Here is a 57,034-nt window from a genome sequence, read left to right as displayed (position 1 = left end):
CCCGCGGTGTGGACGTCTCTATCCCTGCAGCCGGGATGTTAATCAGCGCCTATGCCATTGGTGTGATGGTAGGAGCACCGCTGATGACGCTGTTGCTTTCCCACCGAGCGCGCCGCAATGCGCTGATTTTCCTGATGGCTATCTTTACCCTTGGCAACGTGCTCTCCGCCATTTCGCCTGATTACACCACGCTGATGCTGTCACGTATCCTGACAAGCCTTAACCACGGCGCTTTCTTTGGGCTGGGGTCGGTGGTGGCGGCAAGCGTGGTGCCCAAACACAAGCAGGCGAGTGCCGTGGCAACCATGTTTATGGGCCTGACCATCGCCAACATTGGCGGCGTTCCTGCGGCCACCTGGCTGGGTGAGGTCATTGGCTGGCGTATGTCGTTCCTCGCAACCGCCGTACTGGGCGTTGTCGCGATGGTGGCGTTGTTCTTCTCCCTGCCGAAAGGCAGCGCTGGTGAGCGGCCTGAGGTACGTAAAGAGCTGTCGGTACTGATGCGCCCGCAGGTGCTCTCGGCACTGCTCACCACCGTGCTGGGTGCCGGGGCGATGTTTACCCTTTACACCTATATTTCGCCGGTGCTGCATGACATCACTCACGCGACGCCGATCTTTATTACCGCGATGCTGGTGCTGATTGGCGTGGGCTTCTCGATTGGTAACTATCTGGGCGGGAAATTTGCCGACCGCTCCGTGAGCGGAACGCTGAAGGGTTTTCTGACCCTGCTGATTGTCATCATGATTGCCATTCCCTGGCTGGCGCGTAATGAGTTTGGCGCGGCCATAGCGATGGTCGTCTGGGGTGCGGCCACCTTTGCCGTGGTTCCGCCGCTGCAGATGCGCGTAATGCGCGTCGCGCATGAGGCACCGGGCCTCTCCTCGTCGGTGAATATTGGTGCGTTCAACCTGGGCAATGCGCTCGGTGCCGCAGCAGGCGGTGCTGTGATTTCGGGTGGTCTGGGATACAGCTTTGTGCCGGTGATCGGGGCCATTATTGCCGCGCTTGGCCTGCTGTTAGTGATGATGTCGGGTCGTAAACACCCTGAAGCGGCCTGTGCTGCCGAATAAAAAAACGCAGAAGGGGAAACCCTTCTGCGTCTCTCTTACGCGGCGAAGTTCTTCGCCACAAAGTCCCAGTTAACCAGTGCCCAGAAGTGCTCCAGGTAGTTAGGACGCGCGTTACGGTAATCAATGTAGTACGCGTGTTCCCAGACATCCACGGTCATCAGCGGTGTCGCGCTGGTGGTCAGTGGTGTACCCGCGTTAGACGTGGAGACGATAGCCAGTTTGCCATCGGCCTCTTTTACCAGCCATGTCCAGCCAGAACCGAAGTTTTTGATTGCGGCATCGGTAAATTTCGCTTTGAACTCCGCAAAGCTGCCAAAGGCGGCGTTAATCGCAGTAGCCAGTTCACCGGTCGGCTCGCCGCCAGCATTTGGTGCCAGGCAGTGCCAGTAGAAGGTGTGGTTCCACACTTGAGCAGCGTTGTTGAATACGCCACCGTCTGAACTGCGGACGATCTCTTCCAGCGTTTTGCCTTCAAAATCGGTGCCCTTGATCAGGTTGTTCAGGTTGGTGACATAGGTCTGGTGATGTTTGCCGTAATGATATTCCAGGGTTTCCGCAGAAATGTGCGGTGCCAGGGCGTCTTTTGCATACGGTAGTGCAGGTAATTCGAACGACATTGCTTCTCTCCTTATTGTATTTTGCGTTGCCAATAACCACACAGACAACAAGGACAGGATAGCAAATTGAAAGGGTATGCAAAAGAGGAACTTACCCTACCGTGGTGACGGCAGGGCAGGGTTTAGCGGATGGTTTTCGGCGTCATGACGCGGCGTGCGCCGACGTAGTGACGCACCCAGTAGTCTTCGCTAAGCGAGGTGATCTGAATGTCCTGACCGCTTCGTGGGGACTGAATAAACTTCCCGTTACCCACATACACGCCGACGTGATCAGCCGTACCGCGACCCTGGGTGCGGAAGAAGACCAGATCGCCATTTTGCAGCTCGCCACGGTTAACGGGGGCGGCGTCGCGCAGGTGGTACATTTCATTGGCGGTACGCGGAATGCGGAATTTCACCAGATCTTTATAGGCGTAATACACCAGCCCGCTGCAGTCAAAACCGGTGCGGGGAGAGGTGCCACCCCAGCGATACGGTTTGCCAATTTGCCCCATCAGCTTATTCATCGCCGTTTTTTGCGCTTTCTGTACCCGAACCTTATGCGCGTCGGCAATTTTTGTCACTTTCGTGCATTTGGCTTTATGCCCTTTGCGCGTGGTGCATTTTTCCGTTACGAGGTTGGCAGCAGTTTTTGAGGCTTTACGTTTCGATGCGAGGGCAGTGCGGGAAGATGTTGATTTCGATTTGCTGGAGGCGGTCTTTTTCGTTTGAGCGGTTGTTTTTTTCTTTTCGTTCTTACTGGTAGTCTTTTTTTTACGTTCTGTGGTTTTTGCCAGATGCGTTTTTTGCACAGCAGAGTGCCGCGCCTGTTGAGAGGCGTTTGCCGCTGGCGTGAAAGAGAGTGATGTAAACAGTAAAGCACAGAGCGTGATCGAGATTTTATTTATCCGCGCCACTGGGCAGTCCCCTGATAAATGCAGGTCATCAATAATACCCGCGTGTGATTTACAAAGCCCGTCGATTCTAATCCATAAAAACCCGAGAAGTTAATAGCATTTTTCAATCTAAAAACCTGTTTCGTTAGCAAGTGCAAAAAAATTCATCGATTTGTCGCACAATTGTTCACGCCCTAAGCAAAACCCTGCCTGCCGCAGGGTTAAGCACCATTTACAATGCAACTTTTCGCCACTCGCGATAAAATAGCTATACGTGACAAAAATGTTATTTTCCGATGCCAGTCTGAACCGCTACAATGTCAGACTAATGCCGTAACAGAAGTTAAAGGAAGCAAGACATGAGCACCACTATTGAAAAAATCCAGCGCCAGATCGCTGAAAACCCGATTCTGCTGTATATGAAAGGTTCTCCGAAGCTGCCAAGCTGTGGCTTCTCCGCGCAAGCGGTTCAGGCGCTGTCTGCCTGTGGTGAACGTTTTGCTTACGTTGATATCCTGCAAAACCCGGACATCCGCGCTGAGCTGCCAAAATACGCGAACTGGCCGACGTTCCCGCAGCTGTGGGTCGACGGTGAACTGGTTGGCGGTTGCGATATCCTGATTGAAATGTATCAGCGCGGCGAACTGCAACAGCTGATCAAAGAGACGGCGGCGAAGTACAAAACCGAAGAGCCGGACGCAGAGTAATTTTCTGCGCAAATAAAAAAGCGACCTTAAGAGGTCGCTTTTTTTTATTCTTCGCTGTCGCCCATCGCCAGCGGCCAGCCGCCCAGACGCTTCCAGCGGTTGACTATTTCACAGAACAGCTCTGCGGTGCGCTCCGTATCATACAGCGCGGAGTGCGCCTGCGTGCCGTCAAACTCAATCCCGGCCGTAATACAGGCTTTTGACAAGACCGTTTGTCCCAGCGCCAGGCCACTCAGTGCGGCGGTGTCAAAGGTCACAAACGGGTGGAAGGGGTTACGCTTAAGAGAGGCTCGCTCGGCGGCGGCCATCGTAAAGCTGTGATCGAACGTGGCGTTATGCGCCACCATAATGGCACGGCTGCAGTTGCTCTCTTTCATGCCTTTACGCACCATTTTGAAAATGGCGTGCAGCGCGTCATATTCGCTCACCGCACCGCGCAGCGGGTTATGCGGATCGATGCCATTAAACGCCAGCGCCTCTGGCTGCAGGTTTGCGCCTTCAAAGGGCTCAACGTGGAAATGCATCGTGGTGTCCGGTGTAAGCCAGCCCTCTTCATCCATCTTCAGCGTGATGGCGGCAATTTCAAGCAGCGCATCGGTTTTAGCGTTAAATCCGGCTGTTTCGACATCAATGACAACAGGATAAAAACCACGAAAACGGTCGCACAGACCGGTAAGTTGAGCGTTATCGGACATCAGGGTCTCTTACAAGGGGAAAAAAGCAGAGCGCATTATGGCAAATTTTGGCGTGGGATGCAGTAAAACAACGGGCGCATAGTGCGCCCTGAGGGATCAGTTGCCCAGACCGCGACCGGCGTCTTTGGCTTCAATCAGCTCGATTTTATAACCGTCTGGATCTTCAACAAACGCAATCACGGTGGTGCCGCCTTTTACCGGGCCCGCTTCACGCGTGACGTTGCCACCGTTGCTGCGAATGCGTTCACAGGCTTCTGCCGCGTTGTCCACTTCCAGCGCGATGTGGCCATAGGCCGTGCCCAGCTCATAGCTGTCGACGCCCCAGTTATAGGTCAGCTCGATAACCGCTTCATCCGTTTCCGGGCCGTAACCCACGAATGCCAGCGAATATTTGTATTCCGGGTTTTCGCTGGTGCGCAGCAGCTTCATACCCAGTACGTTAGTGTAGAAATCGATGGAACGTTGCAGATCGCCAACGCGCAGCATGGTGTGAAGTAGGCGCATAATTTCCTCATTAACCAATGGAGTAGAGTATCTTTTTGAACAGAAACGATGTTTTAGTATAGCGGCGAAAGGCCGCCGCTATCAATGCACAACGGAGAGATTACAGCGTAGGGTAGTCGGTATAGCCTTCCGCGCCGCCGCCGTAGAAGCTTTCCGGGCGCTGTGGGTTCAGCGCTGCTTTCTGCTGCAGACGGGCAACCAGGTCCGGGTTGGCAATGTAATCACGACCAAAGGCCACGGCGTCGATCAACCCTTTATTAATCAGATCTTCGGCTTTCTCAGGCGTATAGGCCCCCGCACCGATGATCACCCCGTGGAAACGCTCGCGCACTTTCTGGCGGAAGGCCTCAGAGTAAGGCTGACCACCGGCCCAGTCCGGCTCGGACATGTGCAGATACGCGATACCGCGTTTCGCCAGCTCTTCAATCAGATACAGCGCGTCCGCTTCTTCGTTCGGACCGTTGTCGACGTTCTGGAACGTACCGATTGGGGAGACGCGAATACCAATACGGTCCGGGCTCCACTCCTGACAAACGGCATCAACCACTTCCAGCACCAGACGGGCGCGGTTTTCGACGCTGCCGCCGTACTGGTCGGTGCGGTGGTTGGACGACGGTGAAAGGAACTGGTGCAGGAGGTAACCGTGCGCGGAGTGCAGTTCAACCAGATCAAAACCGGCTTCGCGGGCGTTGGCCACCGCCTGACGGAAATCGTTCACGATACCCGGGATCTCGTCCAGCTCAAGGGCGCGTGGCGTTGAGGTATCGACGCGGATCGCGTTACCGTTTTCATCGCGCAGGGAAGTGCGGGTATTCGCATTCAGGGCTGACGCGGAAACCGGTGCCTGTCCGCCAGGCTGAATGCTGCTATGAGAGATACGACCGGTGTGCCACAGCTGAACCGCAATGCGACCCTCTTCGGCGTGAACGCCAGCGGTGATTTTCTTCCAGGCGGCAATCTGCTCCGGACTGTGCAGGCCTGGTGCGCCGGCATATCCCTTCGCCTGTGCGGAAATCTGCGTGGCTTCAGTGATGATGAGGCCAGAGCTGGCGCGCTGACGATAGTATTCACCCATCAGTGGGGTTGGGATATCACCCGGCTCAATGCTGCGCAGACGGGTGAGTGGGGCCATAAACACGCGGTTTGGTGCGGTGACGGCGCCCACTTTCAGTGGGGTGAAAAGTTTTTCAGCTGACATAACGACTCCTGAGTAGACCAGTCGACTAGTAATTAAGTAAATAAAAACGCCTGCTACACGCCAGGCGAAGTAATGCTGCTATTAACATGTGCCAGTGCGCTTTCCAGCGGCACGGCACTGCGGGAAATTTTGGCCTGCAGGTTCGCCCCTAACCAGAGCGAATATAAAACTTGCGCCTGGGTTAATGCCTCACCGGCGAAGGCCAGCGTTTTTTCACGGCGGCCATTCTCAAGCGCCTGCGCCAACAGGGCGATCACGCCGCTGGCACCTTTATCCATTGCCGCGCGCATATCTTCGGAGAGATCGCACACTTCTGCAGAGAGTTTTACCGTCAGGCATCCGCTGATAATGCCCTGCTGACAGAACTGGTTCAGCGTTTCCTGATAGTAGTTGAGAACACGATCCCGATAGTTTCCTTCACCACTGGCGAAATGGGTAGCCAGGCGTTGATGGTAGTTGGCATAGTGCCGCTCCAGCATCGCCACGCCAAACGCCTCTTTGGATCGGAAGTAGTGATAAAACGACCCCTTTGGCACTTCAGCGGTTTTAAGTAACTCGCTTAACCCCATACCGGTAAACCCGCGATGCATGCAAAGCCGCTCGCCGGTCGCCAGTAAATGTTCGCGTGTATCGTGTTCAGTATTTCTGCTCATGGCCAAACTCTAATAGACCGTTCGGTCTATTGCAAGGGCGTTTACTGACGACATGCGCGCAGGATATCCAGTTGCTGCTGATAAACCGTTGATTTCACATCCATCATACCCAGTACGGTAGAGAACAGATTATCCTGCGAAACCGCATTTTTTGCTGCGTAGTCACGCAGGCACTGCGCGTTGATACCAAAGTTTTTCGCGTAGTCCGGTGATAACCAGAACATGAACGGAATGTGTGTTTGTTGCTCTGGTGCCAGCATGTACGGCGTGCCGTGCAGATAAATTCCGCTTTCGCCCAGCGATTCGCCGTGGTCGGAAAGGTAAATCAGCGCGGTGTTCATATTCGCCTGACGTGCCTTCAGCGCATCGATGGTTTTGCTGACCACGCTGTCGGTATACAGAATGGTGTTGTCATAGGTATTCATCAGCGCCTGGTGATCGCAATCCTGAATCTCATTGGTGTCGCAGGTTGGGGTGAATTTGCGGAAATTGTCCGGGTAACGGTGATAGTAAGCCGGGCCGTGGCTGCCCATCAGATGGATAACCAGTACGGTGTCCTGTTTCAGGCCGTCCAGCACGTTGTCGAGACGGTAGAAGTTCACATCATCAATACAGGACTTGTCTTTGCAGAACTGATCCAGGTTCCACTGGGTCATATCAGTATGGGGTACGCGGTCGCAAGCACCTTTACAGCCGCCGTCATTGTCGCGCCACAGCAGGTTGATTCCCGCGTGTTTGAGCACATCGAGCAACCCTTCCTGGTGATGCGCCAGGTCGGCATCGTATTTGCTGCGCGTCATCCCGGAGAACATGCAGGGAACGGAAACGGCCGTTTCGGTACCGCATGACGTGGCCTGCGGGAAGTTGATGACATCCTGCTTTTTCAGTTCCGGGTTCGTTTCACGGCCATAACCATTCAGCGAGTAGTTCGCGGCACGTGAGGCTTCACCGACAACCAGCACCAGAACTGTTTTCTTGTTCTGTCCTGCAATCAGCGGGCCTTTATGCGCATCTTCACCTATACGCACCAGCGTTTGGTCACCTTCGAACCAGCGCATTTTGCTGTATTTCATCATGGCGCTGACGTAGTTAGCTGGGGTGACCATCTTGACGATGCTCTTATTGTTGCGAAACAGCGACGCATAATCTTTATAAAACACGGCGGCGACGAGGATGATCACCAGCAGGGCGCCAAGCATGGCGGCAACGCGCATCAGCAGCGCATACCACCATTTTCCGGTCTGAATACGCGTCATCGCCAACACCACGGAAGGAACCAGTCCTGCTATGACAATCCACAGAATCATCTGTGGCGTGACCAGCGCTGTGGCTTCCTGGGAGTTGGTTTCGAACACGTTAACAATCATGTTCTGATCGATAACCGCGCCATAGGTATACATAAAGTACGTTGCCGCGGCACAGCCGACGGTTAAGACGATCAGCAGCGGCTTTCGGATAAAGGGGATATTGAGCAGGCTGAAGACAATCACCCAGCCGCAGAACAGCACCAGCGGCACGGACGCGGCAAAAAGGATATCGTGAAGCCTTGCCGTGGCAATAATGGCCCAGCTACGTTGAATAAACAGTGCGTTTATCAGCGTAAAGAAAAGCGCACAACCCAGAGTGAATTTTATATCGTTACACTGTAACTTCTTCGTTAACCACATCGAAAAGAAACCTGTCATCATATTGATGAGGCGAGTATAGAGAGGGAAGATTAGTGAAACCTTAATGCCACAAAACTGTGGTAAAGCCCTTGCACGTGGGGCGTTTAACGTCTTCACTGTAGGTAAGTGTCGGTATTCGGAGGTGAACGTGGCAGAGCAGCTGGAGTTTTTCCCCATCCAGAGCCCGTGCCGGGGGATTTGTCAGGTGGATGAACGCGGTTATTGCCGTGGGTGTATGCGTACCCGCGACGAGCGGTTTAACTGGCAAAATTTCAGCGACACGCAAAAGCAGGAGGTGCTTCGCCTCTGCCGCCAGCGGTTTCTGCGCAAAATACGTGCAAACAAGCCGGGTGAAACCGAAGAACCCCAGCAACCTTCACTGTTTTAACACGCTTATTGCGTATACTCATGACATCACTTCCTTGAGGAAAATGTTATGGTTCAGCGTATTACCCTTGCCCCCCAGGGGCCAGAATTCTCCCGCTTTGTGATGGGTTACTGGCGCCTGATGGACTGGAATATGTCCCCCCTGCAGCTGGCGAGCTTCATTGAGGAGCACCTCGATTTAGGGATCACCACTGTCGATCATGCTGACATTTATGGCGGCTATGCGTGTGAAGCGGCGTTCGGAGAAGCCCTCAAGCTGGTTCCGGCGTTGCGTGAGCGGATGGAAATTGTCACCAAATGCGGTATTGCCACGACGGCAAAACCTGAACATACCCTTGGTCATTACATTACCGATAGCGCACATATCATCAAGAGCGCCGAGCAGTCGCTGGTGAACCTGGCGACGGATCATATCGACCTGCTGCTGATCCACCGTCCCGACCCGTTAATGGATGCCGATGAGGTCGCCGAAGCCTTCCTGGCGCTGCATCAAAGCGGCAAAGTGCGTCATTTTGGCGTCTCAAACTTTACCCCGGCGCAGTTTGCGCTGCTGCAGTCTCGTCTGCCCTTTACCCTGGCCACCAACCAGGTGGAAATCTCCCCGGTGCATCAGCCATTGTTGCTCGATGGTACGCTCGATCAGCTGCAACAGCTGCGCATCCGTCCTATGGCGTGGTCCTGCCTCGGGGGCGGTCGTCTGTTCAATGACGATGAATTCCAGCCGCTGCGCAATGAGCTGGAAACCATTGCCCGTGAACTGAACGCTGAGAACATCGAACAGGTGGTTTACGCGTGGATCCTGCGTCTGCCGTCGAAACCGCTACCGATTATTGGTTCCGGTAAAATTGAACGCGTGCGTTCTGCCCTGGCGGCTGAAGAGCTGCAGATGAGCCGTCAGCAGTGGTTCCGCATCCGCAAAGCTGCGCTCGGTTACGACGTACCGTAAACCGGTAAAAATGTGACTTTCCGGTGAAATCTTTGCCTCTGGTATACACTTAAGAGGCAAAAAATAACCAGCGGAGGTCATATGAAGCGTTTTGCTCTGGCACTGGTCACGCTGGTTGTTTGCGCAGGGGCGCAGGCAGCCAGCGATGAAGTAGAAATGAATCTCGTCACCTCGCAGGGCGTAGGTCAGTCCATCGGCACAGTGAAAATCACTGAAACCGACAAAGGACTGGAATTTGCGCCCGATCTCAAGGCTCTGCCTCCCGGCGAACATGGTTTTCATGTTCATGCCAAGGGGAGTTGTCAGCCCGCGTTAAAAGAGGGTAAACCCTCGGCAGCAGAGGCGGCAGGCGGCCACCTTGACCCACAACATTCCGGTAAGCATGAGGGCCCAAACGGAATGGGCCATCTGGGCGATCTGCCCGTGCTCGTGGTAAATAATGACGGCAAAGCCACGGATCCGGTTGTTGCGCCACGCCTCAAAAAGCTGGATGAGGTCAAAGGCAAGGCGCTAATGATCCACGTCGGCGGCGACAATATGTCCGATCAGCCGAAACCGCTTGGCGGTGGTGGGGCACGCTATGCCTGCGGGGTGATCTGATCCCCAATCGTCCCCGGCGGTGGCGCTTGTTCCAGCTGCGACAGGGAACAGTGCAGCCGCCAGATTATCGACGCTAAATCACGCGCGGCGGGCTGATGGTGGTGAGCAAGACTGTCGCAGATCCGCTGCAGTTCAGTCAGCGTCGCTTCCAGCGGGCGTTGCTGAACGCCGCGTTCACTCATCACATCGCGTAGCAGAGAGATGCACACGTCGCGCACCTGCGACAGCGGATCGGAGCGTGTCTCCCATGCGCGAAGTTGCCAGACCACGTGGGAACAGTTCAACAGGACCACTCCCCAGCGCAGCAGCCAGCGGCGGGAAAGCGAGTCCTGGCTGTTATTGAGCTGGCTGACATGGTGGTACACCAACGATTCATACTCACTTTCACGCAGATGCGGTTTACGGCTGAGCTGATCGACAAACCCCCGACGAAGCTCGCGGATATGGCGTCGACTTTTACGCGCGTCTGAGCCGGGGCGTAATACGGCAAAAGCCAGCCACGCCAGACCCACGCCCAGGATTTTTGCCAGATTATCATTGAGAAAATCGGCGTAATCATAAACCGGCGGGTTTGTGACGGAGATAAACGAGCCCATAAAGACAATCAACTGACCCCAGAGCCCCGCCAGTTTGGGCATTTGCAGCTTCAGAAGCTGCATCGTGGTTAATAGCGGAAACAGAAACAGCAGGAACTGCCACAGGTCGCTTATCTGCACCATCAGGCCGAACTTGACCACAAAGCTGAACAGCGATAACAACACCAGCGTGCGCAGCAGCAGCGTAAGCGAGTTGAACGGCGAGGCGGCGACGGAGTAGAGCACGCAACTGATGGCGGCCAGCGTGAGCGCGGCGGAGCCAGATTCCCACTGCGTGGTGATGCTCCATGCCCCCACCAGCGTCAGGGCGCAAAAGGTTCGAAAACCGCTCCACAGCGCTTCCAGATAGTCAGTGTGCCGCGCCAGCGCCGGGCTACTGGGAACGGCGAATTCCGTTATTGGCGTGGCATTTTCAACGGCCTTGATCCAGCGACTGCTGCGCAGATACAGGCGGCAAAAGTAGTTCAGACGCTGCCAGAAGGCGCGGTGGCGATAATCGTACTCATCTTTCGGTGCAAGCGGGGCGATAATGCGGGCCACCGTGTAGATGTCGGCATCCGGGCGGGCAAGGGCTGCGAGCAGCGTTTCAATGATGGCGCGGGTGTTTTCCGGTGGCGTTGACCAGTTGAGTAACATCCGGCGCAGGCTGGAGATCGCACTGGTCATCCGTAGCTGCTGGTGAAGCAGGTAGTTCAGCAGGGTATTCTGGCGGCGAAAACGATAGTGGCTCCAGAAGGCCTGAATGCGTAACAGATTCATGGTCAGGATCTGACCAATCACCTTTTCATGCGCCAGGCGAATCTCATCGTTTGTATCCGGCTGCCAGAGCAGGCTCGCATGTTCCAGCAAGCGAGTATGCATGGTCTTCAGCGCCGTGATAAGCGCGGTGCCGTCGGAGGTGCTGGGCAGAATCATCATCATAAATCCGCCGCTCAGAATACCGACGATGACTTCGCAGACGCGCGCCTGGGCGATATCCCATAACTCGGTGGTATCGAGAACGTTAACGACCGGAAAGGCAATAATCGCCGCGGTATAGCCCGCCAGCTGGAAGGCGTAGGCGACGTTATTAGTAAAGTGGGCGCAGGCCCAGGTACAGCATCCCAGCCATGCCGCCATGCTCAGTAAAAAAAGCCACGGATCGTTCAGGGTATGGCCTGCAATGATCAGCGCCGCAGTGGCACCGAGCAGGCTGCCCGCGATGCGCCCAAGGCTTTTACTGATCACTCCGCCAACGGTCGGGAAGCTCACGACCGCCGCGGAGGTCATGGCCCAGTAAGGCTCGTCAAGGTTCAGATAGTAGGCGACGGTCAGCGCAAGGCACATGGCAATGCCGTTGCGCAGGGCGTAGCGCCACTGAGGGCGCGTTGCTTTCATCCACGGCTGATTTCGCCAGGATAAGGCATTCATCAGGGTGTTCCGATCGAGACAGTACAGGTTGTGCCGGAGACCAGCGTTAACCCCTGCGGTAAGCGGTCAAATTCAACCCGAACCGGCACGCGCTGGGCCAGGCGCACCCAGGGGACATTAGGTTTGATGTCGGGAACCAGGCCAGAATCGGTTTCAACGCTCTGATCGTAAATGGCACGGCCAATGCTGGAAACGTGACCCTGTAACCTTTGTGAGCCGCTATAAAGCGTTATCGTGGCAGGGGCACCTTCCCGAATATGGCGAAGTTTGGTCTCTTCAAAATAGCCCACGACGTAAAACGAGTGGCTGTCGACCAGCGCGAAAATCGGTTGGCCGGTGGTGGCATAATTACCCACGCGGGCAGAGAGGTTCGTCACCCAGCCATCGACAGGGGCCTGTACCACGGTTTGCGTCAGTTCCCATTGCGCCTGTTTGAGCGTTGCCTCTGCCACATTGACGTTGGCCTGCATCGCCTTGACGTTGATGTTGGCGGTATCCAGGTCTTCGGCAGAGATATAGTTTTGTGATAAATGCCGACGACGCGTGGCTTCGTTGTTCGCTTTCGCCAACTCTGTCTGGGCCTTAGCCAGCTGCGCCTGGGCGTTAAGGATCGCGATATGGTACGGGGTATCGTCAATGCGGAATAAAACATCTCCCTTTTTAACGAACTGGTTATCCTTAACCAGAAGCGCCGTGATACTGCCAGATACCTGCGGGGTGATACTCACCTGTTCAGCGCGAATTTTACCGTCGCGTGTCCAGGGTGATTGCATATAAAAATTCCACAGCCACCAGCCGGCAACCAGGGCCAGAGCCAGGACAAAGAGGGTGGAAAAGTACTTCAGCGTTTTCAGGGGCATAATCACCACACAATCAGCACAGCAAGGCCAAGAGACACGGAGAGGGCGAACAGGGAGAGATCCATCAGCATGGGGTGCCAGATCTCGCCAGAATACATCCAGTCGCGGAGCAGACGATGCGCGACAAGCCAGATCACAAAGCCCACCAGAACGGCTTTAAACAGGGGAGGAAAGTAGACTGATGCACCGAAGATCAGGTCCTGAAGGGGCAGCCCCTCTGAGCGATGAAAAAACGTCACGAGCAGAGATCCTTTGCAGTGAACAGAATGCCGGGATGGCTTGTCTTAATGAGATGGAACATCACTTTTCAGTGTAAGTCATACTTTTAAATTTGATGAATGTCGTAATGCATTTGTTTTGGCAATACAAATGCTGCACACTATTCTAAAATCAGTATAATAACTTAGCAAGCTAATTATAAGGAGATGAAATTGGAATCGCCATTAGGTTCTGATCTGGCAAGGTTGGTACGCGTCTGGCGTGCTCTGATTGACCATCGCCTGAAACCTCTGGAATTGACACAGACGCATTGGGTCACGCTGCACAACATTCATCAGCTGCCGCCCGACCAGTCACAAATTCAACTGGCAAAGGCGATTGGTATTGAGCAGCCGTCGCTGGTGCGTACGCTTGACCAACTGGAAGAGAAGGGGCTGATCTCCCGACAAACCTGTGCCAGCGACCGTCGCGCCAAGCGAATTAAACTCACTGAGAAAGCGGCTCCCATTATCACTGAAATGGAAGCAGTGATTACCAAAACCCGCGGTGAGATCCTGTCCGGGGTTTCCCCTGCGGAGCTTGAAATGCTCATCAGTCTGATTGGACGCCTTGAGCAGAACATTCACGACCTGCAGGCACGCGACGCCTGACCTTATCAGGCCTTGCATTCGCAAGGCCTTTTATCATCTGGAGACGATCACCCGGTTGCGACCCGTCTCTTTCGCCTCATACATCGCTTTATCAGCCTTTTCCACACACTCTTCAGCCGTCGTCTCCACGGACGTTGCCGTAAAGACGCCCATGCTGATGGTAATGGGCTCCGGAAGCTGTCCCCCGCTGCTGGTCTTATCAAAGCTGCTCAGCTTCAGGCGGATGCGTTCCGCCACCTGGTACGCGGCTTCTGAAGAGGTGTTGGTTAACATCAACACAAATTCCTCACCGCCAATACGTGCGGCAATATCCTGAGGCCGTACGGAATCCATCAGCAGATGCGCCACAAACTGCAACACTTTGTCGCCCTGCAGATGGCCGTAGCAGTCGTTGATGCGCTTGAAGCGGTCGAGATCGCTGACGATAACCGAAACCGGACGGCTGGCTTTACAGGCACCGAGTGCCTGGTTTAGCGAGTCGTAAAAATAGCTGCGATTGTAGAGGCGGGTCAGAGGATCGCGAATCGAGTTTTGATACGACTGTTGATATTTCAAATGCGAGTCGCGATAGAGTCTAAAGACATCATAAAGCAGAACAAAAATAATCAATAACGTCGCAACAGTTTCAAATAAGCGCGCTCGATACCAGGAAATATCCTCCGCGTGTCCGCCTGCTAATAGCATCGCGAGCGTCACGATATAACAGACACATAAAAAATTACCGCCCACCCAAAAAATATTGCGTACGCGGGTAATAACCATTAGCGTTGCTAATGTCACCACCCAAAGAATAATCAAGACGATATTTATTGCATGGCTCCAGAGAACCATAAATTGATGGGTTTCATTATCCACCAGGTCTAACGACATTAATGATGAGTGGCTGGAGCTAAGCCAGGCCAACAGCACCATGCCCACCATAAACAGAAATGTACCGGCAACAATGGCGATATGCGCCGCACGTGAAAGCGGATTATCCCTGACGATATACAGCAGGGCCGACGCAATCATCAGCACCGCCATTAACAGATGGCGGTACATAAAGAAGATCATCGTATCGTTATAGTCCACGACGTTGAGCTGGTAGAGATCAAGCCAGGCCGGGAAACTGGTAAGCGTACCCACCATCAGCATGGCTGAACCGGCAAAGGCAAAAGCGATAGCAATCAGGTACAACCGTCTTCTGTCACACCAGTATTTCATGGCCATAAAGCAGGCAATAAACAGATGGAATACCAGTAAAAAAATGGTGAGTGTAGGGAATAAAAGCGGTGAGAAAGAGGGAACCCATTCGACCAGTTTTAAAAATAAAATTTGTAATATTCCAATGACGACAATGCACCCTAAACAGAATGGAATATAGGGCTTTTTCACGTACCGGGAGATCGCAAGCATAAGTATGTTTCAACGAAAATAATAAATAAAAAGTTAATTGAGATTAGCCTAATGCAAAAGAGAGGAGAATACTTTGCGCAGGAACAAGATACGGCGTGGTTAATTATTCATTGCCTGAATAAATTTTGTAAAACTATTTATTATAATGATGCTATTTGTAAAAGGATGCGGCCTGGCAGCCACATCCTTTTTATGAATTAACGCGGAGAAACGGTAACCTGGCTACCGTTGCTTGCCAGCACGACGCGCTGACCTGCAGAGAAGCGGGTGCTGCCCTGTTTCTGCACAACCATAATGGTGCTGCCGTCGTCTTTACGAATTTCCAGCTCTACGCCCTGGGTTTTATTCATCGCACCCTGAACGCCCTGGCCTGCTACGCCACCCGCAACGGCACCTGCCGCAGTCGCCAGAGAACGGCCTGTACCACCGCCTACGGTGTTGCCCAGGAAGCCACCCAGAACCGCACCGCCGATGGCACCCATGACGTTGTTCTCGTCACCACCCTGAATTTGAACAGGACGTGCGTTAACAATCGTACCGTAAGTCACGTTCTGAACCTGTTTCGCTTCAGAAGCGCTATAAACGTCGCCAGAAAGTGAACTGTCATTCACACAGCCAGCCAGAGTTAAACCAATCAGCGAAACGCCCAGTACACGTAAAATCATTTGAATCTCCTGTTCACCAAAAACGCCCAATCCGGGCATCCGTTATGGCTAAATTATATGGCATAAAGGGCCATCGTTCATATCTTTGCACTAACAATCGGAAAATTGTACTTGAATTTGACTTAACGAGAGATAAACAAAATTTCGACGCGTTACCTCACTGAGAGTGTTAAAAAATATTATCGCCTGATGGCAAAGCGGGGCTGTTTATGGTTGAGTGGTTATCCTTAGCCCACGCAACGTAAGGAAAGCGCATGAAATCGGGTCGCTATATTGGTGTGATGTCTGGCACCAGTCTGGATGGGGTAGATGTCGTTCTGGCCGCCATAGACGAAAACATGGTGGCACAACAGGCAAGTCTGACCTGGCCTATCCCTGTTTCGCTGAAAGAGGAGATCCTGAGCATCTGCCAGGGGCAACAGCTGACGCTTTCGCAGCTTGGACAGCTTGATGTCAGGCTGGGGGCGCTGTTTGCCGATGCGGTGCTTGCGCTGATGCATAAAGAGAATCTCCGGCCGCAGGATGTGGTCGCGATTGGCTGTCACGGGCAGACCGTCTGGCACGAACCCACTGGCGATGCGCCGCATACCCTGCAAATTGGCGATAATAATCAGATTGTGGCAAAAACGGGCGTCACGGTCGTGGGTGATTTCCGGCGTCGCGACATCGCGCTGGGCGGGCAAGGTGCGCCGCTGGTGCCGGCCTTCCACCAGGCGTTGCTGGGGCACTCGTCAGAGCGCCGTATGGTGCTTAACATTGGCGGTATTGCCAACCTGTCGATGCTGATCCCGGGCCAGCCGGTACGGGGATATGATACTGGCCCGGGTAACATGCTTATGGATGCCTGGATCTGGCGTCAGTGCGGTAAACCGTATGATAAAGACGCGGAGTGGGCGAGCGAAGGCAAAGTCATTATCCCGCTGCTGCAGTCCATGCTTAGCGATCCCTGGTTTGCCCTGCCGGCACCAAAAAGCACGGGACGCGAGTATTTTAACTATGGCTGGCTTGAACGTCAGCTGGCTCGGTTCCCGGCGCTGGCACCGCAGGATGTTCAGGCGACGCTGGCCGAGCTCACGGCGGTCTCCATATCAGAACAGGTACTTTTGAGCGGTGGCTGCGAACGTCTGCTGGTCTGCGGGGGCGGAAGCCGCAACCCGCTGGTGATGGCGCGCCTTGCCGGCTTGTTGCCGGGCACCGAAGTGACAACCACCGATGAAGCCGGCATCAGCGGAGACGACATGGAAGCACTGGCCTTCGCCTGGCTTGCCTGGCGCACCGTTGCCGGGCTGCCGGGGAATTTGCCCTCAGTCACCGGCGCACGCGAAGCCAGCGTTCTCGGTGCCATTTTCCCGGCCAATCCCCGCCATAATCAGAGTTAACTGAAATTCAGCGCAGCGCGTCGCCGGTAAAATAAAAGGGAACAGGAGGGCCCATTAGCCCTCCAGGACCAGGATAGTCTTCGGAATACGCTCATGAAAAAACTTCTTCTTATTGCTGTACCTGTCTTGCTGTCAGGCTGCAGCGTCTATAACCAGCTCGTTGAGCGCATGCAGACCGACACGCTGGAATATCGCTGTGATGAAAAGCCGCTGACCGTCAAGCTTAATAACCCACGCCAGGAAGCCAGCTTTGTCTATGACAATAAATTGCTGACGCTCAAGCAGGGGATCTCCGCCTCCGGAGCGCGCTACAGCGACGGTATTTACGTCTTCTGGTCGAAAGGTGACAGCGCCACCGTCTACAAACGAGACCGCATTGTGCTGAACAATTGCCAGCTCGAAAATCCGAAGCGTTGAGATTTTCACAGGGGCGGCGCACAATAGCGCCACCCAATCTCAACGTCACCTAATGCCATGTCTGATAACGACGAACTGCAGCAAATTGCGCATCTGCGCCGTGAATACACCAAAGGCGGCCTGCGTCGCCAGGATCTTCCCGCTGAACCTCTGGTGCTTTTTGAACGCTGGCTGAAACAGGCCTGCGAAGCAAAACTGGCCGACCCAACGGCCATGGTGGTTGCCACGGTGGACGAAAATGGTCAACCGTATCAACGTATCGTGCTGCTTAAGCATTATGACGAGAAAGGGCTGGTGTTTTACACCAACCTGGGCAGCCGCAAAGCACACCATTTAGAGAACAATCCCCGAATCAGTCTCCTGTTCCCCTGGCATATGCTGGAACGCCAGGTCATGGTCACAGGCAAAGCGGAGCGCCTTTCCACACTGGAAGTGGTGAAGTACTTCCACAGCCGCCCGCGTGACAGCCAGATTGGCGCCTGGGTCTCAAAACAGTCCAGCCGAATTTCTGCCCGCGGCGTGCTGGAAAGCAAATTCCTTGAACTGAAGCAGAAATTCCAGCAGGGCGAAATTCCACTGCCCAGCTTCTGGGGCGGTTTCCGCATCCCGATCGAGCAGATTGAGTTCTGGCAGGGGGGCGAACATCGCCTGCACGACCGCTTTTTATACCAGCGCGACAACGGCGGCTGGAAAATCGACAGGCTGGCACCGTAATCCCCGAAATTTGTTGATTTAAGCGCTAGCGCACGCCGCGCTTGCGCTTTATTCTATGGTCCTTTCGCATCAGGCGAAAAGTCGTGTACCGGCAAAGGTGCAGTCGTTTATACATGGAGAATTTGATGGCAAGCAGTAACTTGATTAAACAATTGCAAGAGCGGGGCCTTGTGGCCCAGGTGACGGACGAGGAAGCGTTAGCAGAGCGACTGGCGCAAGGCCCGATCGCGCTCTATTGCGGCTTTGATCCCACCGCTGACAGCTTGCATTTGGGGCATCTTGTTCCATTGTTATGCCTGAAACGCTTCCAGATGGCAGGCCATAAGCCTGTGGCCCTGGTGGGCGGCGCGACCGGTCTGATCGGCGACCCAAGCTTTAAAGCCGCTGAGCGTAAACTGAACACCGAAGACACCGTGCAGGAGTGGGTGGATAAGATCCGCAAACAGGTTGCACCGTTCCTCGACTTCAACTGTGGTGATAACGCCGCGATTGCCGCCAATAACTACGACTGGTTTGGTAGCATGAACGTGCTGACCTTCCTGCGTGACATCGGCAAGCACTTCTCTGTTAACCAGATGATTAACAAAGAAGCGGTAAAACAGCGCCTGAACCGTGACGATCAAGGTATCTCCTTTACTGAATTCTCTTATAACCTGCTGCAGGGCTACGACTTCGCCTGTCTGAACAAACTGCACGGCGTCTGCCTGCAGATTGGCGGTTCTGACCAGTGGGGTAACATTACTTCCGGTATCGATCTGACACGTCGCCTGCATCAAAACCAGGTGTTTGGTCTGACCGTTCCGCTGATCACCAAAGCCGACGGGACTAAATTCGGTAAAACCGAAGGCGGTGCGGTATGGCTCGATCCGAAGAAAACCAGCCCGTACAAATTCTATCAATTCTGGATCAACACCGCGGACGCCGATGTTTACCGCTTCCTGAAGTTCTTCACCTTCATGGACATTGAAACCATCAACGCCCTGGAAGAAGAAGATAAAAACAGCGGTAAAGCACCACGCGCGCAGTATGTGCTGGCGGATGAAGTGACCAAACTGGTTCACGGTGAAGAAGGTCTGGCTGCGGCGAAACGCATTACCGCAAGCCTGTTCAACGGTACGCTGAGCGATTTGAGCGAAGCTGACTTCGAGCAGCTGGCGCAGGATGGCGTACCGATGGTTGAGATGGAGAAAGGGGCTGACCTGATGCAGGCGCTGGTGGACTCTGAGCTGCAGCCGTCTCGTGGGCAGGCGCGTAAAACCATTGCGTCTAACGCCATCACCATCAACGGTGAAAAACAGGCTGACCCGGAATACACCTTCGCCGACAGCGATCGCCTGTATGGCCGCTACACGCTGCTGCGTCGCGGCAAGAAAAATTACTGTCTGGTCTGCTGGAAATAAATAAAAATCTCCAGGGGCGTGGGAAACCACGCCCTTTTTGTTTTTTCAGGGTTTGGTAAGCATAAAATGAAGAACATCCTCGCCATTCAGTCCCACGTTGTTTTTGGACATGCTGGCAATAGCGCGGCGGAATTCCCGATGCGCCGCCTCGGGGCTAACGTCTGGCCCCTCAATACCGTACAGTTCTCAAACCATACACAATACGGCAAATGGACCGGCTGCGTGATGCCGCCTTCGCATCTCACGGAGATCGTGCAGGGCATTGCCGATATCGACCAGCTCAAACGCTGTGACGCGGTTCTGAGTGGTTACCTGGGCTCCGCAGAGCAGGGGGAGCATATCCTCGGCATCGTTCGCCAGGTGAAAGCAGCCAATCCCGCAGCAAAGTACTTCTGCGACCCGGTGATGGGGCATCCGGAAAAAGGCTGCATTGTGGCGCCTGGCGTGGCTGAATTCCATGTTCGCCATGCGTTACCTGCCAGCGATATCATCGCGCCCAACCTGATTGAGCTGGAGATCCTTTGCGAGCATCCGGTTAACAGCGTAGCAGAGGCGGTAAGCGCGTCTCGTGAACTGATAGCCCAGGGGCCTGAGATTGTGCTGGTGAAACATCTCGCCCGTGCAGGGCTGAGCAGAGACCGCTTTGAGATGCTGCTGGTGACCAAAGACGAAGCCTGGCACATCAGCCGTCCCCTGGTAGATTTTGGCCTGCGTCAGCCAGTTGGCGTGGGAGATGTGACCAGCGGATTGTTGCTGGTGAAACTGCTACAGGGGGCGACGCTGCGCGAAGCGCTTGAGCATGTGACTGCAGCGGTGTACGAAATTATGATTGCGACGAAAGAGATGCAGGAATACGAACTGCAGGTGGTCGCAGCACAGGATCGTATTGCGCAGCCGGAGCACTATTTCAGCGCGACACAGCTTTAGACACCGCCCGGCGGCGCTGCGCTTGCACGGGCCTACGGAATTTGTAGGCCGGGTAAGCGTCAGCGCCACCCGGCAACGCAGGCCGCTCGGTTAATTCAATCCTTCCGCTTTCAGCGCCGCGGCCACCGCAGGGCGCTCCGCCATACGCGTCATATATGCTGCGATATGGTCTAACCCGTCCAGATTCAGCTTCACCGCACGCGCCCAGCGCAGCACGGTAAAGAGATACGCATCGGCAATGGTGAAGCGTGCCCCGCAGATATACTGGTCGTCCTTTAATGACTCATTGACGTACTGCAGCTTTTTCTCCAGCAGGGCGCGAACGGTCGGTTTGTACTCTTCCGGCGTATCCGGGCGGAACAAAGGCGTAAATCCTTTATGCAGTTCGGTTGCAATGTAGTTCAGCCACTCGAGCGTTTTATAGCGTGAAACCGTACTTACCGGGGCCAGCAGCTGGCGATCGGGCACGCTGTCTGCCAGGTACTGCATAATGGCGACGCCTTCTGTCAGCAGGGTACCGTCATCCAGAAGCAGGGCCGGAACTTGTCCCTTCGGGTTAATCGCAAAAAAATCGTCGCCGTTTTCCAGGCGCTTTTTCATCAGGTCAACGCCGTCCAGCGTGAAATCTTTGCCGCTCTCGCGCAGGGTAATATGGGAAGCAAGAGAGCACGCGCCCGGTTTGTAGAACAGTTTCATCGGTAACTCCTTTTTGCTGAGGTTTCAGCTATGTTAGTGCGCAAGCAAACAAAAAAAAAGCCGCTAATAAATTAGCGGCTCATCGTTTCTCAATAACGTTACGCGGTAGCGGTTTCGGTCGCTTTCGTCGCTTTGTCGTCGTCCTGAGTCATACGGTTCAGCTTCGGTGCCGTCAGCAGCATCAGCGCCGCGATAACCGCCGTTGCGATACCAATCTGCAGGAAGACGGTACCGTACACATTCAGTGAAACCAGCGGGTCAGTCACGTTCTCAGGCACCGCCATCAGGTTTGCGATTTTACCTGCGATGATGGCTGCACCGGCAGTGGTCAGGAACCAGCTACCCATGATGAAGCCCATCAGACGCTGTGGCACCAGCTGTGCAACCATCGCCAGACCCAGACCGGAGATCATCAGTTCACCGATAGACTGCAGGGCATAGCTCAGGATCAGCCAGTTAACGGAGACGATACCGGCGTCAGTCGCAAATTTGGTACCCAGTGGCAGCACCAGGAACGCACCAGAGCACAGCACCATACCGATGGCGAACTTGTGCGGCATTGGCAGACGGTCACCCATCTTGTTATAGATAGCCGCCAGAATTGGGCTACCAATCATGATCCAGAACGGGTTCAGCGCCTGATACTGCTCCGGCTCGAACGCGATACCCAGGATGGAGTGCTCAACGTTGCGAATAGCGAAGAAGTTCAGCGAGGTTGGCATCTGGCTGTAGAGCACGAAGAAGATAATCGCTTCCAGCATCAGGATGAAGGCCACAATCATCTTGCGACGGGCCGCACCCTGCATCGCGAAGGCTTCTTTCGCGAAGATGATGACGATACCCAGTGCCACCACGCCCAGAACGGCACGTGCAACACCCTGGTTATGCAGCAACCAGGTGGCGATGGCCGCGAGGATAACAACACCCACGATGGTGGCCAGCAGTTTGCCCATATGCACCGGTTCGAAATCAGGTTTTGAACCGTAGTCCTTAACCCAGCTACGGCAGAACAGGAAGTTCACAACGGTAATCAGCATACCGACAAAGCTCAGCGCAAACGCCACGCTCCAGCCGAATTTTGCGGCGAGCCATGGGGTTGCCAGCATGGAGAAGAATGAACCAATGTTGATGGACATGTAGTACATGGTGAATGCACCGTCCAGACGTGGGTCATCTTTGCTGTAGCAGGTAGAGAGCAGGGAAGACGGGTTCGCTTTGAACAATCCGTTACCAACGGCAATGGTTGCCATACCCATATAGACTACGGCTGCGTCATGACCTGACCAGGCAACCAGACCATAGCCGATTGCCAGAACAATGGCGCCCAGCATAATGACACGCTTCGTACCCAGAACTTTATCACCAAGCCAGCCGCCAATCGCGACCAGACCGTAAACGAGGGCACTGAATGAAGAGAACAGCGTGATGGAATCGGCTTCGGACATACCCAGCTGTTTTACCAGGTAAACCGCCATGATCCCTTGCAGGCCGTAATAACCAAAACGCTCCCATAACTCGATAGAGAAGATGAGATAGAACGCTTTTGGCTGTTTAAAAGCGTTCAAACTCACGCTTTCATCTGTTGGTTTATTGTTTGCAGTTGACACATATACCTCTTTTTTTACATCCCATATTAACGGGGGTGTTCATAGCGTGATGGTCGGAGTCCATCCGCTTTATAGTTATATTGGGAGGAGAAACGGCGGGTAATGTTCACTATCCTGACCCGTCTGGCAATACGTTTGTAATAATCTGTTACATATAACTGAGCCGCTATAATCCTCGGTTTCTGTAAATGTTATTCAGCGTTAAATTTCACACAATGGGTTTTGTTGGTTTTTTTGACTGCGAAAAACCGGCGGAGAGGGTTGTGTGGCGATATGTTCTGCTATTTACCGTTAAATGCAGTCATATAGCCCATATTCTGAAAAATGAGTGGTCTTATCTGCGGCCATTGAAGGATTACATCTTGTCTGGCAAAGGGTTTAGGTGGGATCTGACAACAAAAAATCAACATGAAGTTATCAGAGTGATCGCGATCACAAATGTATAGAAATTTTCGGTAGTGAAAAAACTATTAACCTGTTTGAGCGTTAAATGACCGAACAATTGACAGGGCGTAAGAGAACATAAGCGGACAACTTGCGGCCTGAAGGAAGGTTTTTAGTTAAGCCTTCCTTTAGTAAGGTCTTGATGATGCGAAAGTAAAAGAAATAGCGCCGTTCAGGGATACACTTTTTCTTTATATTCGCAGAGATCTTCAATGATACATGAGCCGCAGCGAGGCTTTCTGGCAATGCAGGTATAACGGCCATGCAGGATAAGCCAGTGATGACAGTCGACTTTGAATTCAGCGGGAACCACTTTTAACAGCTTCTCCTCCACCTGTTCGACATTTTTACCCGGAGCGAAGTTGGTTCGGTTAGCGACACGGAAAATATGGGTATCAACCGCGATGGTCGGCCAGCCAAACGCGGTGTTCAGTACCACATTCGCCGTTTTACGTCCCACACCCGGCAACGCTTCCAGCGCCTCGCGATCTTCCGGCACTTCACCACCGTGACGCTCCAGCAAAATGCGGCAGGTCTTAATGACGTTCTCCGCTTTGCTGTTAAACAGCCCGATGGTTTTGATATAAGACTTCACCCCTTCCACGCCCAGCTCCAGCATGGCTTTCGGGGTATTGGCCACCGGATAGAGCAGGGCGGTGGCCTTATTCACGCTCACGTCAGTGGCCTGAGCCGAAAGCAGCACTGCGATCAGCAGCTCAAACGGCGAAGTGAAATTCAGCTCAGTCGTCGGATGCGGGTTTGCGTCCCGAAGACGGGTGAGGATCGCAATGCGCTTTTCTTTGTTCATGAGGCTTTCCCGGGTATCCCTTCCTGCACGCTGCGCTCAGCCGCGCGGCGCTTACGTTTTTCATCAATCAGGTATTTTATCGCCAGCATCATGCCAAGGCCAATAAACGCACCCGGTGGCAGCATAGCCAGCAGGAACGGCGTATCCGTATGAAACACCTCGATGCGTAAAACTTTAGCCCAGCTTCCCAGCAGCGCGTCTGCGCCGTCGAAGAGGGTACCGTTGCCAAGAATTTCGCGCAGTGAGCCCAGAACGAACATCGCGCAGGTGGCTCCCATTCCGATGGAGAAACCATCCAGGGCCGACATCGCCGGGGTGTTCTTCACGGCAAAGGCTTCTGCACGCCCCACCACGATACAGTTGGTAACGATCAGCGGAATAAAAATCCCCAGGGACTGATACAGACCGAACGCGTAGGCATTAATCAGCATCTGAACGACGCTCACCACTGACGCGATGATCATGACGTAAATCGGAATACGGATTTCCGACGGCGTCCAGCGGCGCAGGGTGGAAATGGAGAGGTTGGTCAGGGTCAGCACCAGCGTGGTGGCAAGCCCCAGCCCCAATGCGTTGGTAGCGGTGGATGTCACCGCCAGCAGCGGGCACAGTCCCAGTAGCTGTACCAGCGCGGAGTTGTTCTTCCACAACCCCTGGACAATGACCTCTTTAACCTGGCTCATGCTCACTCCTCACAGGCCGGAAGATTGTTAATCTGCACAGGCAGCGTTTCTGCATACAACCCGGCACGTTTTACGGCATTCACGACGGCACGCGGCGTAATGGTGGCCCCGGTGAACTGGTCAAACTCGCCGCCATCTTTCTTGACGGCAAATGCCGGGTCCGCTTCGCCGTGGATCACCTTACCGGCAAAATGCAAAATCCAGTCGCTCAGGCGTGTCTCAATTTTATCCCCAAGGCCCGGCGTTTCGTGGTGTTGAGTCACGCGGGTACCCAACACGGTACCGGAAAAATCGGTACCCACAAGGAGCTGAATGGCACCGGAATACCCGTCTGGTGCCGTGGCCTCCATCACCACCCCCACCGCGTTATCGCCTCTACGGGCGATATAGAGACGATGCGGGCCTTTACCTAACTGCGGCGCCTGTACCACGAAACAGCTTTTCTGCAGGTCATTATCGTAAAAATCAGACGGCATCACCTGATCGAACAGCGCGCGTTGCTGCTTCGCGGCCTGTTCATCAATGGTCGTTTTGGTCAGTTCGTTCACCAGTGCCGTCATCCCGGTGAGGACAGCAGCGAAAATGGCCAGCGTGACGCCATGTTTTTGCATTGTTTTCAGCATCGCGAAACCCTTACCGATGGCCGTACACGCGCGGGCGCGTGTAGTAGTCAATGAGCGGAACGGTGATGTTGGCAAGCAGGACGGCGAACGCTACGCCATCCGGGTATCCGCCGAAACTGCGGATCAGCCACACCAGCAGACCGGCCAGCGCACCGAAGATCAGACGACCGCGATTGGTGGTCGAGGCGGTTACCGGATCGGTCAGAATAAAGAACGCGCCCAGCATGGTGGCACCAGAGAGCAGATGCATCTGCGGGCTCGCCAGGGATTCAGGGGAGAAGAGCCAGCCCAGCGTGGAGCAGACCGCGAGCGTGACCAGAAAGCTCACCGGAATATGCCAGCGGATCGCTTTCTGCTGCAGCAGGAACAGGCCGCCCAACAGATATGCCAGGTTAACCCACTGCCAGCCTGCACCGGCCAGCACGCCGCTGTAGATGGCTGATTGCATGATCTGCTCAACGCTGTGCCCGGCACGCAGGGACGTTTTAAACGTATCGAGCGGTGTGGCCTGGCTGACACCATCCACGCCCATACGCAACGCATTCATATCGGCACCGGACGCCGTATGGCCGGAAAAGATCACCTGAAGGGCATCCATAAAACCCGGCACCGTGGCGGCGATATCGTGCGGCGGCAGCCAGCTGGTCATTTGTACCGGGAAGGAGATAAGCAGTACCACGTAGCCGACCATCGCCGGGTTAAAGGGATTGTGGCCCAGCCCACCGTACAGCTGTTTGGCAATAATCACCGCAAACACCGTACCGAGCACGATCATCCACCACGGCGCAAACGGCGGAATACTGATGGCCAGCAGCAGGCCCGTCAGCAGAGCGGAGTTATCGCTGAGAATACGGGAGATGTTCATCTTACGCAGCTTCAGCACCAGCGCTTCGGCCGCTACGGCGCTGGCACAGCCCAGTGCTAACTGGAACAGGGTTCCCCAGCCGAAAAACCAGAACTGAACGGCAATACCCGGCAGCGCGGCCAGGCAGACCAGCATCATAATGCGCGACGTCTGGCGCTGGTTATGGGTGTAAGGGGAACTTGCGATTCTGAAAACCATTTAATCCTCGTTAACTGCTTGCTGTGCGGCTTTCTTCGCCTGAACGCGTGCAATCGCGGCGGCGACGGCGGCTTTGCGTGGATCGTCGTTCGCGGCAGGCTGTTGTACTTCCTGCTGAGCCGCTTTCCGCGCTTTGGCGCGGGCGATGGCTGCTTCGACAGCCGCTTTGCGCGGATCGACTGGTGCCTCTTCTGCAGCTGGTTGTGGTTGCTGCGCCGCTTTCCGTGCTTTGGCGCGGACGATGGCCGCTTCGACAGCCGCTTTACGCGGATCGACCGGCGCCTCTTCTGTGGCCGGTTGCGGTTGCTGCGCCGCTTTACGCGCTTTAGCGCGGGCTATCGCGGCTTCAACGGCGGCTTTGCGCGGGTCTGTGGCCTCTTGCTCAACGACCACCTGCTGCTCTCCCGCTTTCCGTGCTTTGGCGCGGGCGATGGCCGCTTCAACGGCCGCTTTACGCGGATCGACACGGGTTTCTTCCGGTTGCCCAGTTTGCGCTTTTTCCGCCTGACGCGCGCGCGCCGCGGCCTTACGCGCTTCACGTGCGGCAATGGCTTCGCTGTTATCTGGCTTCTCACCGGCGGAGATCACCACAGGTTGCGCTGCGGTCGCTTTTTTCTCGCGCACGCGAGCCAGCGCCGCGTTAATGGCATCCTGATCTTTCTCGCCTGGCTGAACGGCAGCCTGCTTATGACGCTCCTGACGGGCCAGTTTTTCACGCTCCAGACGAGCCTGGCGGGCTTCAAAGCGGGCTTTCGCTTCGGCAGCGCGTTTTTCTTCCATCGAGATGGCATAAATCTCGGCCTTCTCCTGACGGAAGTACTGCACCAGCGGAATGTTGCTAGGGCAGACCCAGGCGCACGCGCCGCATTCGATGCAGTCAGCCAGATTATGCGCTTGCGCTTTATCGTGCAGCTGACCTTTGCTGTACCAGTACAACTGCTGTGGAAGCAGATCGGCCGGGCAGGCATCGGCACAGGCGCTGCAGCGGATGCAGCCTTTCTCTTCCTGCTCTTCACCCATTTCGGTGGGGGAGGGGGCGAGCAGGCAGTTAGTGATTTTTACGACCGGAACGTCCAGCCACGGCAGGGTAAAGCCCATCAATGGGCCGCCCATGATCACCATCTGATCGCTGCCGGGACAGAATCCGGCCTGCTCCAGAAGATGACGAACTGGCGTGCCCAGACGCGCCCAGACGTTCCCCGGACGAGACACTGACTCGCCCGTCAGCGTCACCACGCGTTCGGTCAGGGGTTCACCGTCAATCACCGCGCGTTTCACGGCGTAGGCGGTACCCACGTTTTGCATCAGCACGCCAATATCCGACGAGCGGCCGCCGTGGGGAACCTGTTTTCCGGTGAGTATTTGCGTCAGCTGTTTTGCCCCGCCCGACGGGTACTTGGTCGGAATGACGCGCAGGCTGATATCGTGGCTACCGGCGAGCACCGCGCGCAGCATGGAAATGGCCTGCGGTTTGTTATCCTCAATGCCAATCAGCACTTCACGGGGTTGCAGCACATGGGCGAGGATACGGATCCCCTCCACGACCTGCGCGGCGCAGTCCTGCATCAGGCGGTCATCGGCGGTGATATAGGGTTCGCATTCGGCGGCGTTAATAATCAGGGTCTGAATTTTATCGCCGCCACCGCGCAGTTTGACGCCGGTCGGGAACCCTGCGCCACCCAGCCCGGCAACGCCGAACTGATGAATACGGTCGATAAGCGCTTCCCGGCTGCGGGCGCGGTAGTCGCTCCAGCCATCACGTTCGATCCAGCGGTCTTCGCCGTCGGCTTCAATAATGACGCTCAGTTCGGAGAGGGCTGACGGATGTGCAACGGTGTGAGGGGTAATCGCCACCACTTTACCGGATGTCGGGGCGTGGATCGGCAGCATACGCCCACGACCAAAGGTCAAGGGCTGGCCGCGAAGGACGGTATCGCCTTCTTTAACGCACAACTCACCCTCAGCGCCAATGTGCTGCTTCAGCGGCATGACGAAACGGGTCGCCAGCGGAATTTGACGCAGCGGCGTGCCGCTGGACTGGGTTTTCATCTCTGGCGGATGGATCCCGCCGTCAAAGTCCCAAATCTTCTCTTTTCTGAAAGCAGAAAATAACTTAAGCATGTTGTTCCACAGGAATATTGCGAACCGGAATGGTTTGAAGATCCCACTTCCAGCTTTCGGTAGTCGTTTCAACCGGGCGCAACTCAATACATTGCGTCGGGCAGGGTGCCACGCAGAGGTTACAGCCGGTGCACAGATCCGCCACAACGGTGTGCATGGCGCGGGTGGCTCCAACAATGGCGTCGACAGGGCATGCCTGAATACACTTGGTGCAGCCAATGCAGTTCGCTTCGTCAATCACCGCGAGGGCACGCACGGGCTCCTGCACCTGAGCATCGCCATCAATGGGCTGCGGGTCGACATTTAGCAGCGCTGCAATTTTCAGCATTACCGCTTCGCCACCTGGCGCACAGCGGTTGATTTTCTCACCCTGAATACCCACGGCTTCTGCATAGGGACGACAGCCAGGATAGCCGCACTGCCCACACTGGCTTTGCGGCAAAAGCTCATCGATTTTTTCAACAACAGGATCGTCCTCTACCGCGAATCGGCGGGAGGCGTAACCCAGAATCAGGCCAAACACCAACCCCAGCACGCTGATGGAGGCGATGGCAATCCAGATGGTATTCATTACAACTTCACCAGACCACTAAAGCCCATAAAGGCCAGAGACATTAAACCTGCGGTCACCAGCGCAATCGCGTTTCCGCGAAAGGGCGCAGGGATATCCGCTGCGGCGAGGCGCTCACGAATAGAGGCAAACAGCACCATCACCAGCGAGAAACCGACGGCGGCAGAAAAACCGTACAGCGCCGACTGCATGAAATTATGCCCGAGATTAATGTTCAACAGCGCTACGCCAAGAACGGCACAGTTGGTGGTGATCAACGGCAGAAAGATACCCAGCAGACGATAGAGCGCCGGACTGGTTTTACGCACCACCATTTCGGTAAATTGCACCACTACGGCAATGACCAGAATAAAGGCCAGCGTACGGAGATAGACTAAACCCAGCGGGATGAGGATCCAGGTATCAATCAACCAGGCGCAGATGGACGCCATCGTCATCACGAAGGTGGTTGCCAGCCCCATGCCCATTGCCGTTTCCAGCTTTTTGGACACGCCCATAAACGGACACAGGCCAAGGAACTTCACCAGAACGAAGTTGTTAACCAGCACTGTGCCGACAAAGAGCAATAAGTAATCGGTCATTATTCAGCCTGAAATAAAAAAGCCGCCTATTATCGGATAAACCACAACAGGCGACAACAGGTTATCTGTAAGGTTATTACGGATTCACGAAGGTGTTCTTCACCCGCGTCGAACGCTTGAAATAGGGCACCAGAAGCGCCGCCGCCAGTAACGGGAAAAGCAGCTGACGAACGGCCAGAGCGTCCGAAACCGGTGAAAAAGCAAAAGCTTTCACCGCCAGCAGTACGGAAACGAGCAGCCAGATGATGTAGTGCTTAGGCACATTTTTGCGGCGTTTAAAGAACGCAATGGTTAGCCACAGCGTGTAGTACCACATGCCTATGGCGAAGACGAACGACACGAACCACAGCGTAATATTCAGCACACTTTGCGACATCAGGGTCTGGATTGCATGAGGGGTAACCAGCGCGGTGGTATAAAGCAGCAGCGCAAGTGATGCGCTTAATAAGGCAACCAGCAGCCATGCCAGTGGGGCGATTAACCAGCCTCCAATTCTTTCTCCAGGCGTTGCGGTCATGAACTCTCCCATAAATCTGCGCGAAATGTTGTACAGCCAGTTTGCAGGGCGGAGAGTATATAACATTTCGCGCGGATGGCTACTTTCTTATAAAACGTAACGCCATACGGACTTAGGCACTTCGCCAACGTTAAACAAACGGCCACCGGAGACCAACTCCGCACGACGATGATCCGCTGCACGATACATATTGATGATGTCCTGATTATCCGACAGCGTGTAGTTCAGGTGGTCAAACAGTTTTTCCAGGCTCTCAAGGGAATTGATCTTGCGAAATTTTAATAAATAGTCCTGAACTGTCATATTAATAAGTTTCCATATAAAAGTGAGTCATACCCGTTAAGGTAATTCGTTTGAATAATAAACGGATTAATAAAGACGTAAACTGCCCACTCAGGTAACGCGACTAAATTAGGAGTTTTCTTTGCGAAAGATTCAGGCATCTGATGATGCCTGGAAGAGAAGGTTAACCGTGTTCACCAGGAGTGGCAATAAGTAACTGACATATTATGTCACTCTTTATTACCGTAACCGGTTACTTAGGTTGGGCGACAGTGACAGGCTCCGGCGGTTGGTAGTTATCGATGTGGCTGGCAACGCCAAGCAAAATGACCGATACCCCAAGAACAATCCATCCCGCTAATTCAATGATTCGATTAATAATTGACGTCATAATTCGTGTTTGTAATTTATCCATAAATACCGGTTGCAAATGTTACAGCGCCAGGGGGGAGACAGCAAGTGCTTTGGGAACGGTTCCCTTAAGCACAATCAGCGGGTTAACCCCATATAACAAAAACAAGCGGAGCAGGATGCTATTTTAAGTCATATGGCACATGCTTAATCTGTCATGAGGCCAGGTTAGCCAGTGTGAAATAAGAACATCACAGGAGAGGGCAACACTATGAGTGATAGCATCCGTGTCGGGCTTATTGGTTACGGGTATGCGAGCAAAACATTCCATGCGCCGTTAATTGCCGGTACGCCAGGAATGGCGCTGGCGGCGGTGTCGAGCAGCGATGCCACCAAGGTACATGCCGACTGGCCCACCGTTCCGGTTGTCTCTGAGCCTAAGCACCTTTTCAACGATCCGAATATCGATTTAATTGTGATCCCCACGCCGAATGATACCCATTTCCCGCTGGCGAAGGCAGCGCTGGAAGCCGGTAAGCATGTCGTCGTCGATAAACCCTTTACCGTGACGTTGTCTCAGGCACGCGAGCTGGACGCGCTGGCGAAAAGCCTTGGCAGACTGCTGTCGGTGTTTCATAACCGCCGCTGGGACAGCGATTTTCTCACGGTAAAAGCGCTGCTCAGCGAGGGAACGCTCGGGGAGATAACCTTCTTTGAATCGCATTTTGATCGTTTCCGGCCGCAGGTGCGAAACCGCTGGCGTGAGCAAGCCGGGCCAGGCAGCGGCATCTGGTACGATTTAGCCCCACACCTGCTCGACCAGGCCGTGAATCTGTTTGGCCTGCCGGTGAGTATGACGGTTGATCTGGCCCAGCTCAGACCCGGCGCGCAAACGACCGATTATTTTCATGCCATCCTGAGCTACCCGCAACGGCGGATAGTGCTGCACGGAACGATGGTTGCGGCTGCGGAATCTGCGCGCTATATCATCCATGGTACGCGCGGGAGCTATGTAAAGTTTGGTCTGGATCCGCAGGAAGACCGGCTGAAAAACGGCGAGCGTTTGCCTCAGGAAGACTGGGGATATGATATGCGAGACGGGGTGGTGACCAAAGCGGAGGGGGAGACGCTGGTGGAAGAAACCTTGCTGACGAGCCCGGGGAACTACCCGGCATATTATGCGGCCGTGCGTGATGCGCTGAACGGCACGGGGGAAAACCCGGTACCAGCCAGCCAGGCGATTCAGATTATGGAGTTGATTGAACTGGGCATTGAATCTGCCAAACATCGCGCCACGCTCTGTCTGGCATAAGTGTTGTTTGCCGGGTAGGGCGTAGCCGCCACCCGGCAAAGGGGTTACGCGTTTGCCACCTTATCCCGAAGCGCCTGCTTCTCTTCCGGCGTGAGGAAGGCCATCTCCAGCCCATTAATCTGCGCCTGGCGGATCTGTTCGCGGCTCAGGCCCGCCTGCGGTGCGGCGACAGTGTACTCGTGGATAATGTCCACGCCCTGTACCGCCGGGTCATCGGTATTCAGCGAGGCCAGCACGCCGTGCTCAAGGAAGATTTTTAGCGGGTGCTTATCCAGCGCGGGCACGGTGCTGGTCTGAATATTGGAGGTCAGGCAGGATTCAATCCCGATACGTTGCTCGGCCAGGAAGTCCATCAGGGCGCGATCTTCCACCGCTTTTACACCGTGTCCGATACGCTCGGCACCCAGTTCACGGATGGCCTGCCAGATGCTCTCCGGCCCCGCCGCTTCACCGGCGTGAACGGTTACATGCCAGCCGGCATCACGTGCGCGGTTGAAATGTGACAGGAACAGGCTGCCCGGGAAGCCCAGTTCATCCCCGGCCAGGTCGACTGCGATGATCGCGTCACGATGCGCCAGCAGCGCTTCCAGTTCCTGCAGACAGGCCGCTTCGCCGAAGGTACGGCTCATGATGCCAATCAAACGGGCCTGTACATCGAAGGCTTTGCACCCTTCACGGACACCTTCAATAACGGCTTCAACCACGCCTGCAACGGGCAGGCTGTGGGTCATCGCCATATAGCCTGGCGAAAAGCGCAGTTCGACATAATGCAGGCCGTTACGGGCGGCATCTTCGATATTCTCAAAAGCGACACGGCGACAGGCATCCAGTGAGGCCAGCATCTTTACGCCCCAGTCGAGTTTGCTCAAAAAACTGACCAGATCCGGTTCATTAGAGGTGACCTGAACGTGCGGGATCAGGGTTTCAAGCGATTGAGCTGGGAGCGTTAAATTGTACTGGCGGCCAAGATCGAGGATGGTTTGGGCACGAATGTTACCGTCAAGGTGACGATGAATATCTGTTAAAGGCAGGCGTGTATCAATCATGGTCGCACTCTTTTCTGGTTAAAGTGCGCCACATTATAAAAACAAAACGAGGTAAAAAGCTATTTGCGCAAGGGAATATTCCGTTGCGCAAACAAACTACAGGAGCGTGTTGATACCCGCAATCAGCCGCTGCACCCCTTGTTCCAGCTTGCTGCGCGGGCAGCCGGCATTCAGGCGGATAAAACCGATGCCTTCGTTTCCGTAGGTATATCCCGGCATGATGGCGACTTTTTGCTGCTCAATTAGTACGTTTTGCAGGGCGCGATCGTCAATATGTAACGGGCGCAGGTCAATCCAGGCGAGATAGGTCGCCTCGGGTGGCGTCCAGTTTAGTACCGGAAAAGCGCTGTTCATTTCACGTGCGATAAATTTCAGGTTCTCTTCCAGATAGTCGCGCAGCGCGGCAAGCCACGGCTCACCCTGCTGATAGGCAGCAATATGCGCCGTCAGTGCCAGCACGGAGGGAGAGGAGAGGCCGTCACGGCCTTTTAGCGCGCTCAGATACGCATTACGGCTCTCCTCATCGCCTATTAACCCATATGCGCCGGTCAGTGCCGGGATATTAAAGCTCTTGGAGCCTGAGGTCAGCAGTGCCCATTTACCGCGCGCGACCCTGTTCCATGGCGTGTGGCGATGTTCTCCCCATACCATGTCCATATGAATTTCATCGCTTATCACCGCCACGTCATAGCGCGCGCACAGTTCAGCCATCTGCGCCAGCTCCTCCTGCGTCCAGACCTTGCCGGTCGGGTTTTGCGGGCTGCACAGCAGCAATATTTTGTTTTCCGGTTTCGCCAGGGCGGCCTCAAGCGCGGCCATATTTCCCTGCCAGCCCGTCGCCTGTTTCTCCATCGTCACTGGCACTACGTGGCGCGCATTGCCTTCAATGGCTTTATAAAACGCGTCATAAGCCGGGGTATGCACCACCACACCGTCTCCCGGCATCGACCACAGGCGAATCAGCTCAGAGACCATATAGATCACGGAAGGGCCATAAACAACAGTTTCAGTATCAATCCGGCTGTTAAAACGTTGCTGGAACCAGTGCGCCACCGCGGCCAGGAATTCTTCGTTTTTCCAGCGGCTGTAGCCAAACACGCGGTGATCAATACGTTGATGTAGCGCATCGATAATGCAGGGGGCGGTGGCGAAATCCATATCAGAGATCGTAAAGGGCAGCAGGTCGGCGGCACCAAAACGGTCGGCAACATAATCCCACTGTGTACACCAGGTGCCGTGGCGATCGACAACGGTCGAGAAATCAAACATGACGTACATCCTTAAAGTAAAACCCCCTCTGCGTGAGGGGGTGAGGCATCAGGCTTCGACTGTGCGCATCAGGGTGGCCAGCTCATCTTTGACCGACTGCACCTGCGGGCCGATAACCACCTGCAAATTGTGTTGATTCAACTGTACCACGCCGATTGCCCGGTTGGCTTTCAGGGCATTGGTATCCACTTTCGACATATCCGCCACCGACAGACGCAGACGGGTAATGCAGTTATCCAGAGAGGTAATGTTATCCGCACCGCCCAGCGCCGCCAGAATTGCCGGCGTGTTATAACCCGATTTACCCACCGTACCGGCAACGGCCTGTTCCACGCTGGTGGCGGTTTCGGCATCGCGGCCTGGCGTTTTCAGGTTAAAGCGGGTGATGGCGAAGCGGAAGATACCGTAGTACACCACGAACCAGATCGCCGCCACGACCGGCACCAGATACCACTTGGTGGACAAACCATGCAGGATGCCGAACACCACGAAATCAATTACGTTGCCGTCGGTGTTACCGATGGTGACGCCCAGCACCGCCATCACGGTAAAGCCCAGACCGGTTAGCACCGCGTGGATGAGATACAGCACCGGCGCGACAAACAGGAACAGGAATTCGATAGGCTCAGTCGTACCGCCTACAACGCAGGCGATTACCCCGGAAATCAACAGCCCTTTAATTTTGTGACGATTTTCAGGTCGGGCGCAGTGGTACATCGCCAGCGCCGCGCCTGGCAGACCGCCGAGGAAGGCCGGCATTTTACCCTGTGACAGGAAGCGGGTCGCACTCTCAGAGAAGCCATGAGTGGTTGGGCAGCTCAGCTGCGCCTGGAAGATGGTCAGCGCACCGCTTACATCATGACCGCACACTTCCATGGTGCCGCCTGCTTCGGTGAAGCGAATCAGCGCCACCAGAATATGTTGCAGGCCAAACGGCAGCAGCAGACGTTCGCCGGTACCGAAGATCATCGGGCCGAAATCGCCCGCGCCGTTAATGATACGGCCAATACCGTTGATACCGAGCGCAAAGACCGGCCAGATCAGCGGGATAACCAGACCAAACAGCCCCATGACCACGAGAGTAATAATTGGCACGAAGCGGGTACCGCCGAAGAACGCCAGCGCATCGGGGAGGCGGATATTGTGGAAGCGCTCATGCAGCATCCAGATAATGACCCCCGCGATCACCGCGCCGAGGATCCCGGTGTCGATGGATTGAATACCAATCACGCTCTGAATGTTGTTGGCTTTCAGCACCGCAGCATCGGTAGTGGGCAGGATGCCTTTGGCGGTCAGCCAGAAGTTCACCGCAAGGTTCATCACCGCGTAGCCCACAAAACCGGCGAACGCCGCCACGCCTTTATTCTCACGCGCCAGGCCCAGCGGGATGGCGATACAGAACATCACGGGCAGGAAACTGAAGGCAAAGGAGCCGACCTTACTCATCCAGATAAAGATCGCCTGCAGCACAGGGGTACCGAGGAACGGGATCAGCGTAATGACGTCCTTACTGCTGAGCGAGCTGCCGATCCCGAGCATGATCCCGCAGAACGAGAGAAGCGCCACGGGCAGCATAAAGGTTTTACCCAGTTGCTGGAAAAATTCCCACAGCGATATTTTTTGTGCTGTTTTCGCCGTCATAAAACGACTCCTTTATTGTTAAAATCAGTTTGTCTGCTTCAATGCTGCGAGAAGATAAAACGTTTTATCAAAGTTTAGTGCGCGCTGAATCACATTCTCAGCCTTTCACTGGTAGTATAAAGATAACGTATTGATAAAACGTTTTACCGATCTCATTATCAGGGAGTCACGCCAACATATGGCTGTAGCGAAAAAGATCACCATCAACGATGTCGCGCTGGCGGCGGGGGTTTCCGTCAGCACCGTTTCACTGGTCCTGAGTGGAAAAGGGCGCATCTCTCCCGCGACCGGTCAGCGGGTTAACGACGCCGTTGAACAACTGGGTTTTGTGCGTAACCGTCAGGCGTCGGCCCTGCGCGGGGGACAAAGCGGCGTGATTGGCCTGATCGTGCGTGACCTGACTTCACCCTTTTACGCCGAACTGACCGCCGGGTTAACCGAAGCGCTGGAGGCGCAGGGACGAATGGTGTTTCTGCTCCACGGCGGGCGCGAGCCGGACCAGCTTCTTTCCCGGCTCGACATGCTGCTCACCCAGGGCGTTGACGGTGTGATTGTTGCCGGAGCGTCGGGCGTGAGCAGTGAATTATGCGAGCGCGCGGCCGCTAAAGGGGTGCCTCTGGTCTTTGCGTCGCGCGCCAGTTATCTGGATGAAGCCGATACCCTGCGGCCAGATAACATGCAGGCGGCCCAAATGTTGACCGAGCATCTTATTCGTCGCGGACATCAGCGGATTGCCTGGCTCGGCGGAAAAAGCTCGTCGCTGACCCGCGCCGAACGGGTGGGCGGTTATTGCGCGACGCTGATTAAATACGGTTTACCGTTCCACAGCGAGTGGGTGGTAGAGTGTGAATCCAGTCAGAAAAAAGCCGCAGAAGCGATCGGTGCGCTGTTAAGCAGCAGTCCGACGATAAGCGCCGTGATTTGCTATAACGATGTGATTGCGATGGGGGCCTGGTTTGGTCTGATCCGCGCCGGGCGTCAGAGCGGTGAGGGGGGCGTTGAAACCTTCTTCGGCCATCAGGTGGCGTTAGGGGCATTTGCCGACGTTGGCGAAAATGCGCTGGACGATCTGCCTATTGTCTGGGCCACCACGCCCGCACGGGAGATGGGCTACACGCTGGCGGACAGGATCATGCAGCGCATCGAAAAAACAGACGTGCAGGCCGGGCACCAGATTGTGGCGGCGCGTTTGGTAACGGTGAAATAATCCAGAGCACGTTGCGGAGCGTAGGCCAGATAAGGCATCGCCGCCCCCCGGCAATAAAAAACCCCTTATGCGAGGGGTTTTGTCGTTTACTGCTGCGGCGCCGCAGGTTCGGCTGGCGCTGCTGGTTCAGCCGGTTCCGGCATGCCCAGGGCAGGCATACCAAACATGCCGACAAAGTCCTCCAGCGGCATTTTGTCACCGTTGAGCGTCACCTGGCCGTTGGCATACTGCAGGCTGGTGGAAATCGTGTTGTCGTCCACCTTGGTGATACGGAACATCTGGCCCATCGCCGCCAGGCCTTTCACCTGCTGGTTTGCCAGCTTGCCGGCATCGTCATCGCCGTACCCTTCAAGCTTCGCAATCTGAGTCATAAACTCGGTTGCCATGTCCATTGGGATCGTCAGCTTGCTGTCCAGTGACTTCACGCTGCGATCCACTTCCTGCGCCAGCGTTTGCGGTTCGCCCGTTGCGGTTGCCGGATCTTTCAGGAACAGAGACAGGTTAAAGCTGGTTTCGCCTTTGCTGTTTTTCCAGCTCAGCGGAGCGACGGTGATCACCGGTTCACCTTTGAGCAGAATAGGCAGGTTGTTGAACAGCACGGCCATCGCCTGCTGCTGATACACTTCCGGGTTCTGCTGCAGCGCGGCATCGGTCAGCAGCGCCTGGCTCTCTTTGCTGTATTTCTGGCTGAATTCATGCCATGCCTGACCGTCAATATTGCCGATCTTCAGCGAAAGCTTGCCGGTACCCAGGTCCTGATTCTGCACTTTCAGGCTCTTCAGGGTGTAATCCAGCTGAGTATTGATGCTCTTACCGTCTTTGGAGACATCCGATTTACCATCAACGTCCATGCCTTCCAGCACGGCCATCTCTTTACCTTCAATCGCAATGGCAATCTTATCAATCGAGAGTTTCTGATCGCCGATACGCTCTTTGAAGTCGGTCATGCGGCTGTTGCCGTCCGCTTTCAAATTGTTGAAGGTAATCTGAACCTTCTGATCGTATTCGTTAACGGCGTTGATCAGACCGCTTTGCGCTTCCCCTGTCAGGGAGAGCACGTTCCCTTCGCGGTCAGCATCTACGGTGAAGTTGCCACCGCTGAAGGTGACTTTCTCGTTCTCTTTCTCGTAGTTCAGCGCCTTCAGCGCGATATTCGAGCGGGTGTCACCGGCATAGCTGATGCGGGTATCAACCGCGAAAGGTGATTCATTTTTTGCCAGATCGAACAGCGGCTTAGTTAAGTCGTTATTCACCAGCACGGTGTGAACGGACGCCATTGATGGGATCAGGTTAAAGAACTTCAGCTGCGCCAGCGGGAACGGACCGTGACTTACCACCTCATCCAGCACCACCGTCTGGCCCGGCTTCAGCCAGCCATTTTCATTTCCGGCAACGGGCTTCACCACAAGCTGCATATGGCTGGTGAATACCCCGCGCTCATAATTCTGATAGCTCAGCTCTACACCCGCTTCCGGTGCGCCACGCTTAATTTGGCTGTTAGCCTGTGCCACCATCTCAGCCAGACGGCTCTCCAGCTGCTTCCCGGTAAACCAGGATGCTCCCGTCCAGACTACGCCTAACGCTACAATCACGCCTACCGCTACGACCGATTTTTTCATTGCGACTATCCCTAAAATGAAACCAGGCGGTAGAAACCGCCCGGAGATATAAAGCCTGCCACTAGCTTAGCAAGAGTTGTTAAAAAATTCAGTATTGTCTAAAGCTTATTAAATACGCGCGCCAGGCGACCGGTACCGCTCACGCTGACCGGGGACTCATTAGCAGCAACGAATGCTGACTCACCCGGCTTAAGCACCAGACGCTGTTCGCCTTTATGCAGTGTCGCTTCACCCTCAACGCAGAACAGGATCGCCGCGCTCTCCTGCGCGATGGTCGTTTTGGTCTGGCTGAGGTCATGCAGGGAGAAAGCAAAATCGTCAACCGGAATAGGGAAGTCCAGCTCTGCGCCATTTTTGACGGGCTGAGTAAGCAGCTCGGCAGCAGGTTTTGCCACAAACTTCACGTTAGCCACCAGTTCAGGGATGTCGATATATTTCGGCGTCAGACCCGCGCGCAGCACGTTGTCGGAGTTGGCCATTACCTCCAGCGCCACACCCTGCAGATAGGCATGCGGCGTTTCCGCGAACAGGAACATGGCTTCGCCCGGGTTTAGTTTCACCACGTTCAGCAGCAGCGGGGAGAACAGGCCGCTGTCGTCCGGGTAAAACGCAGAAATCAGACGGATGGTGTCCCATGGTTCGCCCTGCTGGCCGTCCAGCGCCGCTTTCAGCACCGCCAGGGCGTGGGATTTCTCGTCGCCCTGCATGTTGAGCAGGCTGGCGAACAGCTGGCTCAGGCTTTCCGCGTTCGGATTTGCCAGGAAATGTGCGATAGCGTTATGCGCTCCTGCGACCGGCTGCAGCAGAGAGATGATCTCGGAGAACTCGCGAAACGCGTTCATCGCCAGGAAAGGGGTCAGCGCAAAGACCAGCTCCGGCTTGTGGTTCGGATCTTTATAGTTACGCTCGGCGGCATCTAACGGGATACCGGCCGCATTCTCTTTTGCAAAGCCAATTTCAGAGGCTTTCTTGTTCGGGTGAACCTGGATGGAGAGAGGTTGATCGGCACACAGCACCTTAAACAGGAACGGCAGCTCGCCAAAACGGTTGGCCACGCTGTTGCCCAGCAGCGTGGCTTTATCGGCATCAATTACGTCGCGCAGCGCGCGCACCTGGCCGCTGGCATCTTCAACTTTTGAGCTGCTCTTCGGGTGGGCGCCCATCCACAGTTCTGCCATCGGCAGGTTGTCCGGGTTCGCGATACCGTAGAGTTCCGTTAACGCAGTTTTACTTCCCCAGGCGTAGTTTTGCACTGAGTTGATGAGTTTTTGCATTATCAAGCCCTGATTCAAATGTGGAATAAACTCCGGGTATTAAAGCAATAAACCACCTGGAAGTAACCTGCGGATGTAAAAAGTCGTACTAGTCTCAGTTTTTGTTAAAAAATTGTGTAGGATAAGCTGACTCGCTTTTAAGCCGGGCAGCGGAACATCTGCCCTGAATAATCAGACCGACGCAGTAAGTGAGAGAACAATGTCGAACAAACCCTTTCATTACCAGGATCCTTTCCCGCTCGGTAAGGATCAGACCGAATATTACCTGTTAACCCGCGATCACGTCTCTGTCTCTGAGTTTGAAGGGCAGGAGATCCTCAAGGTCGATCCGCAGGCGCTGACCTTACTGGCGCAGCACGCCTTCCACGACGCCTCGTTTATGCTCCGTCCTGCGCATCAGCAGCAGGTGGCCGATATTCTCAGCGACCCGGAGGCCAGCGAAAACGATAAGTATGTCGCGCTGCAGTTCCTGCGTAACTCCGATATCGCGGCAAAAGGCATTCTGCCGACCTGCCAGGACACCGGTACGGCCATCATCGTGGGTAAAAAAGGCCAGCGTGTCTGGACCGGTGGCGGCGATGAAGCCGCGCTGGCGCACGGTGTCTACAACACTTACACCGAAGACAACCTGCGCTACTCGCAAAACGCGGCGCTGGATATGTATAAAGAGGTCAACACCGGCACCAACCTGCCTGCGCAAATTGACCTCTACAGCGTGGACGGCGATGAGTACAAATTCCTTTGCATCGCGAAAGGCGGCGGTTCAGCCAACAAAACCTACCTCTACCAGGAAACGAAAGCGCTGCTCACACCGGGCAAGCTGAAGAACTACCTGGTGGAAAAAATGCGTACCCTCGGGACTGCAGCCTGTCCGCCATACCATATCGCCTTTGTCATTGGCGGCACGTCGGCGGAAGCGACGCTGAAAACCGTGAAGCTGGCATCGACTAAATACTACGACGGCCTGCCAACCGAAGGGAACGAACACGGCCAGGCGTTCCGCGATGTTCAGCTTGAGCAGGAGCTGCTGGAAGAAGCGCGTAATCTGGGGCTCGGCGCACAGTTCGGCGGTAAATACTTTGCTCACGACGTGCGTGTGATCCGTCTGCCGCGCCACGGCGCATCCTGCCCGGTGGGTATGGGCGTCTCATGCTCGGCGGATCGTAACATCAAAGCGAAGATCAACCGTGAAGGCGTGTGGATCGAAAAACTGGAGAACAATCCGGGTAAGTACATTCCGGAAGCGCTGCGTAAAGCCGGTGAAGGTGAAGCGGTTCGCGTTGATCTGAACCGCCCGATGAAAGAGATTCTGGCGCAGCTGTCTCAGTACCCGGTCTCGACGCGTCTCTCCCTGAACGGCACGATCATCGTCGGCCGCGACATCGCCCATGCGAAGCTGAAAGAGCGCCTGGACAACGGCGAAGGGTTGCCGCAGTACATCAAAGATCATCCGATCTACTACGCGGGCCCGGCGAAAACGCCAGAGGGTTATGCCTCCGGCTCATTAGGCCCAACCACCGCAGGCCGCATGGACTCCTATGTTGACCAGCTCCAGGCCAACGGCGGCAGCATGATCATGTTGGCGAAAGGCAACCGCAGCCAGCAGGTGACGGATGCGTGCCACAAGCACGGCGGGTTCTACCTCGGCAGTATCGGTGGTCCGGCGGCCGTACTGGCGCAGGGCAGCATCAAGAGCCTGGAGTGCGTGGAATACCCGGAACTGGGTATGGAAGCGATCTGGAAAATTGAAGTGGAAGATTTCCCGGCGTTTATCCTGGTGGATGACAAAGGCAATGACTTCTTCAAGCAGATCCAGTCCTCTCAGTGTTCGGCATGTGTGAAGTAAGCTAAAAAGCCGGGTGGCGGCTACGCCACCCGACACCAAAAAGAGCGCACAAAGCGCCATAACGTTTCTCAGAAGTCATCAATACTTATCTCTTAAGCATGTGAGCAATCCCATCTTTAATTATCAAGGAGAAAGTAATGACAACGCATCGCCGTGAGAAAGATTCGATGGGCGCGATCGACGTTCCGGCCGACAAACTCTGGGGGGCGCAAACCCAGCGCTCGCTGGAACATTTCCGTATTTCGACAGAGAAAATGCCCGTTTCGCTGATTCAGGCGCTGGCGCTGACCAAACGTGCCGCCGCCAAAGTGAATCTGGATCTGGGCCTGCTGGCGGCTGACAAAGCCAACGCCATCATCAGTGCCGCCGACGAAGTGCTGGCGGGCAAGCATCCCGACGAATTCCCCCTGGCCATCTGGCAGACCGGCTCTGGCACGCAGAGCAACATGAACATGAATGAAGTGCTGGCCAACCGGGCAAGCGAGTTGCTGGGCGGCGTGCGCGGTATGGAGCGTAAGGTTCACCCGAACGATGACGTTAACAAGAGCCAGAGCTCCAACGATGTCTTCCCGACGGCAATGCACGTGGCGGCGGTGATTGCCATCCGTGAACAGCTTATCCCGCAGCTAAATGTGCTTAAAAGCACCCTTAACGAGAAAGCCCAGGCCTTCAGCGATATCGTCAAAATCGGGCGTACCCACCTGCAGGATGCCACGCCGCTGACCCTTGGACAGGAGATATCCGGCTGGGTGGCGATGCTGGAACACAATCTCAAACACATTGAGCACAGCCTGCCGCATCTCTCTGAGCTGGCGCTGGGTGGCACGGCGGTGGGGACGGGGCTAAATACCCATCCGGAGTACGCGGTGCGCGTGGCGGAAGAGCTGGCCGCGATTACCGGGCAACCGTTTGTTACCGCGCCCAATAAGTTTGAGGCGCTGGCAACCTGCGACGCGCTGGTTCACACCCATGGTGCGCTGAAAGGGCTGGCGGCATCACTGATGAAAATCGCCAACGACGTGCGCTGGCTGGCCTCTGGCCCGCGCTGCGGCATTGGTGAAATCAGCATCCCGGAAAATGAACCGGGTAGCTCCATTATGCCGGGCAAAGTGAACCCGACGCAGTGTGAAGCCATGACTATGCTCTGCTGTCAGGTGCTGGGAAATGACGTGGCCGTCAACATGGGCGGTGCGTCAGGCAATTTCGAGCTGAACGTCTATCGTCCGATGGTTATCCACAATGTGCTTCAGTCTGTACGTCTGCTGGCGGACGGCATGGAGAGTTTCAACGCGCATTGCGCCTCCGGCATTGAGCCGAACCGCGAGCGAATCAGCCAGTTGCTCAATGAGTCGCTGATGCTGGTAACCGCCCTCAATACCCATATCGGCTACGACAAAGCCGCTGAGATCGCCAAAAAGGCGCATAAAGAGGGGCTGACGCTGAAAGCCTCTGCGCTGGCGCTTGGCTACCTCACGGAAGCCGAGTTTGATGCCTGGGTCCGCCCTGAAGCGATGGTCGGCAGCCTGAAATAGTCACGTCGCCACATACAGGTGCAGCCGGGGAATAATCAGCTGCAGCGGCTGCGCCTGAGGCTTATAGCGATGCTGAACGTTTTCCGCATCGTAATTCAGCAGTTCGCCAATGTCCGGTACCACGGCGCCCTGGTCGGCATCGTAGAGCGCAATCAGCGGTGTTGGGCAGGCGTACTGGATCTGATTTTGCTGGCCTGAATACCAGACGCGGGCGATAGGCTGCACCTTCACCGGGCGTTTAATCTTAAGGCGCGTTTCAACGGGCAATGACGCGATGCTGTGATACTCCTGCTCCAGGCGCTCAATCCACTGCTCGCGCGACCACGGAGCTACGGTGCGCGGCGCTTTCAGGCTCTTTTCCAGCTGGGCCAGGATCTCATCCCGGGTAAAGTTTTTGATAATGTGCTTGTTGGCCCAGCCGAAGCGCAGCGTGGCGGGCTGACGCAGTACCGTCAGCGTACGGTAGGCATTCAGGGTGATTAAACCCGGAAGCTGGCGGTGCACCCACTCAAAGCGGGCGGCTGGCGCCAGGCCTGACTCTTCGGTAATGATCTTTTCAAATGCCGCTTTCAGGGTATTGATGTGCGTAATCTGGGTTTCCAGCGCCTCACGGGTTTCGGCGTCCGTTTGCAGACAGATCACCCCCGGCAGGCGAACGGCCGCCTTGCTGCTGCGGTTTTCTGACTGCTGCTGAATAAACAGGCGACGATAGTGCTGTAGCGCCAGATCCCGGGCGGATTGGCCGATATGCTGTTTGACGTCGATGGTTTGCAGCGGATCGTGCTCTGCGCCTTTTGCCACCTCCGGCAGGGTAAAGACCCGTGCAGCCAACAGGCGGCAGGCCTGCAGGCGCTCGGTTAGCGTTAACAGCTCATGCTCCATCTCCCGAAAGGTGCTGTTCAGCCTTTCGATAAGATCGTATATCGCCATGTGAATCCCCATTAGTTACAACATACTCATGGTATAGCACAGCACGCCGGGTCAGGCCAGCGTGCGGTTAAGGTCAGGCAGGAACGGGAAGGGCGATGTTATGGTACACCGGCCAGCTAAAGCAGAAGCATGCGCCGCCGAGTTCACTCTCCCCGCACTGCACCGTGCCGCCCATCGCCTGCGCGATAGAGTGGACAATCGCCAGCCCCAAACCACACCCTCCCGTCGCACGGTCGCGGCTCGGGTCGAGACGCACAAACGGCTCGAACACGGTTTCACGCGCATCCGGGGCGATGCCGGGGCCATCGTCTTCCACCGTCAGACGGGCCTGATTGTCCTGCAAGTCCAGGCCAATCCGCAGCGTGCTCTCGCTGTAGCGCATGGCGTTGTTCATCAGATTATCCAGCACGCGTTCCATCAGGCGCATGTCCAGCGCGCCGTAATCACCCGGCGTGACGCGCGTTAACAGGGTGCGTTGCGGATTGACGCTCTGGACGTCATCAATATGGGTTTGGATCCACGTCGGCAGATCCGGGGTACTGAGGTGCAGTTCATTTTGTGGACGGTCAAGACGAGCATAGGTGAGCAGCTCCTCAATGAGCGCTTCAAGCTGGCCGATGTCGCGGTTTAACGCCTGAGACTCTGCCGCCGTAAGGTTTTCGCTCATCTCCAGCCGATAGCGCAGACGCACCAGCGGCGTGCGCAGCTCATGAGCAATCCCGTCGATCAGCTGTTTTTTACTGGCAATCAGGGCGTTGATGTTATCGGCCATCTGATTGAATGCCACCCCCAGACGTTCAAAGCTGGACCCGCTGTCAAAGTGAATACGCTCGGTAAGATGCCCCTCGCCAAAGCGCTGTGCGGCGGATTCCAGTTTCAGCATGTCCTGCCAGTGTGGGCGCATCCAGATAAAGACCGGGAAGGCGAGTGAAATGGCGATAAAGGCCATCAGGGCCATATCCAGCAGGCGCATCTGGTGCAGATAATAGAGATAAGGCACCGGCCCTACGGCCAGCACATAATGACTGCGCGGAATGCGCTGGATAAAGGTGTATTTCTCATCCAGTGCCACGATATCCCCGTCACGCAGGCGCTGCATGGCAGGCGGATCTAAATCGAAATCTTTCAGCGGTTCAATGCGCAGATCGAACGACAGGTTCAAATCCAGCTCTTTTAAGGTTCTCGCCCAGTCATGTGGTGGAATTTCACGCAGTTCGCTGCGCATCAGATAAAGAGAGCTTTTCATCAGATCGTCCAGCGACTGCCTGCCCGCTCGTTCGGCAGTGAACTTATAGACCAGCCCGACCAGCATGGTCATCACCAGGAAGCAGACAAACAGCAAAAGATAAAACTGCACAAAAAGCTTTTTCATTAAATCTCACCGAAAAAACGATACATGCAGAATATACATGAAAAACCTTCCGGTGTTTTCACCACCATCATGCACGACAAACGTATTATCTGAGCCGTGCCGAGGTTTGTTACATGGCGTGAGTACTTCTTTTGATTTTGGCGATGAGTTTTTCTGTCACGCTCAGGCCTTCCGCGATCTCCGCATCAATCACGGCGCTTCCGAATTCGTTAATTAAATCCAACAATATTTCGTAAGACTGAATCAGTTCCAGAAGATCAAAGAGGGCTTTTTGGTCGGCACGCGTGGGGGAGGCTTGGTTAAGCGTTGCCTGATTAACAATCCATTCAAGATTGGTTTTGATGGTTCTACGTCATGGTAGCTATACATATGTCATAGGCTTAAATCCTCATTTCAAGATTTTATGGGAGAGAGGTAGCGAGAGCGTCGCGATAAAAACGTTTATGTGGCGGGCCCGGTGCGAGCTCAAGAAGGAATGCAGGAAAAGTAATTATGGATTAGTTCGCTGGCTTAGCAAGTTAATTGTTGCGCCAACGGGCAAATTAACGCGCGAAAGAAAGGGCATTGTCATGTAATGCCTTCATTTCGCGCAGGCTATGCTATTTTGCTAACGCGATCAGGTTTCCCAGGCGTGCGGGGCGAACAGATAACCCTTGTTACGCACGGTTTTGATGCGGTACGGCTCGGTGGCGTTGTCCTGCAGTTTCTTGCGCAGTCGCGAAATAGCCACGTCAACACTGCGATCCATTCCATCGTAACTTACGCCGCGCAGGTTTTTCAGCAACGCGTCACGGTCCATAATCTGCCCCGCATGGGTGGCCAGCTCCCAGAGCAGGTCAAAATCGGCGGTAGAGAGCGCGATAAGCTCACCGGAAAGCAGGACCTGGCGGTTAACCGGATCGATGGATAACGTGCCAAACCGCATCGCTTTATGCGGCATCAGGGACTGCGCCGGCACCTCGCGTTCACTGCTGGCATGCTGGCGCAAATGCAGGCGCAGACGGGCGAGCAGAACGGCAGGCGGCGTGGTTTTAAGAATGTAGTCATTGGCCCCCATCTCCAGCGACAGAATATGGTTCATGTCGCTGTCCAGTGAGGTCAGCAGCACGATAGGGCCATCCCACTGAGCCCGCAGGTCGCGGCACAGCGTCATCCCGTCTTTGCCGGGCAACATGATATCCAGCAGCACCAGATCCGGGTTTTCACGCACTACGACCTCTTCGGCGCGATCGCCACGTGGCTCAACAATAACGTCCATATCATGTTTACCCAGATAAGCGGCGATCAATTGTCCCACTTCGGGCTCATCTTCTACATAAACAATCTTATTCATACAACGTCTGTTATCGCGAAAAATGCCAACATACACCGCGTAACCTTAACCTTCCATTAATCTTTCAAAATTAACGTCAGTTCCGTTATTCTGGCTCTTATTGTTACTTGATTGTTATAGGAAAAAGCATGGGGCTGGCGATAAAAGCCGCGCTGGGCGCGCTGGTGGTGTTATTGATTGGCGTACTGGCAAAAACCAAAAATTACTACATTGCCGGGCTGATTCCGCTCTTCCCGACGTTTGCGCTCATTGCACACTACATTGTCGCCTCGTAACGCGGCACTGAGGCGTTGCGCACCACCATTGTGTTTGGCATGTGGTCAATCATCCCTTACTTTCTCTACCTGTTGTCCTTGTGGTATTTCACGGGCTTTCTGCGGCTTCCCCTGGCGCTGGGCGGGGCGGTGGTCTGCTGGGGGCTCAGCGCCTGGGTGCTGATTTTCTTCTGGAGCCGCTATCACTAGCGCAGCGGTCGCCCGCCGTCCACGGCAAAGGTTCTGCCGGTGACGTAACAGCTGGTGAGCAGATAATCGATAAGGTCGATCACCTCTTTCTCGCCAGGGGCGATTTTCATCAGGGATTTATTCAGCGCCTGCTGACGATACTCGGCATCATCGCCCTCATTGAATAAAATCATCGCCGGGGCGATGGCGTTCACCTTGACCTCTGGTGCCAGCTTGCGGGCAAATGAACGCGTCATGTTATCCAGTGCGGCTTTACTCGCCGCATAAGCGATGTGTTTGTCGCTCCCGCGCTCCACCACATAATCGGTGAAATGAATAATGTCACCCGCGGCATGGCCGTGGCCGCGCAGCAGATCCTGTAGGGCATGGTTAAGCAAATAGGGGGCATTGACGTGGATCTGCAGCATACAGGCGAGCGTTTCGCTGAGCGACGTACCGGGTTTTTCTGCAAGCCATGCGCTGGCGTTATGGATAATCGCCCGCAGACCGTGGGTCGTTGATTTGACCTTATCCGCAAAGGCAAGAATGCCGTCGTCGGTGGAGAAATCAGCCTGAATACAGGTTGCCCCCGCTTTTCGTAGCCCGTCTATCGAGGGGTATTCCGTGCGGTAACTGACAATGACCGGGTGGCGAAGGTTGAGAAAGTGATGGGCGAGGGCGAGGCCGATACGACGGCCTCCACCGGTGATCAGTATTGGGCGATGCTGCGCAGTTCCCATCGTATTCTCCTCTTCAGTTCAACAATGGGAAACGCAGGGTTATCCCATTAACATCCAGGTTGCCGGTACGGCAGCAACCAGTAACAGCCCGATGAGGGCCATTTCGCGGCGTTTAAGCGCGTTCTCCAGCTGATGAGTACGGCGGGCATAGATAAACACCAGCAGGCCCGGCGCATACAACACCACCGACAGCAGCAGGTGCATAGGCCCGGAAGCATACAACAACCACAAGCCGTAAATACAGGCGCCGATCCCCACCGCATAATGCGCCGGGCGGGTGGCGATTTTTAACAGATACGCACCCACTAAGAAATAGGGTACCAGAATCATCTCCGAGGCGATGGTCAGCAGGGTGTTATAGTCCGAACCTGTGAGCCAGATCAGCACCAGGCAGACCTGAACGCTGATATTCGTCAGCCAGAGCGACGCTGACGGCGCACTGTTTTTATTCTGACGGGCAAACAGACGTGGAAACGCTTTGTGCGTGGCAGCCAGGAAAGGCACTTCTGCCGCCATGATGGTCCAGCTCAGATAAGCCCCGCAGACGGAGATAATCAGCCCCGCGGCAATGACCACATCGCCCCAGCTACCGAGCATTTTCACCATCAGACCGGCCATGGATGGGTTACGCATTTCGGCCAGTTCAGGACGAGCCACCACACCCAGCGACAGCAGCGTCACCAGCAGATAGACACCGAGGGCCGCCAGCACCGCCAGCAGCGTGGCGCGTCCGACGTCGCGCTTGTTGCGCGCGCGGGCAGAGACCACCACCGCACCTTCAACACCAATGAAAACCCACAGGGTGATCAGCATGGTGTTTTTCACCTGCTCCCAGACGGGGACGCCAAGCGCAAGGCCAGTGAAATCGAGTTTAAATACATCCAGACGGAATGCCATAAACGCCAGCACGATAAACAGCCCGAGCGGAACCAGTTTGGCCAACGTCGCCACCAGGTTAATGCTTGCCGCCGTCTGGACGCCGCGCAAAATGAGCCAGTGTACGACCCACAGCAGCACCGACGCCCCGACAATCGACTGCCAGGTGTTGCCGTCACCAAAAAGACGCAGCTCGGGCGTATCGGTAAAGAAACTGAGCGCCGAGAAGACAATAACCAGATAGGAGACGTTAGCGATCACCGCACATAGCCAGTAACCCCACGCGGAACAGAAGCCAATCAGTTCCCCAAAACCGGCCCGCGCGTAGGTGAAAATACCGCCATCAAGATCGGGACGAATACGGGTCAGCAGCAGCATAGCGAAGGCCAGCAGCAAAATGCCAACGCCGGTAATCCCCCAGCCAATCAGCAGTGCGGCCGGGCTTGCGACGGCCGCCATATTCTGCGGTAAACTGAATACCCCCGCACCCAGCATTGAGCTTAAAACGAGTGCAGTTAAAGCACTCAGGCCAAGTTTCTTTTCCATTGGCTTCCTGTTATGAAAGGTCCAAATCCAGAATAATTATTTCGCACAGGCGCATAAAAATGGTGGATCACACTAAGGCGCGGGATTTTACGGAGTGTCACGAACGCATGCAATGATGTGTAGCAGAAATTCAAAAAAAGTAACAAAAAAAGGCGGCATTGAGCCGCCTTTAATGAAGAGTTTTGTTACTTGTACAGATCGGCGCTGATGGTCACATTGTTACCACGTTCCTGCCACTGGCGGGTGATGTGGTAGTACTTCGCCCCTTTCTTCGCCGCACGCTTCGCGACCTGATAAGAGACTTCCGTCATATTGCCGTAGTTGCCGGTAAACTTGATGCTGTCGAACGGCACCATCTGCGCAGCCGTGGCGTTGTTCAGCTCTTCAACTTTGGTGCCGTCTGGCAGGGTAACGGAGTAACGGCCACCTTTCGTGGATTGCGTCTCAAAGAAACGGCCCACTTCAGCGCTTGGCGCTGCGGAGGTTGCTACGCCTGGAATTTCGACTTTCTTCGCTTCTTCGCCGCCTTTCGCTAACGCTGCGCGACCGGCTTCTGAATCAGCAGGGATGGCATCCGGGCTTTGCAGAACGCGTTTTTTCGCATCTTCTTTATAGATGAACGCGGTAATACGCTGGTTGCCACCCTGGTTAGCATCTACCTGACGCACGATGTAGAACGAGTAAGCCCCTTTCTGTTTCGCGGCTTTGGTGATGGCATCGTTCACTTCTGGCTGGCTGCGGTAGAAGCCCTGAACGGTAACGGTGTCATACGGTTCCAGCTCAATCGCCTGATCTTTAGGCAGTTCAACGACGCCGTTGATCACGCGGTTTTTCGGCGCGTCAGCTTTTGGCGCATTCTCTTTGTACAGCGCAATGGTCACGCGCTGGTTACCGCTATTGCCTTGATCGGACTGGTCAAGCACGTAAAACGACGCTGCGCCGTTTTTATCAGCGGCTTTTGATGCGGCGGTAACGGCATCGCCAATAGAGTTGTAACGACCCACAATGACCGTATGGTCAAAAGGTTTTAACGCTGCCGCTTGCTCCGGCGTTAACTCTGTCGCGGCATTCGCAGACAGGGCGGTCGCGGAAAGAAGTGCGGACGCCAGGAGTGTGTTCTTAAGCTTCATAAAAATAATCCTTCGCCTTGCGCAAACCATGTACTGGTATTGTTGTTAATTTGAGACGGTCCCGATTATGGCATTTAAAACCTGTTGCTGTCTGCGCCATTTTTCACAGCCTGTGCTCACCGAAGGATCTGATTCGATAACATTTAGTGATATGTTGAAAAAACAGGCGTTTGACAAGCAAAAGTGATAAAGCATATGACTTTTACAAGTTAATTTAATGTTAATAAGTTGATCTCATATGGCGCTATATCATGTTTTTACCGCTTCGCTTGCGCGATTTATCGGTTCTGAGGATGAATTTAAGGTAAATATCTCTGTCAGCGAGGCCGATCGCTTATTTTTCACAGATAATGTAAGAAATAGTGTTTTCAGGCGGTAGATCGCAGGCGCTATTTTCAGTAGGTTATAGAAAGTTTGTTACTGTTTTATTTTCCGGGGTTACTCATTTGCCGCCGCTCTAAGGATGGCGAAATTTGATGCAACTGCGGGCATTTATCGATAAACCATCATCAAAAACCGATGGAAGGGAAAACTATGCGTATTGGGGTACCAAAAGAACGGTTTGCCAATGAAACCCGCGTAGCGGCGACACCAAAAACGGTGGAGCAACTGCTTAAACTGGGTTTTACCGTCGCCATTGAAAGCGGCGCGGGCAAACTGGCGAGTTTCGATGACGAGGCCTTTATTCAGGCTGGTGCGGACGTGGTGGACGGTGCTGAAGTCTGGCAATCACCCGTTATTCTGAAGGTGAATGCGCCGCAAGAGAGCGAGATTGAGCTGCTGAACCCGGGCACCACGCTGGTGAGTTTTATCTGGCCTGCTCAAAACCCAGAGCTGATGGAGAAGCTGGCGGCACGTGGCGTGACGGTAATGGCGATGGACTCCGTGCCGCGTATTTCGCGCGCGCAGTCTCTGGATGCCCTGAGTTCAATGGCGAACATCGCCGGTTACCGTGCAATCGTCGAAGCCGCCCATGAATTCGGCCGTTTCTTCACCGGTCAGATCACGGCGGCAGGCAAAGTGCCTCCGGCAAAAGTGATGGTGATTGGTGCCGGTGTGGCAGGCCTGGCGGCTATCGGTGCGGCAAACAGCCTGGGCGCTATCGTCCGCGCCTTTGACACCCGCCCGGAAGTGAAGGAGCAGGTGCAGAGTATGGGCGCCGAGTTCCTTGAGCTGGACTTCAAGGAAGAAGCGGGCAGCGGTGATGGTTATGCGAAGGTGATGTCCGAAGCCTTTATCAAAGCGGAAATGGAACTCTTTGCCGCGCAGGCAAAAGAGGTGGACATTATTGTCACCACCGCGCTGATCCCGGGTAAACCGGCACCGAAGCTGATCACCCGTGAGATGGTGGACACCATGAAGCCGGGCAGCGTGATTGTCGACCTGGCCGCGCAAAACGGCGGTAACTGTGAATATACCGTGCCGAACCAGGTATCCACGACCGCCAACGGGGTGAAGGTGATTGGTTATACGGATCTGCCGGGCCGTCTGCCCACGCAGTCTTCCCAGCTGTACGGTACTAACCTCGTTAACCTGCTGAAACTGCTCTGCAAAGAGAAAGATGGCAACATCACCGTTGATTTTGACGATGTGGTTGTACGCGGCGTGACCGTGGTGCGTGAAGGCGAAATCACCTGGCCTGCGCCACCGATTCAGGTTTCCGCCCAGCCTCAGGCTGCACCGAAAGCGGCGCCAGAACCAACAGAGCCTGCTAAACCGGCGTCTCCGTGGCGTAAATATGCGCTCATGGCGCTGGCGATTATTCTGTTTGGCTGGCTGGCCGATGTCGCGCCAAAAGAGTTCCTCGGCCACTTTACCGTCTTCGCGCTCTCCTGCGTGGTGGGTTACTACGTGGTCTGGAATGTCTCCCATGCACTACACACGCCATTGATGTCGGTCACTAACGCCATCTCCGGGATCATCGTGGTCGGGGCGTTACTGCAGATTGGTCACGGCGGCTGGATTAGCTTCCTGAGCTTTATCGCGGTGCTGATCGCCAGTATCAATATTTTCGGTGGTTTCACCGTGACTCAGCGCATGCTGAAAATGTTTCGTAAAGGCTAAGGGGTAGCATATGTCTGGAGGATTAGTGACAGCCGCATACATTGTTGCTGCAATCCTGTTTATTTTCAGTCTGGCGGGACTTTCCAAACACGAAACGTCTCAGCAGGGTAATAACTTTGGTATCGCCGGGATGGCGATTGCGCTGATTGCCACTATTTTCGGACCCGATACCGGCAACGTTGCCTGGATCCTGGTGGCGATGATCATCGGCGGGGCGATCGGTATTCGTCTGGCAAAACGCGTTGAAATGACCGAAATGCCGGAGCTGGTGGCGATCCTGCACAGCTTTGTCGGTCTGGCGGCGGTGCTGGTGGGCTTTAACAGCTATCTGTACCACGAACCGGGCATGGAGCCGATTCTGGTCAACATTCATCTGACCGAAGTATTCCTGGGCATCTTCATCGGTGCAGTGACCTTCACCGGCTCGATTGTGGCGTTCGGTAAGCTGCGCGGTAAGATCTCCTCCAAGCCGCTGATGCTGCCAAATCGTCATAAGCTGAATCTGGCGGCGCTGGTGGTCTCCTTTGTGCTGCTGGTGGTCTTTGTGCGTACCGAAAGCGTAGGTCTGCAGGTGCTGGCGTTACTGGTGATGACCATCATTGCGCTGGCGTTCGGCTGGCACCTGGTGGCCTCCATCGGTGGGGCTGATATGCCGGTTGTGGTGTCGATGCTGAACTCCTACTCCGGTTGGGCGGCGGCAGCGGCTGGCTTTATGCTGAGCAACGACCTGTTGATTGTCACCGGTGCGCTGGTGGGCTCTTCCGGTGCGATTCTGTCCTACATCATGTGTAAGGCGATGAACCGCTCATTCATCAGCGTTATCGCCGGTGGTTTTGGCTCTGACGGCTCCTCGACCGGTTCTGACGAAGAAGTGGGCGAGCACCGTGAGATCAGCGCAGAAGATACGGCAGAGATGCTGAAAAACTCGCACTCGGTCATCATCACCCCAGGCTATGGCATGGCGGTGGCGCAGGCGCAGTATCCGGTCGCTGAAATCACCGAGAAGCTGCGCGCGCGCGGCATCAAGGTGCGCTTTGGCATCCACCCGGTAGCGGGGCGTCTGCCAGGCCACATGAACGTGCTCCTGGCAGAAGCGAAAGTGCCTTACGACATCGTGCTGGAGATGGACGAGATCAACGATGATTTCGCCGACACCGACACCGTGCTGGTCATTGGCGCCAACGACACCGTTAACCCGGCGGCGCAGGACGATCCACGCAGCCCAATCGCCGGGATGCCGGTTCTGGAAGTGTGGAAGGCGCAGAACGTGATTGTCTTCAAACGTTCCATGAACACCGGCTACGCTGGCGTTCAGAACCCGCTGTTCTTCAAAGAGAACACCCACATGCTGTTTGGCGATGCCAAAGCCAGTGTGGATGCGATCCTGAAAGCACTGTAATTCGCGTTCTCCTCAAAAACCGCTCTTCGGGGCGGTTTTCTTATTTCTGCGGTCAGCGTTTCTCCTCTGTCTATACTTTACCCTTTGTGTACTACGAGGAGGTGAAATGCAATTTTTGTCCCGCTTCGACATCCTGGAGCTGATGATGACGCCGACATTCTGGGTAAGCGTCGCCACGGTTATCGTTGTGACGCTGCTGGTCTACTGGCTTCTGACGCGCCTGATCGCATTCGTTAAGAGAGGGATCACAACCTGGGGAGATAAGCACCCAACCACAAACAGGATGCGTTTTATCCTGACCGATATGCTTAACCGCACCAGTCGATTCCTGCTTTTTGTCGTGGCGCTGCTCATCAGCCTGCGTTTTGTTGACTTACCCGACCGGCTCTTTAGCACCGTAAGCCACGCCTGGTTCCTGGTCTTCGCGATACAGGTGGCGCTCTGGCTGGATCAGGGCGTGGTGTCGTGGCTGCGACACGTTATGCTGGCCCCCGGCAGTCATAAAAATCCGGTTACCCTGGTGATCACCGGTCTTATCCTTCGCGCTATCGTCTGGTCTGTGATGCTGCTGTCGATTCTCGCTAACGCGGGCGTCAACATCACCGCGCTGGTGGCAAGCCTGGGGGTAGGGGGTATTGCTATCGCCCTCGCCGTACAAACCATTCTGAGCGACGTCTTCGCTTCGCTTTCTATCGGCTTTGATAAACCGTTTGAAATTGGTGATTTCGTAGTGTTCAACGACGTGGCGGGAACGGTGGAACACATAGGCTTAAAAACGACCCGTATTCGTAGCCTGAGCGGGGAGCAGATCGTTTGCGGTAACGCCATTTTGCTTCAGCAGACGCTTCACAACTATAAACGTATGCAGACCCGTCGCATCGTCTTCACGTTTGGCGTCGCCAGCGACACGCCGCCTGAAAAGCTGCGCTATGTGGGGGATATGGTCAGGCAGATCATTACCGATGTGGGTGAGACAAAGTTCGATCGCGCCCATTTCCTCGGGTTTGACCGTGACCGCCTGACGTTTGAAGTGGTTCATATTGTCAATACGGCGGATTACAACAAATATATGGATATCCAGCAGGAGATTAATATCCGTATTCTCGAAGGGCTGAACGCCCAGGAGATTAAGCTGGCGCTGCCCAGCATGGTGTTGCACGCACCGTGGATGCAGGATCGATCAACTGAAGAGACACAGACAGCGATCGAGAGCTGATAAGAAAAGCCCGCCGGGGAGGCGGGCGAGTAGATTGACGTTAATCGTCTTCCGGGTCATCCAGCTCAACCGGCGTCTGGTACTCATCCGGCTTAATGACCAGCAGGTCGCAGCGCAGATGGTCAATCACCTGTTCCGCGGTATTGCCCAGGAACGCGGCAGAAATACCGGTCCGTCCAATGGTGCCCAGCACCACAATCCCTGCCTGCAGATGTTCGGCTAAATCCGGGATCACCTCTTCAGGCAACCCTTTCTCGACATGCGTCATGTTCTCATCAATGCTGAACTTCTGGCGCAACGCTTTCATGGCCAGCAGGTGCTGTCCGCGGATCGCGTCGTTATATACGCTCGGATCAAATTCAGGCAGTTCGATGGCAATATTGATAGGGGTAACCGGGTAAGCGCCGACCAGATGCACTTCGGTGTGGTTAACCTGCTCGGCAAGCAGCAGCGTCTCTTTGACCAGCTTTTCATTCAGCGAATTGTGATAATCCTCTTCGCTTGCCAGGTTTACTGCCACGACGGCTTTGCCGCCTTCAGGCCACGGCTGATCTTTCACCATCCAGACCGGGCACGGGCATTTACGCAGCAAGTGCCAGTCTGTCGGCGTGAAAATCACGGATTCCAGCTTGTCGTGCTGGTGCGCCATTTTCAGCAGCAGATCGTGCCCACCGGCGACCACCTCCTGGATAATCGCTTCAAAGGGGCGGTTATGCCAGACCACTTTAATATCGATAGGCACACCCGCTTCCAGGTAGTACTTCGCCTGTTCGCGGATCCACGCGGTACGTTGGCTGATCACTCCCTGACGCATAGCGGTACGCTCGTCAGGCGACAGAAGGGTGGTCATCTCATACGAGAAGTCATAGATCGGCAAAAACGCTTTGATTTTGCCACCAATCCGTTGATGTAAATACACAGCACGTCGTAATGCCGGCTGATCGTCCTGATTAGGATCGATAGCTACCAGCATGTTTTGATACTTTGCCATACAGGTCTCCTTACTACTGTCACCACAGTCTGTAATTAAAAGAGTAACCTATATATCCTGAATGAAACAGAGGTAAGGTTTTGCCAGATCAATAATTCATGAAAATATCTCAGAAGAATAGCACCGTCGTTGTCACCGCGATAAACGCGATCAACAGCAGCACCATCACCACGATGGCAAACGTGGTGGAGTCCTGAACGTAGGTTTTTTCCTCTCCCTTCATTGGGCCGACAAGCATGATCCAGATGAAGAGGAAGGTCACGGAGGCAATAACAACTGAAACGAAAAATAAACTTTCTCTCAATTTAACCTCAACGAGAACCTTTCAGGAGCGGGGGATGTCTGTC

Annotated in this window: 55 protein-coding genes and 1 pseudogene (1 of these 56 running past the window's edge); 19 read left to right on the top strand and 37 right to left on the bottom strand. The window is 54.9% G+C overall.

Annotated features, from left to right (window positions below):
• On the top strand, nucleotides 1-1,073 hold the 3' portion of the coding sequence (locus AX755_RS18445; protein ID WP_062857216.1) for an MFS transporter. Its footprint begins 94 nt before the window's first position; only the last 1,073 of its 1,167 coding nucleotides appear in the window; the start codon falls outside the window, past its left edge; the stop codon is at nucleotides 1,071-1,073.
• 35 nt (nucleotides 1,074-1,108) lie between these two features.
• Here the strand turns inward: AX755_RS18445 and sodB are convergent, their stop codons facing one another.
• Both sodB and AX755_RS18435 read right to left on the bottom strand, forming a co-directional pair.
• On the bottom strand, nucleotides 1,109-1,690 hold the full coding sequence (gene sodB, locus AX755_RS18440) for a superoxide dismutase [Fe] (RefSeq protein WP_013096926.1): 582 nt from the start codon (nucleotides 1,688-1,690) through the stop codon (nucleotides 1,109-1,111).
• Nucleotides 1,691-1,812: 122 nt separating this feature from the next.
• Complete coding sequence (locus AX755_RS18435) at nucleotides 1,813-2,586, bottom strand: C40 family peptidase (protein ID WP_029882772.1); 774 nt, start codon at nucleotides 2,584-2,586, stop codon at nucleotides 1,813-1,815.
• 338 nt (nucleotides 2,587-2,924) lie between these two features.
• Between AX755_RS18435 and grxD the strand changes: the two genes are divergently transcribed.
• Entirely contained in the window at nucleotides 2,925-3,272 is a 348-nt protein-coding gene (gene grxD / locus AX755_RS18430) for a monothiol glutaredoxin 4 (RefSeq protein ID WP_003832760.1), read from the top strand.
• 44 nt (nucleotides 3,273-3,316) lie between these two features.
• On the opposite strand, the gene rnt is transcribed toward grxD, so the two are convergent.
• The 5 genes from rnt to eptA form a co-directional block, all read right to left on the bottom strand.
• The gene (rnt, locus tag AX755_RS18425; RefSeq protein ID WP_020688309.1) at nucleotides 3,317-3,967 is read right to left on the bottom strand and encodes a ribonuclease T; all 651 of its coding nucleotides are present in this window, start codon (nucleotides 3,965-3,967) and stop codon (nucleotides 3,317-3,319) included.
• A gap of 96 nt (nucleotides 3,968-4,063) precedes the next feature.
• Nucleotides 4,064-4,471, bottom strand: a complete 408-nt coding sequence (gloA, locus tag AX755_RS18420) for a lactoylglutathione lyase (protein ID WP_013096923.1) — start codon at nucleotides 4,469-4,471, stop codon at nucleotides 4,064-4,066.
• 100 nt (nucleotides 4,472-4,571) lie between these two features.
• Nucleotides 4,572-5,669, bottom strand: a complete 1,098-nt coding sequence (locus AX755_RS18415) for an alkene reductase (RefSeq protein ID WP_029882773.1) — start codon at nucleotides 5,667-5,669, stop codon at nucleotides 4,572-4,574.
• Between the two features lie 53 nt (nucleotides 5,670-5,722).
• A complete protein-coding gene (locus AX755_RS18410) occupies nucleotides 5,723-6,322 on the bottom strand; it encodes a TetR/AcrR family transcriptional regulator (protein WP_062857215.1) in 600 nt (199 codons plus the stop codon).
• A 41-nt stretch (nucleotides 6,323-6,363) separates the two neighbouring features.
• Entirely contained in the window at nucleotides 6,364-7,989 is a 1,626-nt protein-coding gene (gene eptA / locus AX755_RS18405) for a phosphoethanolamine transferase EptA (protein WP_062857214.1), read from the bottom strand.
• Between the two features lie 148 nt (nucleotides 7,990-8,137).
• Here eptA and AX755_RS18400 point away from each other — a divergent pair, with 148 nt between their 5' ends.
• The 3 genes from AX755_RS18400 to sodC all read left to right on the top strand — a co-directional run bounded on the left by AX755_RS18400 (nucleotide 8,138) and on the right by sodC (nucleotide 9,922).
• Nucleotides 8,138-8,377 carry a DUF1289 domain-containing protein gene (locus AX755_RS18400; protein ID WP_013096919.1) on the top strand — a complete coding sequence of 80 codons (240 nt, stop codon included), beginning with the start codon at nucleotides 8,138-8,140 and terminating at the stop codon, nucleotides 8,375-8,377.
• A 48-nt stretch (nucleotides 8,378-8,425) separates the two neighbouring features.
• The gene (locus AX755_RS18395; RefSeq protein ID WP_013096918.1) at nucleotides 8,426-9,322 is read left to right on the top strand and encodes an aldo/keto reductase; all 897 of its coding nucleotides are present in this window, start codon (nucleotides 8,426-8,428) and stop codon (nucleotides 9,320-9,322) included.
• A gap of 81 nt (nucleotides 9,323-9,403) precedes the next feature.
• Nucleotides 9,404-9,922, top strand: a complete 519-nt coding sequence (sodC, locus tag AX755_RS18390) for a superoxide dismutase [Cu-Zn] SodC (protein WP_013096917.1) — start codon at nucleotides 9,404-9,406, stop codon at nucleotides 9,920-9,922.
• Here the strand turns inward: sodC and AX755_RS18385 are convergent.
• The 3 genes from AX755_RS18385 to AX755_RS18375 are packed head-to-tail and all read right to left on the bottom strand — an operon-like array spanning nucleotide 9,901 to nucleotide 13,027.
• Nucleotides 9,901-11,928 (bottom strand): FUSC family protein, encoded by a 2,028-nt coding sequence (locus AX755_RS18385; RefSeq protein ID WP_062857213.1) that lies wholly within the window; start codon nucleotides 11,926-11,928, stop codon nucleotides 9,901-9,903. The genes sodC and AX755_RS18385 overlap by 22 nt on opposite strands.
• Entirely contained in the window at nucleotides 11,928-12,788 is an 861-nt protein-coding gene (locus AX755_RS18380; protein WP_013096915.1) for an efflux RND transporter periplasmic adaptor subunit, read from the bottom strand. The genes AX755_RS18385 and AX755_RS18380 overlap by 1 nt, the downstream gene beginning before the upstream one ends.
• A 2-nt stretch (nucleotides 12,789-12,790) precedes the next feature.
• Entirely contained in the window at nucleotides 12,791-13,027 is a 237-nt protein-coding gene (locus AX755_RS18375; RefSeq protein WP_013096914.1) for a DUF1656 domain-containing protein, read from the bottom strand.
• A gap of 186 nt (nucleotides 13,028-13,213) precedes the next feature.
• Here AX755_RS18375 and slyA point away from each other — a divergent pair, with 186 nt between their 5' ends.
• On the top strand, nucleotides 13,214-13,657 hold the full coding sequence (slyA, locus tag AX755_RS18370; protein ID WP_020688303.1) for a transcriptional regulator SlyA: 444 nt from the start codon (nucleotides 13,214-13,216) through the stop codon (nucleotides 13,655-13,657).
• 33 nt (nucleotides 13,658-13,690) lie between these two features.
• Here the strand turns inward: slyA and AX755_RS18365 are convergent, their stop codons facing one another.
• Nucleotides 13,691-15,052: a sensor domain-containing diguanylate cyclase gene (locus AX755_RS18365; RefSeq protein ID WP_045295876.1), complete on the bottom strand. Its 1,362-nt coding sequence runs from the start codon at nucleotides 15,050-15,052 to the stop codon at nucleotides 13,691-13,693.
• A 197-nt stretch (nucleotides 15,053-15,249) separates the two neighbouring features.
• Entirely contained in the window at nucleotides 15,250-15,717 is a 468-nt protein-coding gene (gene slyB / locus AX755_RS18360; protein WP_013096912.1) for an outer membrane lipoprotein SlyB, read from the bottom strand.
• Between the two features lie 254 nt (nucleotides 15,718-15,971).
• On the opposite strand from slyB, the gene anmK reads away from it, so the two are divergent.
• The 5 genes from anmK (at nucleotide 15,972) to pdxY (ending at nucleotide 20,554) form a co-directional block, all read left to right on the top strand.
• A complete protein-coding gene (gene anmK, locus AX755_RS18355) occupies nucleotides 15,972-17,096 on the top strand; it encodes an anhydro-N-acetylmuramic acid kinase (RefSeq protein WP_062857212.1) in 1,125 nt (374 codons plus the stop codon).
• Between the two features lie 93 nt (nucleotides 17,097-17,189).
• Nucleotides 17,190-17,513 carry a C-type lysozyme inhibitor gene (mliC, locus tag AX755_RS18350; RefSeq protein WP_013096910.1) on the top strand — a complete coding sequence of 108 codons (324 nt, stop codon included), beginning with the start codon at nucleotides 17,190-17,192 and terminating at the stop codon, nucleotides 17,511-17,513.
• A 57-nt stretch (nucleotides 17,514-17,570) separates the two neighbouring features.
• Nucleotides 17,571-18,227, top strand: a complete 657-nt coding sequence (gene pdxH, locus AX755_RS18345) for a pyridoxamine 5'-phosphate oxidase (protein WP_013096909.1) — start codon at nucleotides 17,571-17,573, stop codon at nucleotides 18,225-18,227.
• A gap of 125 nt (nucleotides 18,228-18,352) precedes the next feature.
• Nucleotides 18,353-19,627: a tyrosine--tRNA ligase gene (gene tyrS, locus AX755_RS18340; protein WP_014831636.1), complete on the top strand. Its 1,275-nt coding sequence runs from the start codon at nucleotides 18,353-18,355 to the stop codon at nucleotides 19,625-19,627.
• Between the two features lie 66 nt (nucleotides 19,628-19,693).
• Entirely contained in the window at nucleotides 19,694-20,554 is an 861-nt protein-coding gene (pdxY, locus tag AX755_RS18335) for a pyridoxal kinase PdxY (RefSeq protein ID WP_013096907.1), read from the top strand.
• A 90-nt stretch (nucleotides 20,555-20,644) separates the two neighbouring features.
• Here pdxY and gstA read toward each other — a convergent pair whose 3' ends face one another.
• From gstA to blr, 12 genes are all read right to left on the bottom strand, one after another.
• A complete protein-coding gene (gene gstA, locus AX755_RS18330; RefSeq protein ID WP_013096906.1) occupies nucleotides 20,645-21,250 on the bottom strand; it encodes a glutathione transferase GstA in 606 nt (201 codons plus the stop codon).
• Nucleotides 21,251-21,348: 98 nt separating this feature from the next.
• Complete coding sequence (dtpA, locus tag AX755_RS18325) at nucleotides 21,349-22,857, bottom strand: dipeptide/tripeptide permease DtpA (protein ID WP_013096905.1); 1,509 nt, start codon at nucleotides 22,855-22,857, stop codon at nucleotides 21,349-21,351.
• A gap of 616 nt (nucleotides 22,858-23,473) precedes the next feature.
• The gene (gene nth / locus AX755_RS18320; protein WP_020688297.1) at nucleotides 23,474-24,109 is read right to left on the bottom strand and encodes an endonuclease III; all 636 of its coding nucleotides are present in this window, start codon (nucleotides 24,107-24,109) and stop codon (nucleotides 23,474-23,476) included.
• Nucleotides 24,106-24,792, bottom strand: coding sequence for an electron transport complex subunit E (locus AX755_RS18315; protein ID WP_023622212.1), 687 nt, complete (start codon nucleotides 24,790-24,792; stop codon nucleotides 24,106-24,108). The genes nth and AX755_RS18315 overlap by 4 nt, the downstream gene beginning before the upstream one ends.
• A gap of 2 nt (nucleotides 24,793-24,794) precedes the next feature.
• A complete protein-coding gene (rsxG, locus tag AX755_RS18310; protein ID WP_047023683.1) occupies nucleotides 24,795-25,415 on the bottom strand; it encodes an electron transport complex subunit RsxG in 621 nt (206 codons plus the stop codon).
• Between the two features lie 10 nt (nucleotides 25,416-25,425).
• Nucleotides 25,426-26,478, bottom strand: a complete 1,053-nt coding sequence (gene rsxD / locus AX755_RS18305) for an electron transport complex subunit RsxD (RefSeq protein ID WP_044158702.1) — start codon at nucleotides 26,476-26,478, stop codon at nucleotides 25,426-25,428.
• Nucleotides 26,479-28,599, bottom strand: a complete 2,121-nt coding sequence (gene rsxC, locus AX755_RS18300; protein ID WP_062857211.1) for an electron transport complex subunit RsxC — start codon at nucleotides 28,597-28,599, stop codon at nucleotides 26,479-26,481.
• Nucleotides 28,592-29,170 carry an electron transport complex subunit RsxB gene (rsxB, locus tag AX755_RS18295; RefSeq protein WP_013096899.1) on the bottom strand — a complete coding sequence of 193 codons (579 nt, stop codon included), beginning with the start codon at nucleotides 29,168-29,170 and terminating at the stop codon, nucleotides 28,592-28,594. Before rsxB ends, rsxC begins: the two co-directional genes overlap by 8 nt.
• Nucleotides 29,170-29,751, bottom strand: coding sequence for an electron transport complex subunit RsxA (gene rsxA, locus AX755_RS18290; RefSeq protein WP_013096898.1), 582 nt, complete (start codon nucleotides 29,749-29,751; stop codon nucleotides 29,170-29,172). The genes rsxB and rsxA overlap by 1 nt, the downstream gene beginning before the upstream one ends.
• A 76-nt stretch (nucleotides 29,752-29,827) precedes the next feature.
• Nucleotides 29,828-30,268: a DUF2569 domain-containing protein gene (locus tag AX755_RS18285; RefSeq protein WP_013096897.1), complete on the bottom strand. Its 441-nt coding sequence runs from the start codon at nucleotides 30,266-30,268 to the stop codon at nucleotides 29,828-29,830.
• Nucleotides 30,269-30,355: 87 nt separating this feature from the next.
• Nucleotides 30,356-30,571: a transcription modulator YdgT gene (gene ydgT, locus AX755_RS18280; RefSeq protein WP_013096896.1), complete on the bottom strand. Its 216-nt coding sequence runs from the start codon at nucleotides 30,569-30,571 to the stop codon at nucleotides 30,356-30,358.
• 232 nt (nucleotides 30,572-30,803) lie between these two features.
• Nucleotides 30,804-30,929, bottom strand: a complete 126-nt coding sequence (blr, locus tag AX755_RS18275; RefSeq protein ID WP_168112406.1) for a division septum protein Blr — start codon at nucleotides 30,927-30,929, stop codon at nucleotides 30,804-30,806.
• Between the two features lie 243 nt (nucleotides 30,930-31,172).
• Between blr and AX755_RS18270 the strand changes: the two genes are divergently transcribed.
• Entirely contained in the window at nucleotides 31,173-32,213 is a 1,041-nt protein-coding gene (locus AX755_RS18270) for an oxidoreductase (RefSeq protein ID WP_062857210.1), read from the top strand.
• A gap of 44 nt (nucleotides 32,214-32,257) precedes the next feature.
• Here the strand turns inward: AX755_RS18270 and add are convergent, their stop codons facing one another.
• From add to malX, 3 genes are all read right to left on the bottom strand, one after another.
• Nucleotides 32,258-33,259 carry an adenosine deaminase gene (add, locus tag AX755_RS18265; protein WP_062857209.1) on the bottom strand — a complete coding sequence of 334 codons (1,002 nt, stop codon included), beginning with the start codon at nucleotides 33,257-33,259 and terminating at the stop codon, nucleotides 32,258-32,260.
• A 96-nt stretch (nucleotides 33,260-33,355) separates the two neighbouring features.
• Nucleotides 33,356-34,528, bottom strand: a complete 1,173-nt coding sequence (locus AX755_RS18260; RefSeq protein WP_062857208.1) for a MalY/PatB family protein — start codon at nucleotides 34,526-34,528, stop codon at nucleotides 33,356-33,358.
• Between the two features lie 48 nt (nucleotides 34,529-34,576).
• A complete protein-coding gene (gene malX / locus AX755_RS18255) occupies nucleotides 34,577-36,169 on the bottom strand; it encodes a maltose/glucose-specific PTS transporter subunit IIBC (RefSeq protein ID WP_020688287.1) in 1,593 nt (530 codons plus the stop codon).
• A gap of 178 nt (nucleotides 36,170-36,347) precedes the next feature.
• Here malX and AX755_RS18250 point away from each other — a divergent pair, with 178 nt between their 5' ends.
• A complete protein-coding gene (locus AX755_RS18250) occupies nucleotides 36,348-37,376 on the top strand; it encodes a Mal regulon transcriptional regulator MalI (protein ID WP_029882782.1) in 1,029 nt (342 codons plus the stop codon).
• A gap of 86 nt (nucleotides 37,377-37,462) precedes the next feature.
• On the opposite strand, the gene AX755_RS18245 is transcribed toward AX755_RS18250, so the two are convergent.
• Together AX755_RS18245 and manA are read right to left on the bottom strand one after the other, a co-directional pair.
• On the bottom strand, nucleotides 37,463-38,995 hold the full coding sequence (locus AX755_RS18245) for a YdgA family protein (protein ID WP_062857207.1): 1,533 nt from the start codon (nucleotides 38,993-38,995) through the stop codon (nucleotides 37,463-37,465).
• 98 nt (nucleotides 38,996-39,093) lie between these two features.
• Entirely contained in the window at nucleotides 39,094-40,269 is a 1,176-nt protein-coding gene (gene manA / locus AX755_RS18240; RefSeq protein WP_048971251.1) for a mannose-6-phosphate isomerase, read from the bottom strand.
• A 199-nt stretch (nucleotides 40,270-40,468) separates the two neighbouring features.
• On the opposite strand from manA, the gene fumA reads away from it, so the two are divergent.
• Together fumA and fumC are read left to right on the top strand one after the other, a co-directional pair.
• Nucleotides 40,469-42,115, top strand: coding sequence for a class I fumarate hydratase FumA (fumA, locus tag AX755_RS18235; protein ID WP_013096879.1), 1,647 nt, complete (start codon nucleotides 40,469-40,471; stop codon nucleotides 42,113-42,115).
• A 137-nt stretch (nucleotides 42,116-42,252) separates the two neighbouring features.
• Nucleotides 42,253-43,647 carry a class II fumarate hydratase gene (gene fumC, locus AX755_RS18230; protein WP_020688279.1) on the top strand — a complete coding sequence of 465 codons (1,395 nt, stop codon included), beginning with the start codon at nucleotides 42,253-42,255 and terminating at the stop codon, nucleotides 43,645-43,647.
• Here fumC and tus read toward each other — a convergent pair whose 3' ends face one another.
• The 3 genes from tus to rstA form a co-directional block, all read right to left on the bottom strand.
• Nucleotides 43,648-44,577 (bottom strand): DNA replication terminus site-binding protein, encoded by a 930-nt coding sequence (gene tus / locus AX755_RS18225; RefSeq protein WP_062857206.1) that lies wholly within the window; start codon nucleotides 44,575-44,577, stop codon nucleotides 43,648-43,650.
• A gap of 73 nt (nucleotides 44,578-44,650) precedes the next feature.
• Nucleotides 44,651-45,949 (bottom strand): two-component system sensor histidine kinase RstB, encoded by a 1,299-nt coding sequence (gene rstB / locus AX755_RS18220; RefSeq protein WP_013096876.1) that lies wholly within the window; start codon nucleotides 45,947-45,949, stop codon nucleotides 44,651-44,653.
• 616 nt (nucleotides 45,950-46,565) lie between these two features.
• Complete coding sequence (gene rstA / locus AX755_RS18210) at nucleotides 46,566-47,282, bottom strand: two-component system response regulator RstA (RefSeq protein WP_013096874.1); 717 nt, start codon at nucleotides 47,280-47,282, stop codon at nucleotides 46,566-46,568.
• A gap of 128 nt (nucleotides 47,283-47,410) precedes the next feature.
• Here rstA and AX755_RS18205 point away from each other — a divergent pair.
• Nucleotides 47,411-47,746: pseudogene (locus AX755_RS18205) on the top strand (GlpM family protein).
• On the opposite strand, the gene folM reads toward AX755_RS18205, so the two are convergent.
• From folM to ydgH, 3 genes are all read right to left on the bottom strand, one after another.
• A complete protein-coding gene (folM, locus tag AX755_RS18200) occupies nucleotides 47,743-48,465 on the bottom strand; it encodes a dihydromonapterin reductase (protein ID WP_013096872.1) in 723 nt (240 codons plus the stop codon). The pseudogene AX755_RS18205 and the gene folM sit on opposite strands and share 4 nt — an antisense overlap.
• Before the next feature lie 39 nt (nucleotides 48,466-48,504).
• Nucleotides 48,505-49,887: an amino acid permease gene (locus tag AX755_RS18195; protein WP_013096871.1), complete on the bottom strand. Its 1,383-nt coding sequence runs from the start codon at nucleotides 49,885-49,887 to the stop codon at nucleotides 48,505-48,507.
• A 185-nt stretch (nucleotides 49,888-50,072) separates the two neighbouring features.
• Nucleotides 50,073-51,017, bottom strand: coding sequence for a DUF1471 family protein YdgH (gene ydgH / locus AX755_RS18190; protein WP_047023670.1), 945 nt, complete (start codon nucleotides 51,015-51,017; stop codon nucleotides 50,073-50,075).
• Between the two features lie 534 nt (nucleotides 51,018-51,551).
• On the opposite strand from ydgH, the gene pntA reads away from it, so the two are divergent.
• The 3 genes from pntA (at nucleotide 51,552) to AX755_RS18175 (ending at nucleotide 55,696) form a co-directional block, all read left to right on the top strand.
• The gene (pntA, locus tag AX755_RS18185; RefSeq protein WP_020688274.1) at nucleotides 51,552-53,081 is read left to right on the top strand and encodes a Re/Si-specific NAD(P)(+) transhydrogenase subunit alpha; all 1,530 of its coding nucleotides are present in this window, start codon (nucleotides 51,552-51,554) and stop codon (nucleotides 53,079-53,081) included.
• 10 nt (nucleotides 53,082-53,091) lie between these two features.
• Nucleotides 53,092-54,480, top strand: coding sequence for a Re/Si-specific NAD(P)(+) transhydrogenase subunit beta (gene pntB / locus AX755_RS18180; protein ID WP_013096868.1), 1,389 nt, complete (start codon nucleotides 53,092-53,094; stop codon nucleotides 54,478-54,480).
• 106 nt (nucleotides 54,481-54,586) lie between these two features.
• Nucleotides 54,587-55,696, top strand: a complete 1,110-nt coding sequence (locus AX755_RS18175; RefSeq protein ID WP_013096867.1) for a mechanosensitive ion channel family protein — start codon at nucleotides 54,587-54,589, stop codon at nucleotides 55,694-55,696.
• A 40-nt stretch (nucleotides 55,697-55,736) separates the two neighbouring features.
• Here AX755_RS18175 and uspE read toward each other — a convergent pair whose 3' ends face one another.
• Together uspE and AX755_RS18165 are read right to left on the bottom strand one after the other, a co-directional pair.
• On the bottom strand, nucleotides 55,737-56,687 hold the full coding sequence (uspE, locus tag AX755_RS18170) for a universal stress protein UspE (protein ID WP_013096866.1): 951 nt from the start codon (nucleotides 56,685-56,687) through the stop codon (nucleotides 55,737-55,739).
• A 109-nt stretch (nucleotides 56,688-56,796) separates the two neighbouring features.
• Nucleotides 56,797-56,991, bottom strand: a complete 195-nt coding sequence (locus AX755_RS18165) for a hypothetical protein (protein WP_013096865.1) — start codon at nucleotides 56,989-56,991, stop codon at nucleotides 56,797-56,799.
• Nucleotides 56,992-57,034: the final 43 nt, after the last annotated feature.

The sequence above is a fragment of the Enterobacter sp. SENG-6 genome, from assembly GCF_001605945.1.
Taxonomy (GTDB): Bacteria; Pseudomonadota; Gammaproteobacteria; order Enterobacterales; family Enterobacteriaceae; genus Enterobacter; species Enterobacter cloacae.
Note: the sequence above shows the minus strand (reverse complement) of the source record. Positions and strands in the feature narration are given on the sequence as shown.

Bases quoted from the DNA above. Each gene is read 5' to 3' on its own strand.
- AX755_RS18315 (WP_023622212.1), bottom strand. From the start codon at position 24,792: ATGAGCCAGGTTAAAGAGGTCATTGTCCAGGGGTTGTGGAAGAACAAC.
- AX755_RS18270 (WP_062857210.1), top strand. From the start codon at position 31,173: ATGAGTGATAGCATCCGTGTCGGGCTTATTGGTTACGGGTATGCGAGC.
- gstA (WP_013096906.1), bottom strand. From the start codon at position 21,250: ATGAAACTGTTCTACAAACCGGGCGCGTGCTCTCTTGCTTCCCATATT.
- rnt (WP_020688309.1), bottom strand. From the start codon at position 3,967: ATGTCCGATAACGCTCAACTTACCGGTCTGTGCGACCGTTTTCGTGGT.
- rsxG (WP_047023683.1), bottom strand. From the start codon at position 25,415: ATGCTGAAAACAATGCAAAAACATGGCGTCACGCTGGCCATTTTCGCT.
- fumC (WP_020688279.1), top strand. From the start codon at position 42,253: ATGACAACGCATCGCCGTGAGAAAGATTCGATGGGCGCGATCGACGTT.
- pdxH (WP_013096909.1), top strand. From the start codon at position 17,571: ATGTCTGATAACGACGAACTGCAGCAAATTGCGCATCTGCGCCGTGAA.
- rsxC (WP_062857211.1), bottom strand. From the start codon at position 28,599: ATGCTTAAGTTATTTTCTGCTTTCAGAAAAGAGAAGATTTGGGACTTT.
- AX755_RS18380 (WP_013096915.1), bottom strand. From the start codon at position 12,788: ATGCCCCTGAAAACGCTGAAGTACTTTTCCACCCTCTTTGTCCTGGCT.
- grxD (WP_003832760.1), top strand. From the start codon at position 2,925: ATGAGCACCACTATTGAAAAAATCCAGCGCCAGATCGCTGAAAACCCG.
- AX755_RS18285 (WP_013096897.1), bottom strand. From the start codon at position 30,268: ATGACCGCAACGCCTGGAGAAAGAATTGGAGGCTGGTTAATCGCCCCA.
- sodC (WP_013096917.1), top strand. From the start codon at position 9,404: ATGAAGCGTTTTGCTCTGGCACTGGTCACGCTGGTTGTTTGCGCAGGG.
- tyrS (WP_014831636.1), top strand. From the start codon at position 18,353: ATGGCAAGCAGTAACTTGATTAAACAATTGCAAGAGCGGGGCCTTGTG.
- AX755_RS18250 (WP_029882782.1), top strand. From the start codon at position 36,348: ATGGCTGTAGCGAAAAAGATCACCATCAACGATGTCGCGCTGGCGGCG.
- tus (WP_062857206.1), bottom strand. From the start codon at position 44,577: ATGGCGATATACGATCTTATCGAAAGGCTGAACAGCACCTTTCGGGAG.
- AX755_RS18260 (WP_062857208.1), bottom strand. From the start codon at position 34,528: ATGTTTGATTTCTCGACCGTTGTCGATCGCCACGGCACCTGGTGTACA.
- AX755_RS18365 (WP_045295876.1), bottom strand. From the start codon at position 15,052: ATGCTTGCGATCTCCCGGTACGTGAAAAAGCCCTATATTCCATTCTGT.
- AX755_RS18195 (WP_013096871.1), bottom strand. From the start codon at position 49,887: ATGGAAAAGAAACTTGGCCTGAGTGCTTTAACTGCACTCGTTTTAAGC.
- eptA (WP_062857214.1), bottom strand. From the start codon at position 7,989: ATGTGGTTAACGAAGAAGTTACAGTGTAACGATATAAAATTCACTCTG.
- malX (WP_020688287.1), bottom strand. From the start codon at position 36,169: ATGACGGCGAAAACAGCACAAAAAATATCGCTGTGGGAATTTTTCCAG.
- uspE (WP_013096866.1), bottom strand. From the start codon at position 56,687: ATGGCAAAGTATCAAAACATGCTGGTAGCTATCGATCCTAATCAGGAC.
- pntB (WP_013096868.1), top strand. From the start codon at position 53,092: ATGTCTGGAGGATTAGTGACAGCCGCATACATTGTTGCTGCAATCCTG.
- folM (WP_013096872.1), bottom strand. From the start codon at position 48,465: ATGGGAACTGCGCAGCATCGCCCAATACTGATCACCGGTGGAGGCCGT.
- gloA (WP_013096923.1), bottom strand. From the start codon at position 4,471: ATGCGCCTACTTCACACCATGCTGCGCGTTGGCGATCTGCAACGTTCC.
- ydgH (WP_047023670.1), bottom strand. From the start codon at position 51,017: ATGAAGCTTAAGAACACACTCCTGGCGTCCGCACTTCTTTCCGCGACC.
- AX755_RS18410 (WP_062857215.1), bottom strand. From the start codon at position 6,322: ATGAGCAGAAATACTGAACACGATACACGCGAACATTTACTGGCGACC.
- slyB (WP_013096912.1), bottom strand. From the start codon at position 15,717: ATGATTTTACGTGTACTGGGCGTTTCGCTGATTGGTTTAACTCTGGCT.
- rstB (WP_013096876.1), bottom strand. From the start codon at position 45,949: ATGAAAAAGCTTTTTGTGCAGTTTTATCTTTTGCTGTTTGTCTGCTTC.
- sodB (WP_013096926.1), bottom strand. From the start codon at position 1,690: ATGTCGTTCGAATTACCTGCACTACCGTATGCAAAAGACGCCCTGGCA.
- rstA (WP_013096874.1), bottom strand. From the start codon at position 47,282: ATGAATAAGATTGTTTATGTAGAAGATGAGCCCGAAGTGGGACAATTG.
- pdxY (WP_013096907.1), top strand. From the start codon at position 19,694: ATGAAGAACATCCTCGCCATTCAGTCCCACGTTGTTTTTGGACATGCT.
- fumA (WP_013096879.1), top strand. From the start codon at position 40,469: ATGTCGAACAAACCCTTTCATTACCAGGATCCTTTCCCGCTCGGTAAG.
- rsxB (WP_013096899.1), bottom strand. From the start codon at position 29,170: ATGAATACCATCTGGATTGCCATCGCCTCCATCAGCGTGCTGGGGTTG.
- manA (WP_048971251.1), bottom strand. From the start codon at position 40,269: ATGCAAAAACTCATCAACTCAGTGCAAAACTACGCCTGGGGAAGTAAA.
- nth (WP_020688297.1), bottom strand. From the start codon at position 24,109: ATGAACAAAGAAAAGCGCATTGCGATCCTCACCCGTCTTCGGGACGCA.
- mliC (WP_013096910.1), top strand. From the start codon at position 17,190: ATGAAAAAACTTCTTCTTATTGCTGTACCTGTCTTGCTGTCAGGCTGC.
- ydgT (WP_013096896.1), bottom strand. From the start codon at position 30,571: ATGACAGTTCAGGACTATTTATTAAAATTTCGCAAGATCAATTCCCTT.
- rsxA (WP_013096898.1), bottom strand. From the start codon at position 29,751: ATGACCGATTACTTATTGCTCTTTGTCGGCACAGTGCTGGTTAACAAC.
- AX755_RS18175 (WP_013096867.1), top strand. From the start codon at position 54,587: ATGCAATTTTTGTCCCGCTTCGACATCCTGGAGCTGATGATGACGCCG.
- pntA (WP_020688274.1), top strand. From the start codon at position 51,552: ATGCGTATTGGGGTACCAAAAGAACGGTTTGCCAATGAAACCCGCGTA.
- AX755_RS18395 (WP_013096918.1), top strand. From the start codon at position 8,426: ATGGTTCAGCGTATTACCCTTGCCCCCCAGGGGCCAGAATTCTCCCGC.
- add (WP_062857209.1), bottom strand. From the start codon at position 33,259: ATGATTGATACACGCCTGCCTTTAACAGATATTCATCGTCACCTTGAC.
- slyA (WP_020688303.1), top strand. From the start codon at position 13,214: ATGAAATTGGAATCGCCATTAGGTTCTGATCTGGCAAGGTTGGTACGC.
- anmK (WP_062857212.1), top strand. From the start codon at position 15,972: ATGAAATCGGGTCGCTATATTGGTGTGATGTCTGGCACCAGTCTGGAT.
- AX755_RS18385 (WP_062857213.1), bottom strand. From the start codon at position 11,928: ATGAATGCCTTATCCTGGCGAAATCAGCCGTGGATGAAAGCAACGCGC.
- AX755_RS18245 (WP_062857207.1), bottom strand. From the start codon at position 38,995: ATGAAAAAATCGGTCGTAGCGGTAGGCGTGATTGTAGCGTTAGGCGTA.
- rsxD (WP_044158702.1), bottom strand. From the start codon at position 26,478: ATGGTTTTCAGAATCGCAAGTTCCCCTTACACCCATAACCAGCGCCAG.
- AX755_RS18415 (WP_029882773.1), bottom strand. From the start codon at position 5,669: ATGTCAGCTGAAAAACTTTTCACCCCACTGAAAGTGGGCGCCGTCACC.